44 protein-coding genes and 1 riboswitch (1 of these 45 cut by a window edge) are annotated in these 44442 nt (G+C 55.0%); of the genes, 28 read left to right on the top strand and 16 right to left on the bottom strand.

Annotated elements, in window-relative coordinates; translation table 11 throughout:
- Nucleotides 1-176: 176 nt before the first annotated feature.
- Nucleotides 177-560: a fluoride efflux transporter CrcB gene (gene crcB / locus L6J37_RS15775; protein ID WP_192017378.1), complete on the bottom strand. Its 384-nt coding sequence runs from the start codon at nt 558-560 to the stop codon at nt 177-179.
- A gap of 143 nt (nt 561-703) precedes the next feature.
- Between crcB and L6J37_RS15770 the strand changes: the two genes are divergently transcribed.
- The 7 genes from L6J37_RS15770 (at nt 704) to thiH (ending at nt 6852) form a co-directional block, all read left to right on the top strand.
- Nucleotides 704-1132, top strand: coding sequence for a universal stress protein (locus tag L6J37_RS15770; protein ID WP_237795812.1), 429 nt, complete (start codon nt 704-706; stop codon nt 1130-1132).
- Nucleotides 1133-1192: 60 nt separating this feature from the next.
- A riboswitch (TPP riboswitch) is annotated at nt 1193-1290 on the top strand.
- A 125-nt stretch (nt 1291-1415) separates the two neighbouring features.
- Nucleotides 1416-3344 carry a phosphomethylpyrimidine synthase ThiC gene (gene thiC, locus L6J37_RS15765; protein ID WP_237795810.1) on the top strand — a complete coding sequence of 643 codons (1929 nt, stop codon included), beginning with the start codon at nt 1416-1418 and terminating at the stop codon, nt 3342-3344.
- Entirely contained in the window at nt 3341-3991 is a 651-nt protein-coding gene (gene thiE, locus L6J37_RS15760) for a thiamine phosphate synthase (RefSeq protein WP_237795808.1), read from the top strand. Before thiC ends, thiE begins: the two co-directional genes overlap by 4 nt.
- Nucleotides 3985-4743, top strand: a complete 759-nt coding sequence (locus L6J37_RS15755; protein WP_237795806.1) for a HesA/MoeB/ThiF family protein — start codon at nt 3985-3987, stop codon at nt 4741-4743. The genes thiE and L6J37_RS15755 overlap by 7 nt, the downstream gene beginning before the upstream one ends.
- Entirely contained in the window at nt 4740-4949 is a 210-nt protein-coding gene (gene thiS, locus L6J37_RS15750; protein WP_036758954.1) for a sulfur carrier protein ThiS, read from the top strand. Before L6J37_RS15755 ends, thiS begins: the two co-directional genes overlap by 4 nt.
- A gap of 1 nt (nt 4950) precedes the next feature.
- On the top strand, nt 4951-5721 hold the full coding sequence (locus tag L6J37_RS15745) for a thiazole synthase (protein ID WP_218386321.1): 771 nt from the start codon (nt 4951-4953) through the stop codon (nt 5719-5721).
- A 9-nt stretch (nt 5722-5730) separates the two neighbouring features.
- Nucleotides 5731-6852 (top strand): 2-iminoacetate synthase ThiH, encoded by a 1122-nt coding sequence (gene thiH / locus L6J37_RS15740; RefSeq protein ID WP_218386319.1) that lies wholly within the window; start codon nt 5731-5733, stop codon nt 6850-6852.
- 71 nt (nt 6853-6923) lie between these two features.
- On the opposite strand, the gene L6J37_RS15735 is transcribed toward thiH, so the two are convergent.
- From L6J37_RS15735 to L6J37_RS15725, 3 genes are all read right to left on the bottom strand, one after another.
- Nucleotides 6924-7859, bottom strand: coding sequence for a hypothetical protein (locus tag L6J37_RS15735; protein WP_192017383.1), 936 nt, complete (start codon nt 7857-7859; stop codon nt 6924-6926).
- Nucleotides 7860-8066: 207 nt separating this feature from the next.
- Nucleotides 8067-9854, bottom strand: coding sequence for an aminopeptidase P family protein (locus tag L6J37_RS15730; protein WP_237795804.1), 1788 nt, complete (start codon nt 9852-9854; stop codon nt 8067-8069).
- 123 nt (nt 9855-9977) lie between these two features.
- Nucleotides 9978-10937 (bottom strand): LysR substrate-binding domain-containing protein, encoded by a 960-nt coding sequence (locus L6J37_RS15725; RefSeq protein ID WP_192017385.1) that lies wholly within the window; start codon nt 10935-10937, stop codon nt 9978-9980.
- A gap of 122 nt (nt 10938-11059) precedes the next feature.
- On the opposite strand from L6J37_RS15725, the gene L6J37_RS15720 reads away from it, so the two are divergent.
- Nucleotides 11060-12262, top strand: a complete 1203-nt coding sequence (locus L6J37_RS15720; protein ID WP_192017386.1) for a multidrug effflux MFS transporter — start codon at nt 11060-11062, stop codon at nt 12260-12262.
- 128 nt (nt 12263-12390) lie between these two features.
- Here L6J37_RS15720 and L6J37_RS15715 read toward each other — a convergent pair whose 3' ends face one another.
- Nucleotides 12391-13290 carry a DMT family transporter gene (locus tag L6J37_RS15715; RefSeq protein WP_218386315.1) on the bottom strand — a complete coding sequence of 300 codons (900 nt, stop codon included), beginning with the start codon at nt 13288-13290 and terminating at the stop codon, nt 12391-12393.
- Between the two features lie 209 nt (nt 13291-13499).
- Between L6J37_RS15715 and rmuC the strand changes: the two genes are divergently transcribed.
- From rmuC to hemB, 9 genes are all read left to right on the top strand, one after another.
- Nucleotides 13500-15023, top strand: coding sequence for a DNA recombination protein RmuC (gene rmuC, locus L6J37_RS15710; RefSeq protein WP_370630704.1), 1524 nt, complete (start codon nt 13500-13502; stop codon nt 15021-15023).
- A gap of 47 nt (nt 15024-15070) precedes the next feature.
- On the top strand, nt 15071-15823 hold the full coding sequence (gene ubiE / locus L6J37_RS15705) for a bifunctional demethylmenaquinone methyltransferase/2-methoxy-6-polyprenyl-1,4-benzoquinol methylase UbiE (RefSeq protein ID WP_192017389.1): 753 nt from the start codon (nt 15071-15073) through the stop codon (nt 15821-15823).
- A 7-nt stretch (nt 15824-15830) separates the two neighbouring features.
- Entirely contained in the window at nt 15831-16457 is a 627-nt protein-coding gene (locus L6J37_RS15700) for a ubiquinone biosynthesis accessory factor UbiJ (protein WP_237795802.1), read from the top strand.
- Nucleotides 16458-16463: 6 nt separating this feature from the next.
- Complete coding sequence (gene ubiB, locus L6J37_RS15695; protein WP_237795800.1) at nt 16464-18101, top strand: ubiquinone biosynthesis regulatory protein kinase UbiB; 1638 nt, start codon at nt 16464-16466, stop codon at nt 18099-18101.
- A gap of 56 nt (nt 18102-18157) precedes the next feature.
- Nucleotides 18158-18403, top strand: a complete 246-nt coding sequence (tatA, locus tag L6J37_RS15690; protein ID WP_046221823.1) for a Sec-independent protein translocase subunit TatA — start codon at nt 18158-18160, stop codon at nt 18401-18403.
- A gap of 3 nt (nt 18404-18406) precedes the next feature.
- On the top strand, nt 18407-18820 hold the full coding sequence (gene tatB, locus L6J37_RS15685) for a Sec-independent protein translocase protein TatB (RefSeq protein ID WP_192017392.1): 414 nt from the start codon (nt 18407-18409) through the stop codon (nt 18818-18820).
- A gap of 9 nt (nt 18821-18829) precedes the next feature.
- A complete protein-coding gene (gene tatC, locus L6J37_RS15680) occupies nt 18830-19579 on the top strand; it encodes a Sec-independent protein translocase subunit TatC (RefSeq protein ID WP_046221825.1) in 750 nt (249 codons plus the stop codon).
- Nucleotides 19580-19703: 124 nt separating this feature from the next.
- Nucleotides 19704-20492: a TatD family hydrolase gene (locus L6J37_RS15675; protein ID WP_192017462.1), complete on the top strand. Its 789-nt coding sequence runs from the start codon at nt 19704-19706 to the stop codon at nt 20490-20492.
- 80 nt (nt 20493-20572) lie between these two features.
- On the top strand, nt 20573-21619 hold the full coding sequence (hemB, locus tag L6J37_RS15670) for a porphobilinogen synthase (RefSeq protein WP_192017393.1): 1047 nt from the start codon (nt 20573-20575) through the stop codon (nt 21617-21619).
- A gap of 46 nt (nt 21620-21665) precedes the next feature.
- On the opposite strand, the gene asnC is transcribed toward hemB, so the two are convergent.
- Complete coding sequence (asnC, locus tag L6J37_RS15665) at nt 21666-22127, bottom strand: transcriptional regulator AsnC (protein ID WP_027251479.1); 462 nt, start codon at nt 22125-22127, stop codon at nt 21666-21668.
- A gap of 115 nt (nt 22128-22242) precedes the next feature.
- On the opposite strand from asnC, the gene L6J37_RS15660 reads away from it, so the two are divergent.
- The 3 genes from L6J37_RS15660 to L6J37_RS15650 all read left to right on the top strand — a co-directional run bounded on the left by L6J37_RS15660 (nt 22243) and on the right by L6J37_RS15650 (nt 26863).
- Nucleotides 22243-25386 carry an ABC transporter substrate binding protein gene (locus tag L6J37_RS15660; protein WP_237795798.1) on the top strand — a complete coding sequence of 1048 codons (3144 nt, stop codon included), beginning with the start codon at nt 22243-22245 and terminating at the stop codon, nt 25384-25386.
- Nucleotides 25387-25573: 187 nt separating this feature from the next.
- Nucleotides 25574-26344 carry a class I SAM-dependent methyltransferase gene (locus L6J37_RS15655; RefSeq protein ID WP_218386308.1) on the top strand — a complete coding sequence of 257 codons (771 nt, stop codon included), beginning with the start codon at nt 25574-25576 and terminating at the stop codon, nt 26342-26344.
- A 42-nt stretch (nt 26345-26386) separates the two neighbouring features.
- On the top strand, nt 26387-26863 hold the full coding sequence (locus L6J37_RS15650; protein ID WP_237795796.1) for a hypothetical protein: 477 nt from the start codon (nt 26387-26389) through the stop codon (nt 26861-26863).
- 364 nt (nt 26864-27227) lie between these two features.
- Here L6J37_RS15650 and L6J37_RS15645 read toward each other — a convergent pair whose 3' ends face one another.
- The 4 genes from L6J37_RS15645 to hemC are packed head-to-tail and all read right to left on the bottom strand — an operon-like array spanning nt 27228 to nt 31264.
- Nucleotides 27228-28415, bottom strand: a complete 1188-nt coding sequence (locus L6J37_RS15645; protein ID WP_237795795.1) for a heme biosynthesis protein HemY — start codon at nt 28413-28415, stop codon at nt 27228-27230.
- Nucleotides 28412-29575, bottom strand: a complete 1164-nt coding sequence (locus tag L6J37_RS15640) for a uroporphyrinogen-III C-methyltransferase (protein WP_237795793.1) — start codon at nt 29573-29575, stop codon at nt 28412-28414. Before L6J37_RS15640 ends, L6J37_RS15645 begins: the two co-directional genes overlap by 4 nt.
- A gap of 4 nt (nt 29576-29579) precedes the next feature.
- Complete coding sequence (locus L6J37_RS15635; protein ID WP_237795790.1) at nt 29580-30332, bottom strand: uroporphyrinogen-III synthase; 753 nt, start codon at nt 30330-30332, stop codon at nt 29580-29582.
- On the bottom strand, nt 30329-31264 hold the full coding sequence (gene hemC, locus L6J37_RS15630) for a hydroxymethylbilane synthase (protein WP_237795788.1): 936 nt from the start codon (nt 31262-31264) through the stop codon (nt 30329-30331). Before hemC ends, L6J37_RS15635 begins: the two co-directional genes overlap by 4 nt.
- A 389-nt stretch (nt 31265-31653) precedes the next feature.
- On the opposite strand from hemC, the gene L6J37_RS15625 reads away from it, so the two are divergent.
- Entirely contained in the window at nt 31654-34236 is a 2583-nt protein-coding gene (locus L6J37_RS15625; RefSeq protein WP_192017401.1) for a class I adenylate cyclase, read from the top strand.
- Between the two features lie 72 nt (nt 34237-34308).
- On the opposite strand, the gene cyaY is transcribed toward L6J37_RS15625, so the two are convergent.
- On the bottom strand, nt 34309-34620 hold the full coding sequence (gene cyaY, locus L6J37_RS15620) for an iron donor protein CyaY (RefSeq protein ID WP_192017402.1): 312 nt from the start codon (nt 34618-34620) through the stop codon (nt 34309-34311).
- A gap of 76 nt (nt 34621-34696) precedes the next feature.
- Here cyaY and lptM point away from each other — a divergent pair, with 76 nt between their 5' ends.
- The 6 genes from lptM (at nt 34697) to yigB (ending at nt 39357) form a co-directional block, all read left to right on the top strand.
- Nucleotides 34697-34816 (top strand): LPS translocon maturation chaperone LptM, encoded by a 120-nt coding sequence (gene lptM, locus L6J37_RS15615; RefSeq protein ID WP_237795785.1) that lies wholly within the window; start codon nt 34697-34699, stop codon nt 34814-34816.
- Nucleotides 34817-34844: 28 nt separating this feature from the next.
- Nucleotides 34845-36095, top strand: coding sequence for a diaminopimelate decarboxylase (gene lysA, locus L6J37_RS15610; protein WP_192017404.1), 1251 nt, complete (start codon nt 34845-34847; stop codon nt 36093-36095).
- Nucleotides 36096-36116: 21 nt separating this feature from the next.
- Nucleotides 36117-36947, top strand: coding sequence for a diaminopimelate epimerase (gene dapF, locus L6J37_RS15605; protein WP_192017405.1), 831 nt, complete (start codon nt 36117-36119; stop codon nt 36945-36947).
- A 77-nt stretch (nt 36948-37024) separates the two neighbouring features.
- Nucleotides 37025-37723 (top strand): DUF484 family protein, encoded by a 699-nt coding sequence (locus L6J37_RS15600; RefSeq protein ID WP_225445338.1) that lies wholly within the window; start codon nt 37025-37027, stop codon nt 37721-37723.
- Nucleotides 37720-38628, top strand: a complete 909-nt coding sequence (xerC, locus tag L6J37_RS15595) for a tyrosine recombinase XerC (protein WP_027251490.1) — start codon at nt 37720-37722, stop codon at nt 38626-38628. The genes L6J37_RS15600 and xerC overlap by 4 nt, the downstream gene beginning before the upstream one ends.
- 12 nt (nt 38629-38640) lie before the next feature.
- On the top strand, nt 38641-39357 hold the full coding sequence (gene yigB / locus L6J37_RS15590; RefSeq protein WP_192017407.1) for a 5-amino-6-(5-phospho-D-ribitylamino)uracil phosphatase YigB: 717 nt from the start codon (nt 38641-38643) through the stop codon (nt 39355-39357).
- A 2-nt stretch (nt 39358-39359) separates the two neighbouring features.
- On the opposite strand, the gene L6J37_RS15585 is transcribed toward yigB, so the two are convergent.
- From L6J37_RS15585 to L6J37_RS15570, 4 genes are all read right to left on the bottom strand, one after another.
- Nucleotides 39360-39818 carry a DoxX family protein gene (locus L6J37_RS15585; RefSeq protein ID WP_192017408.1) on the bottom strand — a complete coding sequence of 153 codons (459 nt, stop codon included), beginning with the start codon at nt 39816-39818 and terminating at the stop codon, nt 39360-39362.
- 68 nt (nt 39819-39886) lie between these two features.
- Nucleotides 39887-40639 (bottom strand): HvfC/BufC N-terminal domain-containing protein, encoded by a 753-nt coding sequence (locus tag L6J37_RS15580; RefSeq protein WP_218386300.1) that lies wholly within the window; start codon nt 40637-40639, stop codon nt 39887-39889.
- On the bottom strand, nt 40629-41489 hold the full coding sequence (gene bufB / locus L6J37_RS15575; protein ID WP_192017463.1) for an MNIO family bufferin maturase: 861 nt from the start codon (nt 41487-41489) through the stop codon (nt 40629-40631). Before bufB ends, L6J37_RS15580 begins: the two co-directional genes overlap by 11 nt.
- A 5-nt stretch (nt 41490-41494) precedes the next feature.
- Nucleotides 41495-41752 carry a BufA1 family periplasmic bufferin-type metallophore gene (locus tag L6J37_RS15570; RefSeq protein WP_218386297.1) on the bottom strand — a complete coding sequence of 86 codons (258 nt, stop codon included), beginning with the start codon at nt 41750-41752 and terminating at the stop codon, nt 41495-41497.
- 276 nt (nt 41753-42028) lie between these two features.
- Between L6J37_RS15570 and uvrD the strand changes: the two genes are divergently transcribed.
- Entirely contained in the window at nt 42029-44200 is a 2172-nt protein-coding gene (gene uvrD, locus L6J37_RS15565) for a DNA helicase II (protein ID WP_218386295.1), read from the top strand.
- 76 nt (nt 44201-44276) lie between these two features.
- Here the strand turns inward: uvrD and ggt are convergent, their stop codons facing one another.
- A protein-coding gene (ggt, locus tag L6J37_RS15560; protein ID WP_237795783.1) for a gamma-glutamyltransferase crosses the window boundary here: on the bottom strand, nt 44277-44442 show its final stretch. 1580 nt of this gene lie beyond the right edge of the window; 166 of the gene's 1746 nt are visible here — the last part of the coding sequence; its start codon lies beyond the right edge, outside the window; it ends in the stop codon at nt 44277-44279.

Below are 44442 nucleotides of genomic sequence, written 5' to 3'. Positions count from 1 at the left end.
ATGATACGCTGATGTCGGCGGCTGGAACGCCAGCCCGGTCGCTCCGTCATCCCCTGCCAAATATAAAGACCTCGTCATCAGGCGGGGTTTCTATGCCTCAATTTCACTCACAGGCCTATGTTAGGGCTTGGAGTGAACCTCACTTCCCTTTTAGACGCAATAGGCTATTCATCCGCTTATCCACGCTGAAGCAACTGAAATCCAACGAAGCAAGCAAATAGGCTCAGAGATAAGTTCAGCATAATATTTAAGCCAGCTTTGATATAGGCGCCTTGCTGGAGCAGTATCAGGTTATCCATCGAAAATGTGGAAAAAGTTGTTAAAGCACCCAGCATACCGATGCCAATCAATGGGCGCCAAGGTGTAGCTTCTATCATGCCCTGGTTAAGTGCTGAGCTCAGCATACCCATAATCAAAGAGCCTGTGATGTTGACGGCCAGTGTCCCGTACGGAAATCCCTTGCCTAATAAAATCACAGAGAGTTCGGCAATCAGGTAGCGTGAACAGGCCCCGAGCGCCCCGCCCATAGCAACATAGCCCAGAATAATCAGTTGGTTCATAGAAAGCCCTGATGGTGACAAAGTTATTACATGCTATTGTGAAAAAGGCATGAGTAAATCCTGCTGCCACAGAGTGACTTGCTTTTTCACGTGAAGGTTTACATTGTGCACTAATCCTAGCAGGAGTAGAGGTGATTATGGGTATGTACCATACCATTTTACTGGCAATCAACCCTGATGATTTGAATGTAAAACAGTTGGTTGCAAAAGCAGGCGTGATTGCAGAGCAAAACAATGCGGATCTGCATCTGGCATATGTAGAACCTGGTGTAGGGAATGTCAGCTTTCTGGATATCGATTTACAACTCGACGAGGCGCATAACGAGCAGGAGTTGAAAAGAATGGCTCAGTTGTCCGCTCTGGCAAAACACTCACCGCATCCGATTGCGGCTATCCATCTGGCCGATGGTGATGTTGCCAAACATCTGATTGCGCTGGGGAAGACGATCAAAGTCGATTTAGTGATCACGGGTAACTACAAACCCGGAATACATTGGCTGGGTGATTTACGTTATGAACTGGCGCAACACCTGAAGTGTGATGTGCTGATCTGCCAGCAGAAAACGCTGTAGTGATGTGGGGATGAAAAAGACGACTTGCTGAGAGGGTGATGCTTCCTTATACTCTTTGACTGAAACTTGTCGGAGTGCCAACTGGCTGAGACCGCATTGCGGGATCCGTTGAACCTGATCAGATTAGTATCTGCGAAGGGAACAAGAGTAAATCATCTGCCTAGCTGTACCATATTTGTACTGCTGCTGTATCAGACGATGCGACACGCCCTACATGTGTCCGCCTCTTGTTTACGCGCCCATCCGTCAAGCAACTTCCCTAACTTTGAAAAAGGAAATTGCTATGTCGAGTCGCAAACAAGCGAGACTGGAAGCGAAACAATTCATTGATTCACTCACCACCCAAGCCTACCCTAATTCACGGAAAGTCTATGTCACCGGCAGCCGGGATGATATCCGTGTTGGTATGCGTGAAATCGCTCAGGCCGATTCCCTGGTCGGTGGCGATAAGAACAACCCTATCTTTGAGCCTAATGAACCGATTCGAGTTTATGACACTTCAGGCTTTTATACCGATCCTGACCAATCTATTGATATCTATAACGGGTTGCCAAAACTGCGTGAAAGCTGGATCGAGGAGCGCGGCGATACCGAACTGCTTGATGAACTGAGCTCTGCCTATACCAAAGAGCGTCTGGCCGACGATACACTTGAAGATCTACGTTTTGCTCACCGAGCCCGTGTACGCCGTGCTCAAGCTGGCCAGTGTGTGACTCAGATGCACTATGCCCGGCAGGGCATTATCACCCCGGAAATGGAATATATCGCGATCCGGGAAAACATGGGCCGCGCTCAATACCGTGATGAGGTGCTAAACCAGCAGCACCCGGGACACAGCTTCGGTGCCAATCTGCCCAAAGACATCACAGCCGAGTTTGTGCGCAGGGAAGTGGCTGAAGGCCGCGCGATTATTCCGTCGAACATCAACCACCCGGAATCCGAGCCGATGATCATTGGCCGCAACTTCCTGGTGAAAGTGAATGCCAATATTGGTAACTCGGCCGTGAGCTCTTCAATTGAAGAAGAAGTGGAAAAACTGGTGTGGTCGACCCGCTGGGGCGGCGATACCGTGATGGATTTGTCGACGGGCCGAAATATTCATGAAACCCGCGAATGGATCATCCGCAACAGCCCGGTGCCCATCGGGACTGTCCCTATGTATCAGGCGCTGGAGAAGGTGAACGGTGTTGCCGAGAACCTGACCTGGGAAGTCTTCCGCGACACCTTGCTGGAGCAAGCCGAGCAGGGCGTCGACTATTTTACCATCCACGCCGGTGTGCTGCTGCGCTTTGTCCCTATGACCGCCAAGCGGGTAACCGGGATTGTTTCCCGCGGTGGTTCTATCATGGCGAAATGGTGCCTGGCGCACCACAAAGAAAGCTTTCTCTATGAGCATTTCCGCGAGATTTGCGAGATCTGTGCCCAATACGATATTTCCCTGTCGCTGGGTGACGGGTTGCGTCCCGGCTCGGTCGCTGATGCCAATGATGAAGCCCAGTTCAGTGAGCTGCGGACTTTAGGTGAACTGACCAAGGTAGCCTGGGAGTACGATGTCCAGGTGATGATTGAAGGCCCGGGACATGTCCCGATGCACCTGATCAAAGAGAACATGGATGAGCAGCTCAAGCACTGCCATGAAGCCCCTTTTTATACCTTAGGCCCGCTGACCACCGACATTGCTCCGGGCTATGATCACATTACCTCAGGTATAGGCGCGGCGATGATTGGCTGGTTTGGCTGCGCCATGCTGTGCTATGTCACGCCGAAAGAGCATTTAGGTCTGCCGAACAAAGACGATGTCAAAACCGGTCTGATCACCTACAAGCTGTGTGCCCACGCCGCTGATTTAGCCAAAGGCCATCCTGGCGCACAGGTGCGTGATAATGCCCTGTCTAAAGCCCGTTTCGAATTCCGCTGGGAAGATCAGTTCAATCTGGGGCTGGACCCGGATACCGCGCGCGCTTTCCATGATGAAACCTTGCCGCAGGAATCGGGCAAAGTGGCCCACTTCTGCTCTATGTGCGGACCGAAATTCTGTTCCATGAAGATCTCCCAGGAAGTGCGGGACTACGCTAAAGCGCAAGAAGATGCCCAGGTGATTCACATGCTCGATGATCCGCTGGAAGGTATGCGCCAGAAAGCGGAGGAATTTCGTGACAAGGGCAGCGAGCTCTACCACAAGGCTAAAACTCACGAGGAAGAACAGGCATGAGTGGTGTGATGCAACAGTCATTTCCTGTGATGGAGGGCGGCATCGGGCCGCTCTATCCTGTGGTTGATGATGTCCGCTGGATTGCCAGGTTGCTGCCGCTGGGGGTGAAATCCGTTCAGCTGCGGATCAAAGATCCGGCCCATCCTGAGCTGGAAGCGCAGATTATTGAAGCGATTCGTCTGGGCCGGGAGCACAACGCCCAGGTGTTTATTAACGACTACTGGCAGCTGGCGCTCAGGCACGGTGCTTATGGTGTGCATCTGGGACAGGAAGATCTGGCTATCGCGGATCTCGATGCGTTGCGTCAGGCGAATATCCGTCTGGGGGTATCGACCCGAACGGCGGCTGAGTTGCAACGCGGTCTGGCCCTGGCACCCAGCTATGTGGCGATCGGCCATATTTTCCCGACCCCGACCAAAGACATGCCAACCCCGCCGCAGGGGATCGCCCAGTTAAAAGAGCACCTGGACACTGTGGCCGGCCGTTACCCGACTGTTGCCATTGGCGGTATTGATCTCAGCAATGTTGCGGATGTCTGGCAGACCGGGGTGTCCTGTGTCGCTGTAGTGCGCGCCGTGACAGCCGCTGCGGATCTCGAGCAGGCACTGGCGGGATTTGCCGACAAGCTGGTGAGGGAGCCATGCTGACAGACGAGTCTTTTTTGCGCTATCAGCGTCAGGTGCAGCTACCGGAAATCGGTGAGCAGGGCCAGCAGGCCCTGCAACAGGCCAGAGTACTGATTATCGGCGCTGGCGGGCTTGGCGCCCCGGCGGCCTTATATCTGGCGGCGGCGGGGGTTGGCAGCCTGGTGATTGCCGATGGCGACCGTGTCGAGCGTTCCAACCTGCAGCGCCAGATTATCTACCGTGATGATAATCAGGGTGAGAGCAAAGCGCAGGCCGCCGTGGCGCAGGTCAAAGCGCTCAATCCGCTGATCCGTGCCCGCGCAGTGACGGCCAGGCTGGCCAAGCTGCAACTGGCGATGGAAATCAGCCTGGCGGACGTGGTGCTGGATTGCACCGATAACTTTGCCAGTCGTCATGCCATTAATCAGGCCTGCTTCGAACACGAAAAACGGCTGATTTCGGCGGCAGCGATACGCTGGCAGGGGCAACTGATGAGCTTTGATTTTCGCGCACAGCAGGGGCCTTGCTACCACTGCTTATTTCCTGAAGCGGAAATGCAAGCGCCGCAAAGTTGCAGTGAGACAGGTATTGCCGGGCCAGTCGTCGGCATTATGGGAACCTTTCAGGCGCTGCAGGCGGTGAAAGCTATCACCGACAGCGGTGATCTCTGTGTCCGCCAGTTCCGCCAGTTCGACGGCCTCAGCCTGCAATGGCAGCAGTTTACCTTGCCAGCCAACCCTCAATGTCCTGTATGCAGTAAGGAATCTTTATGACCACGATAACCGTTCTGGTGAACGACAAAGCCATGCAGCTGGCGGCGCAAAGCTCGCTGCAACAGCTGCTGGAGCAGCTGGCGATGCCGCTGGATGCGACGGCCGTTGCGCTCAATCAAGCCATTTTGGGCCGCGAGTTCTGGGCCGATCAGCGACTCAATGACGGCGATGAAATCGCCTTGTTTCAAGCCATAGCAGGAGGCTGACATGCTGACCATTGCCGATAAAACCTTTTCATCCCGACTTTTCACCGGTACGGGAAAATATGCCGGCCGGGACATAATGGCACAGTCAATTCTAGCATCCGGTTCTGAGCTGGTGACCATGGCACTGAAACGGGTGGATATTGATAACCGTGATGACGACATTCTTTCCCCGCTGCGCGAAGCGGGGGTCAACCTGCTGCCGAATACCTCGGGGGCCAAGAATGCGAAAGAAGCGATCTTTGCCGCGCAGCTGGCCCGTGAAGCTTTGGGAACAAACTGGCTGAAGCTGGAAATCCATCCAGACCCGAAATACCTGATGCCGGATCCTATTGAAACGCTGGCGGCAGCCGAAGCGCTCGTCAAACAAGGCTTCATTGTGCTGCCCTACTGCCATGCTGACCCTGTGTTGTGTAAGCGGCTGGAGGAAGTGGGCTGTGCAGCCGTGATGCCTCTTGGCGCACCGATAGGTTCAAATAAAGGACTGGCATCGCGTGATTTTCTCGACATCATTATCGATCAGGCCCGGGTGCCTGTGATTGTGGATGCCGGGATCGGCGCCCCTTCACATGCGGCTGAAGCCATGGAACGCGGTGCAGATGCTGTGCTGGTGAATACGGCGATTGCGGCAGCGGCGGATCCGGTTGCGATGGGGCTGGCCTTTAAACTGGCAGTGGAGAGCGGCCGGATGGCGTACGAAGCCGGCCTGGCCGGTAAAGTCAGCCATGCCGTGGCGTCCAGCCCGTTAACTGCGTTTTTAGACGCCAGCGCGTAAGGAGACGCCATGAGTTATGTGGATGTATGGCGGCAGCTGGACTGGGATGATGTCCGGATGTCTATCTACAGTAAAACAGCTGCAGATGTCGAGCGGGCACTCAGTAGACGAAAGCGCGATCTGGAAGATTTCAAAGCACTGATTTCGCCTGCGGCGGAACCGTATCTCGAGCAGATGGCGCAGCAGTCTGCCGCGCTGACGCGGCAGCGTTTTGGCCGGACAATCGGGTTTTATGTCCCTTTGTACCTGTCGAACCTCTGTGCCAACAGCTGCACCTATTGCGGTTTTACCATGGAAAACAAGATCAAGCGACGGACGTTAAATCTTGACGAGATTGAGCGGGAATGTGCAGCGATCAAGGCATTAAACTTCGATAATGTGCTGTTGGTCACCGGTGAGCACGAGCGCAAGGTCGGCATGGCCTATTTCCGCGAATGTGTGCCGGCGATTAAACGCCACTTCAGTTATCTGTCGATGGAAGTCCAGCCGCTGGATCAGCACGAGTATGCTGAGCTGAAAACCCTGGGGCTGGATGCGGTCATGGTGTATCAGGAAACTTACAGTGCTCCGACGTACGCCAAGCATCATCTGCGCGGCAATAAAATGGATTTTGAATACAGGTTGGCAACGCCGGATCGGCTGGCACGCGCCGGGATCGACAAAATCGGCATTGGTGCCCTGATTGGCCTGGAGGAGTGGCGCACAGATTGCTTTTTTACCGCCAGTCATCTGGATTATCTCGAACGCACTTACTGGCAGAGCCGTTATTCGATTTCCTTTCCGCGCCTGCGCCCCTGCACGGGGGGGCTGGAGCCGAAGTCAGTGATGAGCGACCGCCAGCTGGTGCAGCTGATTTGTGCCTACCGGCTGTTTAATCCTGAAGTCGAGTTGTCCATGTCGACCCGGGAGTCGCCGCATTTTCGCGATAATGTGTTGCCACTAGGGATCACCAGTATGTCGGCGGGCTCCAAAACCCAGCCTGGCGGCTATGCCGATGATGAACCTGAGCTGGAGCAGTTTGCTATCAGTGATGAGCGTGCCGTGGCTGATGTTGCCGATGCAGTGAAACAGCACGGTTTTGAGGTGGTGTGGAAAGACTGGCATCACGCCTATTCCGGACTGCCGCTCTAAGTCGGCACTCGGGTTTGTGTTGATGACAAAATCAGGCTGATGAATGATATCAGCCTGATTTTTTACGTTACTTATTCGGTAAAGACAGCATTGACTTTGGCGTCATAGCGGGCGGTGATATTGGAGGAGTAATGACGGGCAGTCAGCTCCACTTTCAACTTCTGCACTTCAACCGGCTGGTCAAAAAAGACAGACAAATTCCCGGATGGATATTTCAGGTAGCTGGGATAAATACGTTCATTGTTCTCGTTGTAGAAGAAGGCCACGACAGACTGATTACGTGCATTGGCTGTGGTATCTACGATCAATTCCAGTGACTTCACTTTTTTATTGTTGTAGGGCGTAATTTCCAGCCATTTGGTCACAGGTGTGCCAAAACTGGCATAGATTGAGGTGCCTGCGGTCAGTGTCTCATCAAAATCGATCACCGGATCGTGATCCGGGAAGCTGGCGGCATCGTTGGGTTTACTGTTACCGAAATATTCCTGCATCAGAGTGAAGCCGTCACCATCGTAGTCGGTATAGGCATCCAGCCCGACAACCTCATAGGTTTTTTTCCACCAGGTAGGCAGGCGATCATTGTCTATGCTGCTGCTTTCGCCAAAGTTAAAGCGAAAGTTACCTTCGAAGCGCTGGCTCGGCTTACTGAAGTTGGCGTTATAGAGGGAAATAACGGCGCGGTAGCCATTCTGATAATACTCGTTTGGCGTATCAAAATGTAATTCTCCCCAGCCCGGACGACAGTCGAGATAATGCAGTCTCTGGCTGGCGGCATTGTAAATACTGATTGTACAGTCCATAGCGCTGGGTTGATTGTTATCAAAACCCAGCGTGACCAGATGGCGTCGGTCAGCAGGCGGCAGGGAAAAGTTAACGGTAAAGTTGACACGCTGGCCTTTGCTTAATGTCTGGCTGACCGATTTGGTATAGCTTTCCAGGTGCGGATTAGTATTGGCGAAGGCGGCAAAAGATAAGCAGCCTAACGCATAGAGAACATATTTTTTCATAGCATAACCTTATGAATTCTAGTGAGTATAATTTCATCGGGGATGCTAACGGCATTATTATGTTGTGAAAACAATCAATAGTGGTGGTTGTTACTAGTGTTCTGGCTTTTATGTGTTTGATTAACTGAAGTGTGAGCCTGACAGTGATAAAAAAGCCCAGCGCATACATGGCCGGGCTGAGAGTGTGAAGATCAATAGATTTCAGTGTTAACGACTGAGCGGTGCCGTGGCTTGCTGCAGCCAGCTCAGATCCTCACCCTGCAGAGAAGGGCTGATGACATCGAACACGGTTTGATGGTAACGGTTCAGCCAGTCGAGCTCTGTCTCTGTCATCAAGCTGAGATCCACCAGGCGGCGGTCAATCGGTGCACGGGTCAGCGACTCGAAGCCCAGTACTGTCATGTCGCCCTCGGTTGCCACTTCTACCACCAGCTCCAGGTTTTCGATACGGATACCAAAAGCATCGGCACGGTAGTAACCCGGTTCGTTGGACAGCACCATACCCGGCAGCAGGGCGGTCGGATTCGGTGCTTTTGAAATACGCTGCGGCCCTTCATGCACGTTCAGGAAATGGCCGACACCGTGGCCGGTACCGTGGTCGAAATCAAAGCCATGGGCCCACAGGTGCTGGCGCGCCAGGGCATCGAGCTGAGATCCTGTTGTGCCGCGGGGAAAGCGGGCGGTCGACAGAGCAATATGACCCTTCAGAACCAGAGTGAAGGTTTGCTTCACTTCGGCGTCAGGATTGCCAATGGCAATGGTGCGGGTGATATCTGTGGTGCCGTCGGGGTACTGACCGCCTGAATCGACCAGATAGACATTGTCCATTTGCAGGACGCCCGGCTCAGGCTGGTTGTTGTGGTTGTAGTGACACATGGCCGCGTTGCCGCCGGCCGCGGAAATGGTGTCAAAGCTGACGTCAGTGCAGCTCGGATCCTGGATGCGGAACTGCCACAACTGATCGGCCAGTGTTGCTTCGTCCAGCAGGTTGCCGGCCGCCACCTGACGGTCGACCCAGGCCAGGAATCTGGACACGGCGACACCATCGCGGATGTGACTGGCTTTCATACCGGCCACTTCGGTGGGGTTTTTCGCGGCTTTTGGCAGCATACAGGGATCAGCCCCTTCGATAATAACCGCGCCGGCGTCGCGCAGTGTCTGCCCGGCCCAGGCATTGCTGGTGGCCGGATCAAGCAGCACCCGCTTGCCGCTCAGGGCTGTCAGGCTATTTTTCAGGGTTTCAGGGGCCTGAACGCGGACACCTTCACCAACATGCGCCGCAAACTCAGCAGGCAGGCGGGCCTGATCGATAAAGAAATCGACGCTGGCATCCTGATGCACAATCGCTGCTGACAGCAGTACCGGCAGGCAATGCACATCGCTGCCGCGCACGTTGAGCAGCCAGGCGATGCTGTCGAGCTGGGTCAGCAGTACGGCATCGGCTTTTTGTTTCTGCAGGCTGGTCGCAATGCCGGCACGTTTGTCCTGGCTGCTCTGGCCGACAAAATCCAGGCCCATCAGTCTGGCATCGGACAGAGTCGGGGCCGGACGGTCGTGCCACAGGTCGTCGATCGGATTACTGCTGATCAGCACCAGCTGCTGATCTTTGTCGAGATGTTGCTGGACGCGTGCCAGCCAGGCACCGCTGTGCAGCCGGGGATCAACTGCGATTTTACTGCCAGCAGGCAAATGCTCCTGCACCCAGTGCATTGGTGGCTCTTCGATCAGATGACGGTATTCAAACACATCGCCCGGCACTTGCTTGCGAACCTGAACCACATAGCGGCCATCGACGAACATGGCCGCTTTGTCACGGCCGATCACCGCTGCGCCGGCAGAACCGGTAAATCCGGTGGCCCATAACAGGCGCTCGTTGTGTTCGGGAATGTATTCGCCCAGGTATTCGTCTTCATGCGGAATCACCAGGGCGTCAAGCTGTTCCGCTTCCAGCCACTGGCGAATCTGTGCCACGCGTTGTGAGATCACTGATTGCATCTGTCTATATTCCTTTCTGTTGTTGTCATCCGAATGGGGATGCTCTAAACCTGCCCCTTGGTCACCCTGACGGCAGCAGCAGGCCGATCCGGTAACGGTAGCGCTTTTAATGAGAGGCTGCAATTATCGACTGGACAATTCGCGGCATCCGTTAATGATTATCTGGCGTAACCAGCAATGGCCAGGATCATTCTCTTGATGTTGTGGCCAGAACAGGGTGTAGGCCATTGCCGGCAGCGGTGTGGGCAGCGGCAGCACCACCAGGTTGAGCTGAGCGGCGACATAGTCGGCAAAATGGCTCGGTGCCGTAAAAATCAGATCCGTATGGGTACACAAGCTGGCGGCACTATTAAAGTCTGGCACATACATGGCGATGTCGCGCTGCAAGCCTTGTTCCGCCAGCTTGTAATCCAGCAGCCAGCGGTCATCGCGCCCGCAGCGCACCTGAATATGGCGCTGCAGCAGATAGTTGGCCTGAGTCCACTCGCCCTGCTCAACCAGCGCCAGCACTGGGTGGCCGGGGCGAACAATACAGCGCTGGGTATCGCGGTGAAGTTCCTGAAAAATGATCCCTTTGGGCGGCATCAGGGTGAGCTGGGCGTCGTGTGGATTGAGATCCTTGCCGGTAATGCCGAAGTCGATTTCCCCGCGCAGCATCTTGTCGAAGGTGTCCGGCTCCCAGGCATGGGTATCGAGCAGTATGTTGGGTCCCTGACTGAAGATTTCGCCGAGAAAACGCGGCATTAACAGCGGATAGGCACTCTCTACCAGCGACATTTTGAAGTGGCGGTGGCTGTTTTGCGGTACAAACTCAGTCGGTTCGGTCAGGTTTTCAATATCCTGAAGCAGTTTTTCCAGCACTGGCTGCAGCACTTTGGCGCGCGGGGTGGGCAGCAGGCCGTGGGCACTGCGGACAAACAGTGCGTCATCGAATTGCTCGCGTAGCCTGGCCAGGCTTTTGCTCACCGCCGACTGGCTGAGAAATAAACGCTGGGCTGCCCGGGTCACGCTGCATTCCTGCAGCAGGACATGGAGGCAAACCAGCAGGTTGAGATCGAGGCGGGCTAATTTATCAACAGTCATAATATGTCCGTTACTTTAGCAGTGATATTCTGATATGGAATTTTAGTAGTGAATATAAACCATTTTGATTCATATCACTAAGGCCGTAGACTGGCGCCGTCTTCTGATAGGAAACCGAGTGAATGAAGCCTGAAACGACAACGTCTCACCGCCGTATTGTGGCGTTAATGGTCCTGCTGGTGCTGTTCAGCCCGCTGGCCATCGATATTTATCTGCCTGCTTTGCCTGCTATGGCTGACAGTTTTGCCGTCGACCCGACTCTGGTGCAGGATACCGTCACCTGGTTCATGTTCAGTTTAGGACTGGGACAGGTTTTTGCCGGGCCGCTGGCAGACCGTTTCGGCCGTCGCCCGATTGCGCTGATCGGTGTCACCGTGTACGCCTTCAGCTCGGCACTGGCTTATACCGCCCAGTCGCTGGATATCATGCTGCTCGCGCGTTTTCTGCAGGGCTTCGGCGCTTGCGCCACTTCAGTGGCAGCGTTTGCGGCAGCCCGTGACAGCTTTGGTCCTGAACGCAGTGGCCGGATGATCAGCTATCTGAACGGGGCGATTTGTTTTATTCCGGCACTGGCACCTTTATTGGGTTCCTGGCTGACCCATGAGTTTGGCTGGCGCGCTAACTTCAGCTTTATGGCCGGGTTTGCGCTGGTGGCCGGTGGCCTGCTGAGTGTGTTTTTCCGTGAAACCCGTCCGGCGGAGACCTTTGTCAGCGGCGCGATGTTCAGTCCGTCACGGTACTTTTCTGTCCTGCGTGAGCCGGTTTTTGTCTTCCATGCCTCAATGTCTATGCTGGCAATGGCGGTAATTCTGGCTTATGTGACCTCTGCGCCTATGTGGCTGATGGTGCATCTGGGCTTGGATATGGGACAGTTTACGGCCTGGTTTGGTGTCAATGCGGTGCTGAACATTATTGCCTGCATGGTAGCGCCGAAATGTATGGATAAGATGGGTACCCGCCGCACCCTGATGTCGGGGCTGGCGATGCTGGTGATCTCTGGCGTGATGATGCTGGCACTGAAAGATATCTCAGCGGCATGGGCCTTTATGGTGCCCATCTTTATGAGCTCATTTGGTTTTGCCTTCGTGCTCGGTTCGGCGGCCGGTAAAGCGCTGGCACCATTCGGTGACAGAGCGGGTACCGCAGCGGCAATGCTGGGTCTGTTCCAGATGAGCGGTGCCGGCCTGATGGTCAGTCTGACCCAGCGGATGGAGTTGTCCCCGCCATTATTGCTGACCTTTCAGATGTTGCTGCTGCTACCCGGACTGCTGATTTTGTTATCACGTAAAGGCCGCCAGTGGCATCCGGCACCGGCGCAGGATTAACCGTATGCGTCAGATTTTTAGCTCATAACTAGACGCCTGAAAAAGGCGCTGGGTCTCGACAACCCTTTTGAACTCTCGCTTGGCCTGTCACTGCTGTGACAGGCTTTTTTTCGTTTGCAGATAAGGGATCAGCAGGAGGCGCTGGCGTCGTTGGCTTTGCCCCGCCATTGCTGGATCAGCAGGCCTATGATGATCATCACCAGCCCGACCAGGGTCGCCGGATGAATGGTTTCACCGATAATGGTTGCCAGCAGGATCAGCGAGATAAAAGGTGACAGGAAAATAAGATTGCTCAGTTTGGCGGTATTGCGAGTCAGCTTCATGGCATTGAGCCAGAGCACAAAGGTGATTCCCATTTCAAACAGGCCGACATAACTGACCGCCAGCCAGCCTTGCCACGGAATGGGCTGCCAGCCGCCCATGTACAAGCTCAAACCGATGGAGAAAGGCAGCGACAGCACGAAGCCCAGCAACACACTGACCACGGGATCGGCCTGGTTTTTGGTGTTGATAATCCAGAACAGCGCCCACAGCAGGGTGGACACCAGCGCCAGTGCCACACCCAGCGGGCTGTCGAACTGCAAGGCCATGATGTCGCCTTTGGTGGCAATCACCACCACACCCAGGTAACCGCATAAGCAGGCCACCCAGTCCTGCGGGCGAATTTTCTGGCCGAGGAACAGGGCGGCCATCAGTGTCAGCGTGATGGCCCAACTGTAGTTAAGCGGCTGGGCCTGAGAGGCCGGCAGTAAATCATAGGCTTTAAACAGCACCAGATAATAGATACAGGGATTGATCAATCCGAGCATCAGGTAATACAGCGGGCGGGTGCGCAGGGTAGGTAACAGCTGATTCAGTTTGCCCTGATAACCGGCGATGGCGAGCAAGGCGATGGCTGATACCGAACTGGCCGCCGCCACCATCTGGATCGGCGAAAAGTAATCGAGGGTGATCTTGAAGGCGGTGGCGACGGTCGACCATAAGAGCACGGCGGCGAGGCCGAACCCGATCGCTTTCTTTTCCTGCATACTGCGGCTTCCTGCTGCTGGTGTCAGTGTGACTGGCAGGGTGAACCGCTGCCCGTCATAAAGGGGCCAGTTTATGCCATTTGCGCTTACTCAGCCAGTCTGAAATTCGGTATCAGCGTGCCTTAATTGATGACAATATCTGGACATTTATCCAGTATCTTTTTAGCCTTATTGTATAAATACAAAAGCATGCAGGAAACAGATCTATGATGGGTGAATGGCTCAGTGATAACGGCCAGTGGCTGGCGGCAGCGATTGCCGGTGCGACGACCGCCGGCGGTGCAACGGCCCTGTGGTTTCAGGGACGTTTACGGCAGCAGGCGGCGATCTGGCAGCAGCAATTGGCAGCAGAAACCCGGCTGGCCCAGCAGCAGGAGCTGCAACTCCGTCACGATCTGCAAGAGCAGCAACAGGAACTCGATAGCCTGGATGTCGAGCGTGATCGCCTCAGTAATGAACTGCGGCAGATGCACGCCCGGCTGGCGGCGGCGGTAGAAAAGCTGCGTTACCTGGAAACGTTAAGGCAGGAAAACCTGAAACTGACTGAGCGTCTGGAGGCAACCCGCCAGGCGGAATCCGGCCTGGCTGCCGATTTGCGTGAGCTGCAAACCCGTTACCGTGAAGAGCAAAAGGCCGCGCAGGAAAAAATTACCCTGCTGGAAAATGCCGAGAACCGGCTTCAGCAGCAGTTTGAGAGTCTGGCCAACCGGCTGTTCGAACAAAAAAGCCGCAGCGTGGACGCGCAGAACAAGCTGAGTCTGGATGGCCTGCTCAGTCCGCTCAAGGAGCAACTGGAAGGTTTTCGCAAGCAGATCAACGACAGTTTCAGCAATGAGGCCAGAGAGCGGCATACGCTGGTCCATGAAATCAACAGTCTGAAGCAGCTTAATGAACAGATGGCTCGTGAGGCCGTCAATCTGACCCAAGCGCTGAAAGGTGATAACAAAGCGCAGGGTAACTGGGGCGAAGTGGTGCTGGCGCGGGTGCTGAGTGAGTCCGGTCTGCGGGAAGGCCACGAATACCACACTCAGGTGAATCTGGAAGACAACAGCGGTAAGCGCTATCAGCCGGATGTGGTAGTACACCTGCCGCAGGATAAAGACGTAGTGGTCGACGCCAAAATGTCGCTGGTCGCCTATGAGCGTTATTTTCATGCCCCAAGCCAGGAGGAGCGCGACAAGGCCCTCAGCGACCATCTGGTCTCTCTGCGCAGCCATATCCGTGGTCTGAGCCGCAAAGATTACCATCAACTGGACGGCGTCCGCAGTCTGGATTATGTGCTGATGTTCATACCGGTTGAGCCGGCGTTCCAGACCGCAGTAGAAGCTGACCCTACGCTTATCCGCGATGCCATGGACAGCAATATTATGCTGGTCAGTCCGACCACATTGCTGGTGGCTTTGCGCACCATCAATAACTTGTGGCGCAATGAAAGGCAAAATCAGAATGCCAAACAGATAGCGGAACGGGCCAGCAAGCTGTACGACAAGCTGAGGCTGTTTGTGGCCGACATGGACAATGTCGGCTCGGCGTTGGAGAAAGCCAGCCAGAGCTATCAGGGGGCAATGAACAAGCTGGCGACCGGACGGGGCAATATTATCCGTCAGGCTGAAAGCTTTAAGCAACTGGGCGTTGAAGTGAAACGGGATTTACCCCAGGCGCTGACCGAGCAGGCCCAGCGTGACAGTGATACTGCCCACAGGCTGACCGAGACGGTGAATGACACACCTTAGCGCTTCAAGTAAACTACGGCAATTAGATGAGAATTGATGGAACGAGCATGACTGAACCCACAAATACCACTGATTTTGGCTACCGCGAGGTCGCTAAAGATGAGAAAGCACAGCTGGTCGCGGAAGTGTTTCACTCGGTTGCGGACAAATACGATCTGATGAACGACCTGATGTCTATGGGTATCCATCGTATCTGGAAGCGTTTCACTGTGGACTGCAGCGGCGTACGCCGGGGTCAGCGGGTGCTGGATCTGGGTGGCGGTACTGGCGATTTGACGGCCAAGTTTTCGCGTATGGTCGGTGAAGACGGTCAGGTCGTGCTGGCTGACATCAATAACTCTATGCTCAAAGTGGGCCGCAGCAAGCTGCGCGATCGCGGTATCGTCGGTAACGTGGCCTATGTGCAGGCCAACGCCGAAGAGCTGCCGTTCCCGGATAACTACTTTGACTGCATTACCATCAGTTTCTGTCTGCGCAACGTCACCGACAAAGACAAAGCACTGCGTTCGATGTTTCGCGTGCTCAAGCCAGGCGGTCGCCTGCTGGTGCTGGAATTCTCCAAGCCAGTGATAGAGCCGTTGTCAAAAGTTTATGACGCCTATTCGTTCTATGTTTTGCCTCGAGTAGGAGAAATGGTAGTGGGTGATGCTGACAGCTACCGCTATCTGGCCGAATCTATCCGCATGCACCCGGATCAGGCCACACTGGAAACTATGATGCAGGAAGCCGGTTTCGAGCAAACCCGCTTCCATAACCTGACGGGCGGCATTGTTGCCCTGCACCGTGGTTATAAATTCTGAGGTTCGGATGCCAGTTGATGCTTTAGTCACCGCAGTGGTGGAAACCGCCCTGAATGCTTTGCTGAAAGATGAAGAGGCCAGTCAGCGTCGTCTGGCGCGTCTGCGTGGCAAAGTGATCAGCGTGCAGATAAATGATTTCGGCAAGCAGCTGTTCTTTGTGTTCAGTCAGCAAATAGATGTGCTGGCCGCGTATGAAGGCGAGGCGGACTGCCGCCTGGCCCTGAGTCTGGCCGCGCTGCCTGAACTGCGTGAGCAGGCCAATCTCACCCAGCTGATCAAAGCCGATAAACTGGCACTGGAAGGGGATATTCAGCTTGCCCAGCAGTTTTCCGCACTGCTCAGTGGCCTGAAGCCGGATGTGGCGGAACGTTTATCTCGTTACAGCGGGGATGTGGTTGCCCATACAGTCGTGAGCGGTGCCCGGCACAAGCTGGCGGGACTGCAGCACCTGCTGGGTGAGCGCCGCCGCGATCTGGGCGAAATCATCACTGAAGAATGGCGGCTGGCGCCGCCGGCGCTGGAAATTGCCCATTTTGCCGACCAGGTCGACGAAGCCGCCTCACAACTGGCCCGTCTCGAAGCCCGGATTCACAAGCTGGCTGAACGGCTGGCGCAACCCACTAGCCCGTCCTGATAGCCCATGAGCCGTTTTTCCGAAATTAAGCGCCTATACCAGATTACTGCCGTCCAGCTGCGATACGGGCTGGACGATTTATTGCCGGACGATCCGCGTACCCGGCTGCCGAAACTGATGCGAAAAAGCCTGTTCTGGATCCGTAACCAGCATCCGGACAAACCTTTGGGTGAGCGTTTGCGGCTGGCGTTACAAACGCTGGGGCCGGTGTGGGTGAAGTTCGGTCAGATGATGTCGACCCGACGTGACCTGTTTCCGCCGCACATTGCTGATCAGCTGGCGTTGCTGCAAGACAGGGTAGCCCCTTTTGACGGCGCCCTGGCCCGAAAGCAGATTGAAAAATCGTTAGGCGGGCCGCTGGATACCTGGTTTGCCGATTTCGACCAGACGCCGCTGGCCTCGGCATCCATTGCTCAGGTCCACACTGCTACACTGAAAGAGAGCGGCCGGGAAGTGGTGCTCAAGGTGATCCGCCCGGACATCCTGCCTGTGATTCAGGCCGACATCAAACTCATGTATCGCATGGCCCGTTTGCTGTCTCGCTTTATGCCCGAGGCGCGTCGCCTGCGACCGGTGGAAGTGATCCGGGAATATGAAAAAACCTTGCTCGATGAGTTGGATCTGATGCGTGAAGCGGCTAATGCCATTCAGCTAAGACGCAACTTCGAGGGCAGCGACTCACTCTATGTGCCTGAAGTGTTTACCGATTATTCGCACAGTAATCTTCTTGTCATGGAACGTATCTATGGTATCCAGGTGTCTGATGTCGAGGCACTGAAAGCCAACGGCACAGACATGAAGCTGCTGTCGGAAAAAGCCGTGAATGTGTTCTTCACTCAGGTCTTTCGTGACAGTTTCTTTCATGCGGATATGCATCCGGGCAACATTTTTGTGTCGCACAAGAATCCGGTTGATCCACAGTGGATTGCGCTGGATTTTGGTATCGTGGGTACCCTGAATCGTGAAGATAAGCGCTATCTGGCGGAAAACCTGCTGGCGTTTTTTAACCGGGATTACCGCAAAGTGGCTGAGCTGCACGTGGATTCAGGCTGGGTGCCGTCCGATACCAATGTCGACGAATTTGAATTTGCGATTCGTACCGTGTGTGAGCCAATTTTCGAGAAACCGCTGGCAGATATCTCCTTTGGCCACGTGCTGCTGAACCTGTTCAATACGGCACGACGCTTTAATATGGAAGTTCAGCCTCAGCTGGTGTTGCTGCAAAAAACCCTGCTGTATGTTGAAGGGTTAGGAAGGCAGTTGTATCCGCAGCTGGATCTCTGGGATACCGCCAAGCCGTTTCTGGAAGACTGGATGTCGCGTCAGGTCGGGCCGCAGGCCATTATTGGTGCGGTACGGGACAAGGCGCCTTTCTGGGCCGAGAAATTACCTGAATTGCCGGAACTTCTTTATGACAGTTTGCGCCAGGGCAAGGTGATGAATCAGCGGATTGATAAACTGTACGACAATTTCATGACTAGCCGTCGTCAGCAAGCCCAGGCCAGGTTCTGTTTTGGGGTTGGGGCGACGCTGATTATATGCTCTGCCATACTTTTTAGTAATCAGGTGGATGTTTATCCGGTCGTATCGGGTACAGCTGGTGCGATGTGCTGGCTGTTTGGCTGGCGGGCTTACACAAAATAACGGCTGTGCTGCTGTGTGGCACCGCGTTTTATGAATCTTATTGAGGAAAGGTAAACATGGGTGGAATCAGTATCTGGCAACTCTTAATCGTTGCCCTGATCATCGTCTTATTATTCGGGACCAAAAAGTTACGCTCAATGGGTGGTGACTTAGGGTCGGCGGTCAAAGGTTTTAAAAAAGCCCTGAGTGACGACGACGAAGCGAAAAATAAGGCCGATGCCGATTTTGAGCAAAAGTCGCTGGCGGATAAAAAAGAGGCCGCTGAGCCACAGAAAACTCCGAAAGATAAAGAGCAGGTTTAACGCGTGTTTGATATCGGGTTCTGGGAGCTGATATTAATTGCCATAGTCGGTCTGGTCGTTCTTGGACCGGAGCGGCTGCCTGTGGCGATACGTTCAGTCTCGCAGTGGGTCAATGCGGCCAGAAACATGGCCAGTGCGGTGAAGACTGAGCTGTCTCAGGAACTGAAAATTCACGAACTGCAGCAGGACTTGAAAAAGGCCGAGCAGGCGGGCATGAAAGATCTGTCTCCTGAGCTGCAAAAGTCAGTCGACGAGCTGAAAGAGGCCGCGGCATCGGTGCAACGCCCTTACGCTAAGGCGGACTCTGAGCCTCAGATCACGCCTGAAAGTGCGGCGGCAGATGACCGTCCGCCGGCGGATTATCATCAGGATGACCCGGTGCAGCCGCATCCAACTTCATCGCAAAAACAGGATTAATTACGCCTCATGTCGAGTGTGGAAGACACCCAGCCCTTGTTCAGTCATCTACTGGAACTGCGTAACCGGCTGCTCCGTTCTATCCTGAGTGTCCTGGTGGTGTTTCTCTGCCTGGTGTGGTTTGCCAATGACATTTACAGTCTGCTGGCGGCCCCGTTGGTGGAGAGACTGCCGGAAGGCACCAGCATGATTGCCACTGATGTGGCCTCTCCTTTCTTTACGCCGATCAAGCTGACGCTGGTTGCCTCTGTGTTTCTGGCCGTGCCTCTGATCCTGTATCAAATCTGGGCGTTTGTCGCGCCGGGTTTATACAAGCACGAGCGCCGGCTGGTAATGCCGCTGCTGTTTTCCAGCTCTCTGCTGTTCTATTGCGGTGTGGCCTTTGCGTATTTTGTGGTGTTCCCGCTGGTGTTCGGCTTTTTTACCAGCATAGCCCCGGAAGGGGTGCAGGTGGCGACCGATATCGCCAGTTACCTGGACTTTGTCCTGGCGCTGTTCCTGGCGTTTGGTATCGCCTTTGAAATTCCGGTGGCGATTATTCTGCTGTGCTGGACCGGCGCGACCGATCCGCAGAGCCTGCGCCAGAAGCGGCCCTATATCATAGTGGCGGCGTTTGTTGTGGGTATGCTGCTGACCCCGCCGGACATTATTTCCCAGACCTTGCTGGCGATTCCTATGTGCCTGCTGTTTGAGGTCGGCTTGTTCTTCTCGCGCTTCTATATTCGCGCCAATGAGCAGGCGCCGTCCGAAGAAGATTAAGTCGCTTTTTGCTGACTGATTGCTGAAAAACAGCCGCCCGGTGCGGCTGTTTTTGTTTCCGCGGTTTTTCTTTGTCACCACCCGGTGTGTAGAATGGGGTTCTTTTTCTGCGGATAGCACAGTGATGATAGATATTGGCGTCAACCTGACCAACAGCCGTTTTGATAAAGACAGGGAAGCTGTCATCGCCCGTTCGCAGCAGGCTGGTGTTACCGCCCTGATCCTGACCGGCACCAGTGAAGATGAGAGCCGGCAGGCGCTGGCGATGGCGCATCAGTGGCCGGGCTACTGCTTCAGTACCGCTGGTGTGCACCCGCACGATGCCAAATCGGTGTCGGACTTCTCTCTGCCTGCGATTCGCGAACTGGCGGCCGATCCGGCTGTGGTCGCGCTTGGCGAATGCGGTCTGGATTTCAACCGTGATTTTTCGCCCCGCCCACAGCAGGAAGCTGTTTTTGAGGCGCATTTGGCGCTGGCGGCTGAGCTGAAAAAGCCGGTGTTCATGCATTGCCGGGATGCTCATGAGCGCTTTCTGGCGATACTCAAACCCTGGCGCGATAAACTGCCGGCGGCGGTGCTGCATTGCTTTACCGGCAGTGAGCAGGAGCTGAAAGATTGCCTGGCGCTGGATCTGCACATTGGTATCACCGGCTGGATCTGCGACGAGCGCCGGGGCACCGAGTTGCGCAATATCGTGCGGCATATTCCGGGCAACCGGCTGATGATAGAAACGGACTGTCCTTATCTGCTGCCGCGCGATCTGCGGCCCAAGCCCAAGTCCAGCCGCAATGAACCGGCGTATTTACCCCATATCGCACAAGCGGTGGCAGCGTGCCGGCAACAGTCGCCCGAGGAGTGCATGGCGGCGGCTTTTTCAACAACCCGGGCATTTTTTCAGATCGAGCCAGCGTAAACCTTTGTTCGATGATAATATGAAGCGCAACTGTGATTGACTGCGGTACGCGTTGCCGCATAACCAACAAGGAGTGAGCAGTGTCTGTATCTATTCAGGGGGCATTTCCGGCCCGTCGTATGCGCCGTGTGCGCAAGCAAGATTTCAGTCGCCGACTGACGGCAGAAAATCAGATTTCAGTAAACGACCTGATCTATCCCATGTTTATCCTGCTGGGTAAAAACCGCCGTGAGCCGGTGGAATCCATGCCGGGTGTGGAGCGTCTGTCAATTGATCTGATGCTGCTGGAAGCTGAGTACCTGTCCAAGCTGGGTGTGCCGGCCATTGCCTTGTTCCCTGTGGTGTCGCAGGACTTCAAGAGTGTTTGCGCCGCCGAGGCCTATAACCCTGAAGGCCTGGTACAGCGCGCGGTGCGTCTGCTGAAAGAGCATGTACCCCAGATGGGAGTGATCACGGATGTGGCACTGGACCCGTTCACCACCCACGGTCAGGACGGCATCATTGATGACAACGGCTATGTGATCAACGATGAAACGACGCAAGTACTGGTCAAGCAGGCCTTGTCACACGCTGAAGCCGGTGCGGACGTCGTGGCACCGTCTGATATGATGGATGGCCGTATCGGCGCCATCCGCGAAGCGTTAGAAGAAGCCGGCTATATCCATACTCAGATCATGGCGTATTCAGCCAAGTACGCGTCTAACTATTACGGCCCGTTTCGTGATGCGGTCGGCTCGGCGAGCAACCTCAAAGGCGGCGATAAGAAAACCTACCAGATGGATCCGGCCAACATCGATGAAGCATTGCATGAAGTGGCGATGGATGTGCAGGAAGGAGCGGACATGGTGATGGTGAAACCAGGTATGCCTTATCTGGATGTGGTGCGTCGGGTGAAGACAGAACTGCAGGTGCCGACGTTTGCCTATCAGGTCTCAGGGGAGTATGCCATGCACATGGCGGCGATCCAGAATGGCTGGCTGAAAGAAAAAGAAACCGTGATGGAATCTCTGCTGTGCTTCAAGCGTGCCGGTGCTGACGGTATTCTGACTTACTTTGCCAAGTCGGTGGCCGAATGGCTGGCGGCGGAAGCTGCAGAACGTCAGGCCAGTGTGGCCGACAGAAAGTAAACGCCTCAGAAAAGCGAGCCCGGCTCGCTTTTTTCTTGCCTGATGATCAGGGCTTAACGTTGCGATTGATCGGGTTTTGCAGCGAGATCAGGGTTTCTGTCGATTGCACTTCATCAATGGCCTGGAGCTTGTCAATGAGCACATACTGCAGCTCTTCAATCGAGCGGCACATCAGCTTGACGAATATATTGTAGGCCCCTGTGGTGTAGTAGGCTTCCACCACTTCGTCGAGTTCATTGAGTTTTGCCAGAGCGGAATGATAATCTCTGGCCGCATTCAGATTGATACCAATAAAGCAGCAGACGTCATATCCCAGAAGCTTAGGGTTGATAATCACTTCAGTTCCAGTAATGATGTTGGCGGCGCGCATTTTTTCGACACGGACATGGACGGTGGCCGGGCTGACATTGAAGCGCTTGGCCATTTCGGCATACGGGATCCGGGCATCGTGCATCAGGGCATTCAGAATATCTCGGTCTAAATCATCAAGACGAGGTAGCGGGGTCATGGCATCTTTCCGTGGTAGTTCGCAACTACTGCATCATATACTGGCTCGACTCATGACGCACGGATTAGGATCGGATCACAATCACGGCATAAATAAAGGATATCACTGTCTCTTCATGCGCTTAGTTCTCTTGCTACTGGTACTTGTCATACCCAGATTGGCGCTGGCTGAAGCTAATGTGCTGGTGATTCATTCCTATCATCAAGGTATGCAATGGACGGATGCCCAACAGGCTGGGCTGGAAGCCGCCCTGCGTTCTGAATCGGTGCGTCTGCAGGTCGATTATATGGACAGCAAACGCTACCAGTCGCCCTGGTATCTGGATCAGCTGGTGGATGTATACCGTGCCAAACTCAGCAGTGAAAAGTTTGATGCCATCCTGGTGACCGACGATAACGCCTTGTGGCTGGTCAATCAGCTGTCAGATGAAATCGGCCCGACGCCTGTGCTGATGTCGGGCATCAATACCTACAAGCCCGCCAAGCATGCCAATCTGACCCGGATCGGTGGTGTACTGGAAGCCAATGATGTGTCGGCCAATATTAATTTAATTCAGACCATTCAGCCCGATGTCCGGCAGTATTATTTTATTACCGATCACACCGCAACCGGGCGTGAGCTCTGGCAGGATGCCCAGCGCTATCTCAGCCAGCATCCTGAATTGGATTACACCTATCTCAGTCCGCAGTCGTTTGCCGACTTGTTTGAGGTAGTCGGCCAGTTACCGCCTGATTCTGCGATTATTTTCCTCAGTTATTTTGTTGATGGTAACGGGGTGTATATGTCGGGCCGTGAGCTGATGCAGACCCTGACCCGCAAGGCCAGCGTACCTGTGTATGTGTCCTACCGTTTTCTGTTGGAGGACGGCGCACTGGGTGGGGTGGTCAGCCGCGGTTACGATCAGGGCATGATACTGGGGCAGTTGTTAAAGCAGGTGCTGAACGATACGAATACTCATTATCCAGTGTTCCGGAACAGTCCCCGCCAGGTAATGTTTAATTACCCGGCCATGCAACGCTGGAATGTGACTGTGGACAATGAGCAGGTGTCGCTGGTGAACCGGCCGCTGAGCTGGTTTGACAAGTACGCCGGTCAGGTCAGGCTGTTCAGTCTGGTGCTGGCGGTGATGCTCTCGGTGATCCTGCTGCTGATTGTGATTATCCGGCGCCTGCGGCGCAGTGAAAGAAAACTGACCCAAAGCCGGACAATGTTCGAAGGGGTGTTTGACCAGAGTTTCCAGTTCATTGCCATCTTGCACCCGAGCGGTCAGCTGCAATCGGCCAATCTGGCGCTGCAGGATTTGCTCGGCCGCTCAGTGATCAAATATGACCGCCCATTCTGGGACTGGGGCTGCTGGGAGCGGACCAGCACAGAGCAGCTAAAACAGTCTTTCCTTTCGGCGACCAGCAGCCAGCTGGTGAGATTTGAAACCGGTATCAACAGCAGTGAAGACGGCACGCGGATACTGGATATCTCCATCAAACCCCTGCCCCATACTGACGGTGTCGAGGGGCAGTTACTGCTTGAAGCCCGGGATGTGACTTCCCGCCATCATATGGAAGAAAAACTGCGGGAACGGGAAATCAGCTACCGCCTGCTCTACGAACAGCAGCCGGTGATCTTGCTGGCGATCAATCAGCACGGCCGCATTCAGTCTGTGAATCAGTTTGCCACTGAGTTACTGGGCTACAGCAAGCGGGAAATGCTGGGCCATAAAGTGACCGACTTTTACCTGGACGATGAAGAGATCCCCCAGCATTTTATTTCGGCCCATCAGGGCAAAGATGACCAGAACGTCTGGCGGCGCCAGCTGCGCTATACCAGTGCCAGCGGCAAAGCGGTCTGGATTCGGGAAACCATACGATCTTCCGTATCTCAGCATCAGTTGCTGCTGGTCGGTGAAGACATTACCAGTACCCGCGAGCTGGAAGCCAAACTCGAATACCAGGCAAATCATGACTACCTGACCAGCTTGTTCAACCGCAGCTATTTCGAGCGCCAGCTTGACGTGTCGTTATCCGAAGCCAGAGACAAAGGTGCCCGTCATGCCATGCTCTATCTGGATCTCGATCAGTTTAAAGTCATTAATGATACGGCAGGCCACGAAGCCGGCGATGAAGCGCTCAAGCAAGTGGCCTGGCTGCTGCGGGGGATTATGCCGCATAAGGCGACGCTGGCACGGCTGGGCGGCGATGAATTTGCCATCATTCTCAGCCACTGTGAAGTGGAAGGAGCGCTGCGTCTGGGCGCGGAAATCCTGCATCTGCTGGAAGAAAGCGAGTTCTACTGGCAGAACACCCGTTTTAGCCTGAGTGCCTCGATCGGCATCCGGTTGATTGATGATACTGCCGGTTCCCCTCAGCAGGTGCATGCCCAGGCCGATACGGCGTGTTATGCCGCCAAAGATGAAGGCCGCAACCGCCTGCATTTGTACCGTCCGGATGATGAAGAATTGCAACGGCGCGAGCGGGAAATGGCGTACGTCAACCATATCCGGCGTGCGCTTGATGAACAGCGGTTTGAACTCTATGCTCAGGCTATTGCACCGCTGGCAACGGCGTCCGCCGGTCATCACTATGAAATTCTGATCCGGATGCGCAGCAGCGACGGGGCAATGGTACCGCCCGGGCTGTTTATGCCAGCAGCTGAACGCTACAACCTGGCACATCTGATCGACCGGTATGTGGTTAACGCGGTTCTCCTTTGGCTGGAAGCACACCCGGAAGCCGTTGCGTCGCTCAAGCTGTGTTCGGTTAACCTGTCCGGACAGTCGATGGGCAATCCTGATTTTGTCGATTTTCTGCTGGCGCGTATTAGCCAATCCAGTGTGCCGGCCAGTAAGCTGTGTCTGGAAATTACCGAAACCGCCGCGATCGGCAACATGAGTGAAGCCATTGAGTTATTCACTCAGCTGAAAGCGCTGGGGTGCCTGATTTCGCTGGATGATTTCGGCGCCGGTCTGTCATCCTTTGGTTACCTGAAACGCCTGCCCGTTGATCTGATCAAAATTGACGGTATGTTCGTCCGTGACATTGCCGATGATGAAGTCGATTTTGCCATGGTGAAAGCCATTAACGATCTGGCCAAGAAAATGGGTAAGCAGACAGTTGCTGAGTTTGTCGAAAACGAAGCCATTTTGCGGCGTCTGGAGCTGCTGGGGGTGGATTATGCGCAGGGTTACCAATTTGGTAAACCTATGCCTTTGGCCCGGCTGGTGGAGAGTTTAACCCTTTCTTCAGCAGCAGAGACGATCCTGTAAATCCCTCTTGATAGTTGGTATCGCGTGTTCAAGGGGAGTGCTACTTTATCCGCTGCCTTGTTGCCGCTTGTCTTCCTTGTCAAAAAGTAGACCAATAACCGATCCCGATTGGGTATAATCCGCCACAATATATGGATTCCTGTCTGCCAGCCCCGTGCCGGGCGGACATTGTTTTGCGGAGACACCCGTGCAAATCGCTTTACTTTGTGAGCAACCTGAACGTCACGCCGAGCTGGCTGAACTGGCTGCCCGTTGGGGACTGGAGCATAATGCTCAAGCGCAGTTTGCGCTGTCTTTGACGGCAGAGCGTCTGGAATTGCTCAAGCAGGATGAACCCAAGCTAGGGGCGGTTTTTGTCGATCTGGCCGGTGGCGCCGCCGCGCACAGACGCAAGTTTGGCGGCGGGCGTGGTCAGGCTATCGCCAAAGCCGTGGGCCTGAAAAGCGGTGTCACACCGACTGTACTGGATGCCACGGCGGGGCTGGGCCGTGATGCGTTTGTGCTGGCATCTCTGGGTTGCCGGGTACAGATGGTTGAGCGCCATCCTGTGGTGGCGGCATTGCTGGAAGACGGTTTGCGCCGCGCTTGCGCCGATGCGGAAATCGGCGGCTGGGTGAGTGAACGTATGAGCCTGTTACATGCTACCAGCCAGGATGCGCTCACTGGATTGGCGGCAGATCCTGACTATGTGTTACCGGATGTGGTGTATTTAGATCCTATGTTTCCCCACAAAAAGAAATCGGCTCTGGTAAAGAAAGAAATGCGTGTGTTCCAGAGTCTGGTCGGTGCTGATATGGATGCCGATCAGCTGTTGACGCCGGCGCTGACATTGGCGAACAAACGTGTAGTGGTCAAGCGTCCTGACTATGCCCCCTGGTTGGATGGTCAATCGCCGTCAACCGTGATCAATACCAAGAAGAACCGCTTTGATGTGTATGTCAAAGCGGCTATGAAGTAGCCGCTGACGGCCGCTGGCTGTTGCAGGTTGGAGAAAGCCGAAATGTCCAGGTCATTGTGTAAGTACCGTCGTTCAGAGATCAGCGAGAAGATTGCGTCAATTGCTGAGTTGGTGAGTGCGCCCCAGTATTTTTGCCGTAGCTGTGCCAGGGTCGCCAATGGTAAATCTTCTCTCTGCAAACCGGGTCGTTTACCCGTGCAGGGCCAGAAGAGGGTGCCAGCGACGATCCCATCGGTCACGGCGGCATCTGTGATGGCCCCGTCGCCTGTCTCAGGTCAGGAGCCGGCGTTGCCGCCTGTGGGTGAGCGATTGGAAAGCGGTGCCATGGTGGGGGTGCCGGTGGGTTTGCTGAGCGTGTCGGTCAAGAAACTGGATAAGAAGCTGCGCAAGCTGGCTAAAAAGAAACGTAAACGCCTCAAGAAAACCGACAAGTACCTGAAGAAGGCGGAAAAGTACCGGAATAAATCTGAGCAGATACAGCGAAAATTCGACAAGCTGATCTATAAAGCCAGTGCCTGATCATTGCCTGCAACCCGGTAAATAAAAGAAGCCTCCGTTAACGGAGGCTTCTTGGTTTCAGGGGGAACTGAATCAATCAGGATTCTTTAATCAGCACAGCTGTCATCAGGCAAGTGATTACCGCAACAATAATGCCAGAAACAATTAACCAAGGGAGCATAGCCTTACTTCCATCTATAGCGCTAAAAGAGGCCACATTGAATAGTTTTTAAATACTTCCATCAATAGCAAATATATATGATGAAATGGCTATTAACAGATGGATACAAAAGCGGATTAAATCTCGTTAATGCAATGTTAAATAGAACAAAAAAGCGCCTGTTACGGCGCTTTTTTACATTTGGAAACAGGTATGTCTATCAGGTCAGATTTTGGCCGGCAGGGCCAGGGTTAAGCCTTCTTTTGATAAGCGGGCCGCGGCAGCTTTATCGTTCAGGGTTTCCAGCACCTCGACCAGGTAGCCGTAATCAGCGACAGTCGGGTGCAGTTCAATTGCCCGCTCAAGGTGCGTGCGGGCTTCTTGGGCTTTACCGTCACGCAGATACAATTGTCCCAGCGCACTGTGGGTGGCTGCATTGTTACTGTCGTATTTCAGCAAATCCTGCAGTGTCACAATGGCGGGGTGATAATCGGTCAGTTTCAGCGTCGGCATCAGGCTGATCAGACGGGAATCAACCTTCTTGCGCAGTGCTTCGCGCAGTATGGTATAGCCTTCGCTGTCGGCGTTGCGGGCACACATCTCACGGACAAAGCAGGCGACCAGCTCCGGATTCTGTTTGGCTTTACGGCTCAGGCTGTTCCAGTGTCCCATCAGGCCATCACTGCCACTGTGCAGGCTGATCTGCGCCATCAAGCCGCACTCGGCCTGTTCCTCTAATTTATCCAGCTGCTCGCCGCTCAGGCTGCCGTACTTTTTCAGCGGGGCAATAAGGCCCAGCAGAGCTGGCCAGTCTTCCAGCTGTACATAGCATTGCTTCAGCAGTTCCAGTAACAGCGGATTACGCGGATGGCTGCTTTTCATCTCCTGCAGAGTGGCGACAGCTTCTTCATATTGATGCTGCTGGCACTGCAGTCTGGCGCGGGTCAGTGCTACCGCCAGGCTGTCGCTGTCCTGTTCGGCCGCCAGACGCAGGTATTCGTCACGCTGATGCAACTGCCCCTGTCCCTGCGCGGCTTCCGCTGCGGCAAGATAGTTCAATAGCGGGGTTTCGCTGTGATTCGCCGATTTGACGACCAGCTTTTCCGCTTGTTTCCAGTCACCTTCCAGTACTTTGACCAGGCCGCTGGAAGTCAGCTCACGTGCTTTGCGGGTTTTACGGCCGGAGAACCAGCCGCGGGTGACACTGCTCAGTGACAGCAGCCACTTCAGCAGATGCTCAAGCAGAAAAAACGCACCGAAAAGTACAATAACCAGTAAGAGCAGCGTGGTCAGGCTCATTTCCAGTGTCTGGTTGGCGGCGGAGATCAGCACATAGCCCTGGTTGCCGGCCAGCATGGGGCCGACAACGATGCCGGCAATCAGCGCGGCGACCAGCAGGAGAAGTTTAATCATGCCGGATCCTCCTCAGTCTTAATGGGAGCGATTTGTTGCCGCAGGCGCTGGTTCACCAGATCCGCTAACAGCGAGGGCGATTTCAGCTGCTCAGGGTAGCTGGCTTCAATATTCTGGCCGGCCATCTCATTGAGGCCTTTAATGAAGCTCTGCGTTTTAACATCGTCAGTGTTGTAGAACTGGCTGGCCCAGTCTTTGGCCATGGTCAGGGACTGGGTGTACAGCTCACCCTGTTCGCGATACACAGCTTTAATGGCGGTTTCCAGCTTGGATTTGATGTTTTCCTGCAGGTAGAAATCCTGTTCCGGGGACAAGAGCGGAATGACATTGCCATCGCGCTTACGGTAAGTCACAAAGTGTTCGCTGAACTGCTTCAGGGAAGTCATCAGGTTGGACTGCCAGTCGGACACCGACTCGCTGACCGTTTCACTTTGGGGCTGTTCCAGTGACTCAGGCACGATCGCGTTAGCCAGCGGCAAATTGGCGACCATCTGCTGCAGGCTGGTCAGGCGTAATACGATACCGTCACGGTCAACACGGGCCACGGCTTTGAGGCTGGCAATGTCGTCGTTCATGGCACTGCGCAGTGCCGTCAGGCTCGGGTCATTGAGCTGGGCAAGGCGGTTATCGGCAGTTTCCAGTAATACGGTGGCACTGGCCACATCGTGCTCCAGCCAGAGTTTGCGCCCCGCCATACGGGTCAGGTAATCCGCTTCGGCCAGTAACCAGTCATTCGGGCGACGGCCTTTGACTTCCGACATCGCCAGCTGCAGGCCTTTAATGTCATTGTTCTGCTGCTCCAGCTTGCCTGAGGCGTTGAGTAAGCGCTGATCAACCTCACTTCTGACATCCTGGGTATTTTTAGCCAGCTCGCTTTTCAGGGTATTGAGCTGGGCTTGCAGCGCACTCACCTGTGCCAGCTGGTCACGGTTTTGCTGGTGGCCGTGATAATACAGGCCAGCACCCAACAGGATAACCAGAGCAATGGCGACCCAGCCGGTTTTGCTGCCTTTGCCTGACTCGGCGGGGGCAGCAGGCTGGCTGGCGGCAGACGACTTGGGTGGCGTGCCGGCAGTGTGTGGCGTTTCCTTGGCCTTGGAAGAGGCATCAGACTGCTTGTCTGTCTTAGGGGTATCGTTATTGGTTTTCTTCTCAGTCATCCGTTTATCCCGTTGTGCCTGTTGTACTTAGTGTAGCAAGCAGTGTGGCATTGCTGGCACTGCCCACAGTCGTTATATGGCAAAAGCCAATGTCCCTGGCTTGACGGGCAATTCGCTTGCTGGGTACCAGCAAGTGGCATGTCATCAGCCATGGCTTTGCCTGCGCCGGCATCAGTCGGTACAGGTATTCCAGTTGCTGACCACTGGTGACCACCAGTGAGTCCACACCCTGTTGTTGCCACTGCTGGCTCAAAACAGCGCCATTGAGTGCCAGCCAGTGTCGGGCATAAGTTTCACAGTAGGAGACATTGGCCTGACGTTCAGTCAGTGTCTCGAAAATCAGTTCGCGGCCGCCGTTGCCGCGCAGTATCAGTACATTGCGCCCTGCCGGTGTCATCAGTGCTGGCAGGGCCAGCAGCCCCTCACTGTCTTCCTGCTGCGGTGCATCGACATGCTGACCGCAGGCGTTTGCCAGTGTGGCGGCGGTTTGCTGGCCGACGGCGATATAATGAAGGCTATCGGGCCAGCAAACCTCTTTTTCGGTCAGGTAAGTATGTGCCATTTTTACCGCGTGGGGGCTGACAGCAATAAGACAATCGCCTTTTTTCAGTGTGGCGAGCTGATCACCCAGAGTCAGCAGGCCGGCACCGGGGGCTATGGTCAGCAGTGGCTGAACCAGTGCCTTGATGCCTTGAGCGGCCAATGCTTGTGCCAGTGCCTCGCCGTGCGGGGCCGGTCGGGTGATCAGGACTGTCATTCGGCCTCGTCGTACAGTCGGGTCAGTATCTCGCGAGCCCCGCGTTCGAGCAGCTCTTCGGCCAGTTGAGTGCCCAGGTTTTCCGCCTCCGCAATCGGTCCGCGAATTTCACCGGCGACAATTTTGCTGCCATCCGGCTCACCCACCAGAGCGCGTAACCAGATTTGATCGCCTTCCAGTTCAGCATAGCTGCCGATCGGCACCTGACAGCCGCCTTCCAGCCGGTTGTTCATCGCCCGCTCACATAAAACGCGGGTGGTGGTGGTGGTGTCACTTAAGGCCTCCAGCAAGCCGCGGATACGGGTATCGTCCAGACGGCATTCAATGCCTACGGCGCCCTGGCCGACAGCCGGCAGGCTGACTTCAGGGGCAAGGGCACAGCGGATGCGGTCGTCCATTTTCAGGCGCTTCAGACCGGCACAGGCCAGCACTATGGCGTCGTACTCGCCTTCATCCAATTTCCGCAGACGGGTCGCTACGTTGCCGCGCAGGGTTTTAATCTGCAGATCCGGGCGGCTGGCCAGCAGCTGGCACTGGCGACGCAGGCTGGAGGTGCCAACTATGGCGCCTTGTGGCAGCGCGTCCAGATCGGCGTAGTGATTGGACACGAACGCATCGCGCGGGTCTTCACGCTCACAGATAGTGACCAGTCCCAGACCGTCGGGGAATTCGACCGGCACATCCTTCATGGAGTGGACTGCAATATCAGCGCGACCTTCCAGCATCGCCTGTTCCAGCTCTTTGACAAACAAACCTTTACCACCCACTTTGGCCAGCGGGGTATCAAGAATGATGTCGCCTTTGGTGACCATAGGAACCAGTTCGACAATAATGCCTGGGTGGGCCTGCTCCAGTGCGGCCTTAACATATTCCGCCTGCCATAGGGCGAGTGGGCTTTTTCGGGTTGCGATCCGGATTGGCATCTCAGTCATAGCTTGGGGATCCATCTAATTGCTCTAAATATACTAATCGTACCACTCCGATACGGGTAAGGTAATGTAGATGTTGTTGCCGGTGCGGTGAAGCGCATTTGTCCGGTTCTGTGATATCGCTTATGGGAGATATATCACATTACTGAGTGTGATCTGGCTTCCAAAGTCCAAGGTGCTGGCGATTTCGAGTCATTGTACTATTTTGTGGTGATACAGAATGGAATTGAGCATCACGAAGCAGGTTTCCGCTTGATTGACCGTGCAGACTTTACGGAATGCCTGAAAACTGTTAGATTGATCACGTTTTTGCTCACGAATGGCTCACAGAGTCCCCTAACGATGACAAGATTCGGGCCGCTCTGGATGCTGGTAGCTCTTGGAAGAGTAATTTGCAAAATTATATTAATACCTTAATTGGCAGGTTGGATAAGCATAACCACCGTCGGGTTGAACGTGCGCGTCTTGCCATGAACGCACAATCTGAGCAGGTGTTCAGTGTGCTGCCTGTGCTGTTGCATGTTAACCATCCCGCATTGCCTGGCTACCAGGATGCCGAAGTACCGCAAGGTATTGCGTCATTTGTTCCTACATCACGTCAGTCGACGCTGATCCGTGAGCATTTTGCTTTCGATCTTCCCGCTTCTTTTTTTCATGACTCACCGGATGGTGACATTCTGGGTTTATACGCGATGGGCAGCACCTCGTCGCTGGGCCAGAGCCTGACCAGTGATCTGGATATCTGGGTTTGTATCCGCACCCGTATGCCGTTAGATGAGCGTGAAGCGCTGCTTACCAAGTGTAAAGCCGTGTCCGGCTGGGCGCAGACACAGGGCGTGGAAGCCAACTTTTTCCTGATCGATGATAACCGTTTCCGCCATAACCGTTCGGAAGCCCTGAGTGGCGATAACTGTGGTTCCAGTCAGCATTTGCTGTTGCTGGACGAGTTTTACCGCTCGGCCGTGCATTTGGCAGGACAGCGCTTCCTGTGGTATCTGGTACCGCCGGAAATGGAAGAGTGTTATGACGATTACGTCGCTTATCTGGCGGCCAATGGTTATATCAACCGCGATGAGTGGATTGACTTTGGCGGCCTGTGCCGCATTCCGGCTGAAGAATATTTCGGTTCCAGCCTGTGGCATCTGTACAAAAGTATCGACTCTCCCTATAAATCGGTGCTGAAAGCCATTTTGCTGGAAGCTTATTCCTGCGAGTATCCCCACACGCAACTCCTGAGCGTGGACGGCAAGCGGCGCTTTTTCTCCGAGCAGTCGTCGCACTACGCGATGGATGCCTACTACCTGATGCTGGAAAAAGTGACCCGTTATCTGGAGCGGATTAACGATCACCGCCGTCTGGATCTGGTGCGTCGCTGTTTCTATCTGAAAACCCACGAAAAACTGACTCGTGAGCCCGGTATTGGCTCAGTTGCCTGGCGTCGTGAGGTACTGGCTGAGCTGACCTCTGAGTGGCAATGGTCCCGTGAGGTCATTGAAGAGCTGGATAACCGCCGCAACTGGAAGGTGGAGCAGGTCAAGCGGGCTCACAACGAGCTGCTTGACGCCCTGATGCTCAGTTATCGAAACCTGATCCTGTTTGCGCGCCGTAACGACATTACCTCGTCCATCAGCCCGGAAGATATCAGTATTCTGGCCCGTAAGCTGTATGCGGCCTTTGAGGTACTGCCCGGCAAAGTGACCCTGCTCAACCCGCAGGTGTCGCCAGACTTGCACGAAGGGGATCTGACCTTTATTCAGGTGCCTGCCGGCCGGACTAACACCGCGGGCTGGTACCTGTACAAGCAGCCGCTGGATCCGTACGCCATTCTGGGCCAGCCGTCGTTAGAGCATAACCGCTACCTGAGCAAACTGGTGGCCTGGGCGTATTTCAACGGCCTGCTGACCGAAACGACCAACCTGCACACTGTGGTGCGCGATTCGGCCATGGATATCGACAAGCTGTACCAGATGGTGAGCGATATCCGCAATACCTTTTCGATCCGCCGTCCCAAGCCAGGCCTGAAAGCCCTGTCCAGCCCGTGTGAAATCCGCCAGTTAGGGATTTTCATCAATCTGGAGCAGGACCCGACGGAAGAAATGAAAAGCCGGGCGGTGAAGTTTGATTTCAAAAATACCGATATCTTCAGCTTTGGCCCTGAACAGACCTGTCTGGTCGGCAGCGTTGATCTGGTTTACCGTAACTCATGGAATGAAGTGCGTACCCTGAACTTCAAGGGTGAAAACGCCATGATGGATGCACTGAAAACCATTTTGAGCAAGATGCATCAGGATGCCATTTCGCCCGAATCGGTCGATGTGTTTTGCTACAGCAAACACATGCGCGGGATGATCCGCAACCTGGTGTATCAGCTGGTGGCCGAGTGTATTGAGATGCGTCTGATGCCGGTGGAGCAGCAGGAGAAGCAGCGCCGTTTTAAAGCGATCCGCATTGGCAGCCAGACACATGGTTTGTTCTTTGAGCGTCGCGGGGTCTCGGTGCAGAAGCTGGAAAACTCGGTCGACTTCTACCGCTGTATTTCCAGTAATAAGCTGCTGGGCAGTGCTAGCGTGGTGATGGGGAAAACCGATGAGCCGCATCCGCCGTCCATTGTCGATGCTTACGCCAGTGAAGGCCTGATCCAGTTCTTCTTTGAAGACTGTGAAAACCACGGTTTCAATATTTATATCCTGGACGAAACCAACCGGATTGAAGTTTATCGCCAGTGCAGCGGCAACATGGATGAAATGGTCCATGGCGTGAACCGTTTTTATACCTCGGCGCAGGACAGGTTCAGTTACAGTTCGAATTTCATCAATTTTAACCTGCCTCAGTTCTACCATATTGTGTATGGCCAGGAGGGTGAGTGTCAGGTGTTACCTTACAAGAGCGGGTATCAGGCTGAGCGTCGGCTGGCGGCCGATAACCAGGCCAATATGGATGAAGCCGGCAAAGGCGGGCAGATGAGTCTGTCTTAAAGCTGTTTTGTCATATTGGGTGCCAGATTGCCGGCGCAGCAGAGAGTGTTATCTGCTGCGCCGGCATTGTTTTTACCAGTCGACACTTTCTTGCGCGTGAACCGAGCACTCGCGCTTAATCAGTGAAATCAGCTCTTCGCCGCTGCGGGTGCAGAGCCAGATCCCGTCGTTATATTTGAAGTGATAGCCGCCTGATTTGGATGCCACCCAGATTTCATGCAGCGGTTCCTGACGGTTGATGACGATCTGGCTGCGGTTTTCAAACTCCAGTGTCAGCACGTTGCCTGTTGTCTCATATTCGATGTCTGCGCCGGACTGATCGATGCCTTCCTCGATATGCATAAGTACCTGATCAGCCAGTTTATGAAATTCAGTATCGTTCATCCTGTAAGTCCTATTGCTTTTCCTAGTGTGGGTGCGATTATAGAGGGCATTGCAATCATTATCACTGGCTTTAAAAATGCGTACAGGTTTAATAGCAACATTTATTCTGACAGTACTGACATTGGCAGGCTGCGGCCAGAGTGGTCCGCTGTATATGCCAGCCGATGACACCGAACAGACAGAGCAAACCAAATAACCGCGGCCATAACAGGGAAGAGACCACATTGGATTATTTTAATTATCAGCAAGACGGCCAGCTTTACGCTGAAGATATCGCAGTAACTGACCTGGCTGAACGTTTTGGCACGCCGCTCTATGTATACTCCCGCGCGACCCTGGAACGCCACTGGCGTGCGTTTGACAGTGCGGTAGCTGATCATCCGCATCTGATCTGCTACGCGGTGAAAGCAAACTCAAACCTCGGGGTACTGAATGTGCTGGCCCGACTGGGTTCAGGGTTTGATATTGTCTCTGTCGGCGAGCTGGAACGCGTTATTGCCGCAGGCGGTGATGCCGGGAAAGTTGTTTTCTCCGGTGTCGGTAAAACCGCCGCAGAAATGCGCCGGGCGCTTGAACTGGACATCAAGTGTTTTAATGTTGAATCAGAGCCTGAGCTGGAGCGCCTGAATCAGGTTGCCGCTGAGATGGGCAAAGTGGCGTCTGTGTCGCTGCGCATCAACCCGGATGTGGATGCCAAGACGCACCCGTATATTTCCACCGGCCTGCGTGACAACAAGTTCGGCATTGCCTTTGACCGTGCCCCGGAAGTGTACCGTCTGGCACACAGCCTGCCGAATCTCAATGTGATTGGCATGGACTGCCATATCGGTTCACAGCTGACAGAGCTGACGCCCTTCATTGATGCCACAGATCGCCTGCTGGCCCTGATTGATACCCTGAAAGCAGAAGGCATAGTGATCCGCCATCTGGATGTCGGCGGTGGTCTGGGTGTGACCTACAATGATGAGCAGCCGCCACTGCCATCTGATTACGCGAAAGCACTGCTGGAGCGTCTGGAAAATCACATGGATCTGGAGCTGATTTTTGAGCCGGGCCGTGCGATTGCCGCCAATGCCGGTGTACTGGTGACCCGTGTTGAGTACCTCAAGCATACTGAGCACAAAAACTTCGCCATCGTTGATGCCGCCATGAACGATCTGATCCGCCCGACCCTGTATCATGCCTGGCAGGCGATAGTGCCGGTTGTTCCGCGTGACGGCGAGCCGCTGGAATACGACTTTGTCGGCCCGATCTGTGAAACCGGCGACTACATTGGTAAAGAGCGCCTGCTGAAGCTGGAGCAGGGCGATCTGGTCGCCGTGCGTTCTGCCGGTGCCTACGGGTTTGTGATGTCATCCAACTACAACACCCGTCCGCGTGTGGCGGAAATCATGGTAGATGGCGATCAGGCTCACGTGGTGCGCGAACGTGAAACACTGAGTCAGTTGTGGCAGTCTGAGCGCCTGTTGCCTTAACCCATAAGCGAGAGAACGCCGATGCAGTTTCAATTTTCTAAGATGCATGGTTTGGGCAATGATTTCATGGTCGTCGACTGTGTGACCCAGAACATCTTCTTCTCCCCGGACGCCATCAGGCGTCTGGCGGATCGGCATCGCGGGGTGGGTTTTGATCAGCTTCTGGTCGTAGAGCCGCCTTATGATCCCGAGACGGATTTTCACTATCGCATTTTTAATGCCGATGGCAGCGAAGTGTCGCAGTGCGGTAACGGAGCCCGTTGTTTTGCCCGCTTTGTCTCTATGAAAGGGCTGACCAATAAGTACCGGATCGCGGTCAGTACCAAGTCGGGCAAGATGGTGCTGCAGTTGGAGAACGACAACCAGGTGACGGTCAACATGGGCGTCCCTGAGTTCACGCCGGAAAAAATTCCGTTCAAGGCCAAACAGGAAGAAAAAACCTACATACTGCGCGCGGAAGATAGCACCGTATTCTGCGGTGCCGCCAGTATGGGCAATCCGCACTGTGTGACCGTGGTGGATAATGTGGATACGGCGGATGTCGAGACGCTCGGCCCGCTGCTGGAAAGCCATGAACGTTTTCCTGAGCGGGTTAATGTCGGCTTTATGCAGGTAGTGTCGCGCGCTGCCGTCCGCCTGCGGGTCTACGAACGCGGTGCGGGCGAAACCCAGGCGTGCGGCAGCGGAGCCTGCGCTGCTGTCGCTATCGGTCAGCGCCAGGGCTTGCTGGACAGCAATGTGACCGTCAGCCTGCCCGGTGGCGATCTGCATATTCGCTGGGCTGGCGATGGTCAGCCTCTGTATATGACCGGGCCTGTTGCTCATGTGTTCGATGGCCAAATCACGCTCTGAAGTGTGGCAAATGGCAAGTTGCCGGTGGGGCTGTCTGGCCCCATTGAGCCTAACCAAATCTGCAAGTGATGACTGAGATGACCCAACTGAACCAACGCCCTGCGGATGATGAGGGTGCAGCGCTCAACCCGCAGGCGATCGCGGCTTTTTTAACTGCCAATCCTGACTTTTTTATCCAGCAGCCCGAGCTGCTGGAGCAGCTCAGGCTGCCCCATACCGAGCGCGGATCGGTTTCGCTGGTGGAGCGCCAGATGGAGCGGCTGCGCCATAAAGTGGCGGAACTGGAAAAGCAGATCGATGGCATGATGTCTGTCGCGGCCAGTAACAGCGCGTTATTTGCTGCCTTTGCTCGTGCCCAGCAGCAATTGTTTCAGACCCACAATATTTACCAGGCGCTGAGTGTGCTGACTGCACTGGCGACGGAACTGGATTTACGGGTCAGTGTACGGTTGTTTGACAGCATGGACGCCGAACTGTCGCTGAGCCGGCAGGCGTTTGAAGGGTTTCGACGCGCCCGGCTCAACCCGCAGGATGTTTATCTTGGCCGACTGCGCAGTGCCGAAAGCGAAATGCTGTTCGAACAGCCCCCTCAGCTGGGCTCATTCATCGTGCTCAAGCTGGGTGAATCGGAACGGCCTGACGGTGTACTGTGTTTTGCCAGCCGGGATGGCGGCCATTTTCAACCCGGGATGGACACCCTGTTTGTGACTCAGTTGGCCGACGTGCTGGGACGCTTGATCCGCCACTGGGAATACAGCCGTGAGGTTATTGAATGAGTTTGCCGGCCAGTCTGACCCGCTCGCTTGACCGCTTTTACGAGTATCTGCGCAGTGAGCGGGAGCTGAGTCTGCATACCCAGCAGAACTACAAGCGCCAGCTGACCACAGTGGCTGAGCAGTTGCTCGAACTGGGGGTCTCCGACTGGCACACCTTAGATGCTGCCTGGGTTCGTCAGGTGGCGAGCAAAGGGATGCGGGACGGCCTCAAGGCCAGCAGCCTGGCTATGCGATTATCCGCGTTGCGCAGCTTTCTGGATTATCTGGTCCATCAGGGAGAGCTGAAGGCCAATCCGGCCAAAGGGGTATCAGCACCGCGTAAATCCCGGCCTCTCCCCAAAAACCTCGATGTCGATGAGATGGATCAGCTGCTCAGTGTTGATGAGAATGATCCCTTGTCGGTCCGGGATCGCGCCATGATGGAACTTATGTATGGCGCGGGCCTGCGCTTGTCGGAACTGGTTGGGCTGAACGTGAAAGACATCAGCCTGAGCAAGGGCGATCTGCGGGTGATAGGTAAAGGCGACAAAGAACGCATTGTCCCTTTTGCCGGTCTGGCCCGGGAATGGGTGGGGATCTGGCTGAAAATGCGCGGACAACTGGCCGCTCCCGGTGAACCGGCATTGTTTGTGTCCAAGCTGGGCCAGCGCATCTCCAACCGTAACGTGCAGAAACGTATGGCGGAATGGGGACAAAAGCAAGCGGTGTCCAGTCATATTAATCCACACAAGCTGCGTCACAGTTTTGCCACTCATATGCTGGAGTCCAGCGGTGATCTTCGCGCGGTGCAGGAGCTGCTGGGCCACGCCAATCTCAGTACCACACAAATCTACACCCATTTAGACTTTCAGCATTTAGCCAAGGTGTATGATCAGGCACATCCGCGTGCCAAGAAGACCAAATAAGGAGCCGGTGTCATGCAGTTTTACCGCAGTTTTCGTTCTCCCAAAGCACTCACCTTTGATCTGGACGATACCCTGTACGATAACCATCCGGTGATTCTGCGCGCCGAGCAGGCGATGTATGACTGGCTGGCCGCCGCGCATCCGGCTTCACATGCATTGACGCCCGCAGACTGGCAGCGGCTCAAATACCAATTGGCAAAGGACAACCCTATGCTGCGCCACGATGTCACCGAGTGGCGCCGGGTGATGCTGCGTACCGGTCTGATCCGGCTCGGCTATTCGCAGACCCAGGCCGCGGAGGCGACGGAAGAAGGGCTGCACATAGTATTAACCGTCAGAAATCAGGTCGATGTGCCTGATATGACCCATGCCGTGCTCAGCGAACTGGCCACGCGGGTGCCGCTGCTGGCGATCACTAACGGCAATGTGGACGCGGATAAAATCGGCCTGGGCCAGTATTTCTCCCGGGTATTGGTGGCAGGCCGTGACGGCTTGTCCAAACCGGCGCCGGATTTATTTATCCAGGCTCAGGCACTGTTGGGAGTGTCGGCGGCGGATATTCTTCATGTCGGCGATCACCTGATCAGCGATGTGGCCGGCGCCCGTCGCAGCGGTTTTCAAGCCTGCTGGTTTAATGATCAGTCACGTCAGATGCATCAGGAGTCTAAAGCGACATGGCTGCCGGATGTTGAAATCCACACTCTGGATCAGCTGCTGTTACTGGTGTGAGCCTATTCCAGTAAGCGGCTGGGCCGTCGCGCCAGGCCGGACAGATGATCCAGAGACACCAGCCCCGCGCCCCAGAATACATTCACCAGCAGCATCATGCCCCACAGCTGGTGGTCAAAAAAGCCTTTCTCCCACAGCAGCGGATAGGACACCACGGCTATGATGTTGAAGACAAACAGCAGCAGTGCCATCGGCCGGGTCAGCAAGCCCAGTACCAGAAACACAGGCACTATCAGCTCAGTTGCCGTGCCCAGATAGGCCGCTATCCGCCAGGGCAGCAGCGGAACCTGATATTCATATTCAAACAGATACAGGGTGCTGTCCCAGCTCTGGTATTTGATCATACCTGAGTTGAAAAAGACCCAGGCCACCCACAAGCGGGTGAATAACAACAGCAGGGGGATCAGCGGCGCCAGCAGACGGCTGAACCGGGTATCTGTGTCTTTAATAAGGTAGAGCATGTCAGCCTCCTGGACTGCAGGCGAGCCACTTTGATCGAGTAGTGAAACCAAAGTGGCAAAAAAGGTGATTACATCTCATCAGCATAGAGAATATCGCTAAAAACCTGTGCAGCAATCAGCTCCCCCAGCACCGCCAGCATGTCCTGGCTGGCTTGTCCCAGTGGTTGATGTTGGCGCGCCAGCTGCACCAGTGCGGTTCCCGCCTGAGTGGTGGCGATCACGGCCGGTCCGGGCAGCACTATGGCGGATTCACTCGTCCGGATGGTCAATCCGTCCAGCTGTTCATCGCGTATCGCCAGCCACAGCGACGCAACTGCATAGTCGCTGTCCAGCAACCAGCAGGCAGGATGAGGGATCAATCTGGCTTCAGCCAGACGCTGCTCTGTCAGCCCCTGCAGTTTTTCCAGCGGAAACGCCGCCAGGGCCGCATTGCACATAGACGCCCGGTCGACCAGCCACTCTAAGGCCGCCAGATCGGCCAGATAAGGCACAGCATCGGTAAGTGTTGCCTGAGCACAAATCGTCTGGTCAAAACCGCCGCCATAATGGCTGACATCGCCCTGCTCCAACGGTGTGGTCAGAATATGCTGGCGGGCCAGTGCGGAAAAACACTCGTCACCCACCACGGCTTTGACTGCCGGATAGGTCGCTTCTAGCACTTCGCTCAGGCTGATCACAAAGTTGTTGCGGTAGATTTGCAGCCGCTGTTCGGCGCTGAAAAGGTTATCGGTGATCAGGCCGGCGACATCGCTTGGCCGGTATTGTAAGGCCTGGGCAAAACTCGTCTGCAGGGTGGCCAGATCAGGCGCATCATCTTTCATGATTGCCTCCGCCAGGGTGGGTGTTACGCAGGATCTGCCGGGCCTTTTCGGCTTCGCCCAGCAGCACTGCCAGCGGGGGAATGTCGAGGTCCCATTCGATCAGGGTCGGCACTGAGCCGTGAGTTTGTACCCAGTCCCGGTACAGTTGCCAGACGGGATCACTGACCGGGCGGCTGTGAGTATCAATCCAGATTTCACCCTCATCAAGTTGTTTGACCGTAAAGCCAGCCAGGTGGATTTCTTTGACGGCGTTAGGGTTCAGCGCCGCCAGATAGGTGGCACAGTCAAAGCCGTGATTGAAACTGCTGACGTAGATGTTATTGAGATCCAGCAGCAGGCCGCAGCCGGTGCGCTGCTGGACAAGATCCAGAAAATCCCACTCGGTATACGTGGCATGGTGGAAGCTCAGGTAGCTGGACGGGTTCTCGAGCAGTAGCTGGCGTCCCAGCGTCTCCTGCACCTGACTGATTTTAGTGCAAACCACATTCAGTGCTTGTTCCGTGTAGGGAATGGGCAGCAGATCGTTGAAATACTGGCCGCTGATCGAACTCCAGCTTAAATGGTCGGATACGGCCAGGGGCTGAATGTCGTCGATCAGGCGTTTGAGCTGAGCCAGGTGGCGGACATCCAGCGGATCGGCAGAGCCCAGTGACAGGCCGATACCGTGGCAGCTGATGGGAGTATGGTCAGCGATGGTGTTGAGACTGCGGCGTGCCGGGCTGTCGGGGTTGAAATAGTTTTCGCTGTGAATCTCCAGCCAACCGACTTCAGGCGGGTTCATCGCGGCAAACAGACTCAGGTGGGGCGCACGCAGGCCAACCCCCACCTGTTCAAAGGCATGATCACGCATCATGATTAACTGCTTTGCGTGCTGCCGCCTGCCAGACGGTCACACAGACCTTTGGGCACCATGATAAAGGCGTCTTTCTGAGCATCGGTTTTGGCGGTACCGGCACAGGAGCCGGTTTTGGTGGCGCAGTCATTTTTACCGGCTTTGGCAACGCCGTAGCATTTTTCTTTGGCCTCGGCGGCAATAGCAGGTGCAGAAAGTGTACCGGCCAGAATTAACAGACCGGAGACGGCGGAGGCTAAGGCTAAGTGGCTCTTGTTCATTATCATTCCTCTTTCAGTAAACAGTGAGATGTTGCGGTGAACGAACGTCCGTCTTGCAGTACCTGGCCACCACTGAGTGGCTCATTTGCAGACTAGACCCTCTTATAAAGACTAGAAAGGCTGGCGGGCGGATAAATTTCAATCAGGTGTGATTTTTTGCTGAAAAGTGATTGTGGGTCGGTGACGGGGGGCAGAAAGAAGCCGGCGACAGGGCAGGCATTCTCTGGCTGAGCTGTTATAATCACCGCCAGTGTATAAATAACCAGTAGAAAGGCGATGGACGTTTCACTCTTGTTAGATGGTCTTAATGACAAACAACGCGAAGCGGTGGCGGCACCGCTGGGGAATCACTTGGTACTGGCCGGCGCCGGCAGTGGTAAAACACGGGTGCTGGTGCACCGGATCGCCTGGTTGCTGCGGGTAGAAGAAGCCTCGCCTTTCTCACTGATGTCGGTGACATTCACCAACAAAGCTGCGGCAGAGATGCGCGGACGCATCAATGCGCTGATGCAGGGCAACTGCGCCGGGATGTGGAACGGCACCTTTCACGGCCTGAGCCACCGCATGCTGCGCGCCCATTATCTCGACGCCAAATTGCCGGAAGATTTCAACATCATCGATTCTGATGATCAGATGCGCCTGCTGCGCCGCCTGATCAAAGCCCAGAACCTGGATGAAAAGCAGTGGCCGGCCCGTCAGGCGGCCTGGTATATCAACGGCAAGAAAGATGAGGGGCTGCGCCCGGCGCATGTCGAAACCTTTAATGACCCGGTTGAACAGACCTGGCTGCGGCTCTATACCGCCTATCAGGAAGCCTGCGATCGCGCCGGTCTGGTCGATTTTGCCGAATTGCTGCTGCGTGCTTTTGAGCTGCTGAAGTACAACAAGCATATCCGCGAGCACTACCAGGTGCGCTTCAAGCACATACTGGTGGACGAGTTTCAGGATACCAACAACATCCAGTTTGCCTGGCTGCGCCTGATGGCCGGCCCGGAATGCCATGTGATGATAGTTGGTGACGATGACCAGTCTATCTATGGCTGGCGGGGTGCCAAGGTCGAAAATATCCAGCGCTTCCTGCGCGAGTTTGCCAATACTTCCAGTATTTTTCTGGAGCAGAATTATCGCTCGACCGGCAACATTCTTCAGGCCGCCAACGCCCTGATTGCCCATAACAATGAACGTATGGGCAAGAATCTGTGGACCGACGGCAGCGAAGGGGAAAAGATTTCCGTTTACTCGGCCTTTAACGAGCTGGATGAAGCCCGTTTTGTGGTGGGTAAGATTAAAAGCTGGCAGGACAGCGGCGGCGCGCTTAATGACACGGCCATGCTGTATCGCAGCAATGCCCAGTCGCGGGTGCTGGAAGAAGCCCTGATCCAGGCCGGTATGCCGTACCGGATTTATGGCGGCATGCGTTTCTTCGAGCGTCAGGAAATCAAAGATGCGCTGTCGTACCTGCGTCTGATCTCGAACCGCAATGATGACGCCTCGTTTGAGCGGGTGGTCAATACCCCGGCCAGGGGCTTGGGTGAGCGCACTCTGGATACCATACGCATGGCGGCCCGCGATCGCGGTATCACTATGTGGCGGGCCAGTGTTGAACTGCTGGACGAAAAAGTCCTGGCAGGGCGCGCGGCCAATTCACTGCGCCGCTTTGTTGAGCTGGTGAATGCGCTGGAAGACGACACCCGCGACTTGCCGCTGTATCAGCAGACCGACGAGGCTATTCGCGCATCGGGTCTGCGGGCCATGTACGAGCAGGAAAAAGGCGAGAAAGCCCAGGCCAGGATTGAAAACCTGGAAGAGCTGGTGACCGCCACCCGTCAGTTTGAAGTGCCGGAAGAAGCCCAGGAAATGAGCCCGCTGGCAGCCTTTCTGTCGCATGCCGCGCTGGAGGCCGGCGAAGGCCAGGCCGATGAATACGATGATGCCGTTCAGCTGATGACCTTGCACAGCGCCAAAGGGCTGGAATTCCCTGTGGTCTTTATGGTGGGAGTCGAAGAAGGCATGTTCCCGAGCTTTCGCACCTCCGAAGAGCATGGCCGCCTCGAAGAAGAGCGCCGCCTGTGCTATGTGGGTATGACCCGGGCGATGGAAAAGCTGTTTATCACCCATGCCGAAATGCGGCGTTTGTACGGCAAAGACAATTTCCATAAAGTGTCGCGTTTTGTCCGGGAAATCCCGGAAGAGTTTATCGAAGAAGTGCGGATGAAAGCGCAGGTGTCGCGTCCGTCAACGGGCGGCCGTTTCAGCCAGACCCAGGTCAATGATAACTTTAATCAGACCGGTTTTAATCTGGGCCAGCGGGTACAGCATCCCAAATTCGGGGAAGGCACCATCATCAATTTTGAAGGCAGCGGCACCCAGAGCCGGGTTCAGGTGGCTTTCAACGGGGAAGGCATCAAGTGGCTGGTGACTCAGTACGCCAAGCTGGAAGCGATGTGAGTCATTGCTTACTTCGCTAATCAAAACGCGCCGTATCCGCCAGGTTACGGCGCGTTTGTATTGAATGTCTTACCAATTACCGGGCGACCACTTTCCCTTCACGGCGCGGGTCGGCGGCCCCATTGAGCTGACCACGGAACAGGCCGATTGCCTGGACCCCTGAGTTGAGCGGCTTGATCTGGACCTCAAACCCCAGTTTTTCCAGCTCCGGCGCCCAGTGCTCAGCACTGGTGCCCTGCTCC

Source organism: Photobacterium sp. WH77, from assembly GCF_022014395.1.
GTDB classification, from domain to species: domain Bacteria; phylum Pseudomonadota; class Gammaproteobacteria; order Enterobacterales; family Vibrionaceae; genus Photobacterium; species Photobacterium arenosum.
Note: the sequence above shows the minus strand (reverse complement) of the source record. Positions and strands in the feature narration are given on the sequence as shown.

Coding starts and splice junctions, on each gene's coding strand:
- L6J37_RS15645 (WP_237795795.1), bottom strand. CDS start 28,415: ATGATTAAACTTCTCCTGCTGGTCGCCGCGCTGATTGCCGGCATCGTT.
- tatA (WP_046221823.1), top strand. CDS start 18,158: ATGGGTGGAATCAGTATCTGGCAACTCTTAATCGTTGCCCTGATCATC.
- bufB (WP_192017463.1), bottom strand. CDS start 41,489: ATGCGTGATCATGCCTTTGAACAGGTGGGGGTTGGCCTGCGTGCGCCC.
- L6J37_RS15715 (WP_218386315.1), bottom strand. CDS start 13,290: ATGCAGGAAAAGAAAGCGATCGGGTTCGGCCTCGCCGCCGTGCTCTTA.
- L6J37_RS15755 (WP_237795806.1), top strand. CDS start 3,985: ATGCTGACAGACGAGTCTTTTTTGCGCTATCAGCGTCAGGTGCAGCTA.
- tatC (WP_046221825.1), top strand. CDS start 18,830: ATGTCGAGTGTGGAAGACACCCAGCCCTTGTTCAGTCATCTACTGGAA.
- L6J37_RS15675 (WP_192017462.1), top strand. CDS start 19,704: ATGATAGATATTGGCGTCAACCTGACCAACAGCCGTTTTGATAAAGAC.
- rmuC (WP_370630704.1), top strand. CDS start 13,500: ATGGGTGAATGGCTCAGTGATAACGGCCAGTGGCTGGCGGCAGCGATT.
- thiS (WP_036758954.1), top strand. CDS start 4,740: ATGACCACGATAACCGTTCTGGTGAACGACAAAGCCATGCAGCTGGCG.
- thiC (WP_237795810.1), top strand. CDS start 1,416: ATGTCGAGTCGCAAACAAGCGAGACTGGAAGCGAAACAATTCATTGAT.
- L6J37_RS15640 (WP_237795793.1), bottom strand. CDS start 29,575: ATGACTGAGAAGAAAACCAATAACGATACCCCTAAGACAGACAAGCAG.
- L6J37_RS15770 (WP_237795812.1), top strand. CDS start 704: ATGTACCATACCATTTTACTGGCAATCAACCCTGATGATTTGAATGTA.
- L6J37_RS15745 (WP_218386321.1), top strand. CDS start 4,951: ATGCTGACCATTGCCGATAAAACCTTTTCATCCCGACTTTTCACCGGT.
- L6J37_RS15650 (WP_237795796.1), top strand. CDS start 26,387: ATGTCCAGGTCATTGTGTAAGTACCGTCGTTCAGAGATCAGCGAGAAG.
- L6J37_RS15570 (WP_218386297.1), bottom strand. CDS start 41,752: ATGAACAAGAGCCACTTAGCCTTAGCCTCCGCCGTCTCCGGTCTGTTA.
- cyaY (WP_192017402.1), bottom strand. CDS start 34,620: ATGAACGATACTGAATTTCATAAACTGGCTGATCAGGTACTTATGCAT.
- L6J37_RS15580 (WP_218386300.1), bottom strand. CDS start 40,639: ATGAAAGATGATGCGCCTGATCTGGCCACCCTGCAGACGAGTTTTGCC.
- L6J37_RS15585 (WP_192017408.1), bottom strand. CDS start 39,818: ATGCTCTACCTTATTAAAGACACAGATACCCGGTTCAGCCGTCTGCTG.
- ubiE (WP_192017389.1), top strand. CDS start 15,071: ATGACTGAACCCACAAATACCACTGATTTTGGCTACCGCGAGGTCGCT.
- L6J37_RS15600 (WP_225445338.1), top strand. CDS start 37,025: ATGACCCAACTGAACCAACGCCCTGCGGATGATGAGGGTGCAGCGCTC.
- L6J37_RS15730 (WP_237795804.1), bottom strand. CDS start 9,854: ATGCAATCAGTGATCTCACAACGCGTGGCACAGATTCGCCAGTGGCTG.
- L6J37_RS15700 (WP_237795802.1), top strand. CDS start 15,831: ATGCCAGTTGATGCTTTAGTCACCGCAGTGGTGGAAACCGCCCTGAAT.
- crcB (WP_192017378.1), bottom strand. CDS start 560: ATGAACCAACTGATTATTCTGGGCTATGTTGCTATGGGCGGGGCGCTC.
- asnC (WP_027251479.1), bottom strand. CDS start 22,127: ATGACCCCGCTACCTCGTCTTGATGATTTAGACCGAGATATTCTGAAT.
- ubiB (WP_237795800.1), top strand. CDS start 16,464: ATGAGCCGTTTTTCCGAAATTAAGCGCCTATACCAGATTACTGCCGTC.
- hemC (WP_237795788.1), bottom strand. CDS start 31,264: ATGACTGAGATGCCAATCCGGATCGCAACCCGAAAAAGCCCACTCGCC.
- thiE (WP_237795808.1), top strand. CDS start 3,341: ATGAGTGGTGTGATGCAACAGTCATTTCCTGTGATGGAGGGCGGCATC.
- L6J37_RS15635 (WP_237795790.1), bottom strand. CDS start 30,332: ATGACAGTCCTGATCACCCGACCGGCCCCGCACGGCGAGGCACTGGCA.
- yigB (WP_192017407.1), top strand. CDS start 38,641: ATGCAGTTTTACCGCAGTTTTCGTTCTCCCAAAGCACTCACCTTTGAT.
- xerC (WP_027251490.1), top strand. CDS start 37,720: ATGAGTTTGCCGGCCAGTCTGACCCGCTCGCTTGACCGCTTTTACGAG.
- L6J37_RS15720 (WP_192017386.1), top strand. CDS start 11,060: ATGAAGCCTGAAACGACAACGTCTCACCGCCGTATTGTGGCGTTAATG.
- L6J37_RS15725 (WP_192017385.1), bottom strand. CDS start 10,937: ATGACTGTTGATAAATTAGCCCGCCTCGATCTCAACCTGCTGGTTTGC.
- thiH (WP_218386319.1), top strand. CDS start 5,731: ATGAGTTATGTGGATGTATGGCGGCAGCTGGACTGGGATGATGTCCGG.
- L6J37_RS15660 (WP_237795798.1), top strand. CDS start 22,243: ATGCGCTTAGTTCTCTTGCTACTGGTACTTGTCATACCCAGATTGGCG.
- uvrD (WP_218386295.1), top strand. CDS start 42,029: ATGGACGTTTCACTCTTGTTAGATGGTCTTAATGACAAACAACGCGAA.
- L6J37_RS15735 (WP_192017383.1), bottom strand. CDS start 7,859: ATGAAAAAATATGTTCTCTATGCGTTAGGCTGCTTATCTTTTGCCGCC.
- lptM (WP_237795785.1), top strand. CDS start 34,697: ATGCGTACAGGTTTAATAGCAACATTTATTCTGACAGTACTGACATTG.
- dapF (WP_192017405.1), top strand. CDS start 36,117: ATGCAGTTTCAATTTTCTAAGATGCATGGTTTGGGCAATGATTTCATG.